General features: G+C 44.8%; 51 protein-coding genes and 1 pseudogene (1 of these 52 running past the window's edge). 15 read left to right on the forward strand and 37 right to left on the reverse strand.

From position 1 onward, the window contains the following. Positions 1-601: 601 nt before the first annotated feature. From C161_RS03565 to C161_RS31885, 3 genes are all read right to left on the reverse strand, one after another. Positions 602-1777, reverse strand: a complete 1176-nt coding sequence (locus C161_RS03565) for a YhgE/Pip domain-containing protein (RefSeq protein WP_036668274.1) — start codon at positions 1775-1777, stop codon at positions 602-604. An 80-nt stretch (positions 1778-1857) separates the two neighbouring features. Further along, positions 1858-2289, reverse strand: a complete 432-nt coding sequence (locus C161_RS03570; protein WP_036605963.1) for a MarR family winged helix-turn-helix transcriptional regulator — start codon at positions 2287-2289, stop codon at positions 1858-1860. 165 nt (positions 2290-2454) lie between these two features. Then, entirely contained in the window at positions 2455-2622 is a 168-nt protein-coding gene (locus C161_RS31885; RefSeq protein ID WP_074093608.1) for a DUF3934 family protein, read from the reverse strand. Positions 2623-2934: 312 nt separating this feature from the next. On the opposite strand from C161_RS31885, the gene licT reads away from it, so the two are divergent. The 3 genes from licT (at position 2935) to C161_RS03585 (ending at position 7330) form a co-directional block, all read left to right on the forward strand. Further along, on the forward strand, positions 2935-3795 hold the full coding sequence (licT, locus tag C161_RS03575) for a BglG family transcription antiterminator LicT (RefSeq protein ID WP_036668276.1): 861 nt from the start codon (positions 2935-2937) through the stop codon (positions 3793-3795). Between the two features lie 184 nt (positions 3796-3979). Next, positions 3980-5878 carry a beta-glucoside-specific PTS transporter subunit IIABC gene (locus C161_RS03580; RefSeq protein ID WP_036668277.1) on the forward strand — a complete coding sequence of 633 codons (1899 nt, stop codon included), beginning with the start codon at positions 3980-3982 and terminating at the stop codon, positions 5876-5878. A 42-nt stretch (positions 5879-5920) separates the two neighbouring features. After that, on the forward strand, positions 5921-7330 hold the full coding sequence (locus C161_RS03585; protein ID WP_036668280.1) for a glycoside hydrolase family 1 protein: 1410 nt from the start codon (positions 5921-5923) through the stop codon (positions 7328-7330). A 101-nt stretch (positions 7331-7431) separates the two neighbouring features. Here C161_RS03585 and C161_RS03590 read toward each other — a convergent pair whose 3' ends face one another. The 3 genes from C161_RS03590 to C161_RS03600 form a co-directional block, all read right to left on the reverse strand. Then, the gene (locus tag C161_RS03590; RefSeq protein WP_036668281.1) at positions 7432-8652 is read right to left on the reverse strand and encodes an MFS transporter; all 1221 of its coding nucleotides are present in this window, start codon (positions 8650-8652) and stop codon (positions 7432-7434) included. A gap of 32 nt (positions 8653-8684) precedes the next feature. Beyond that, positions 8685-9284 (reverse strand): TetR/AcrR family transcriptional regulator, encoded by a 600-nt coding sequence (locus C161_RS03595; protein ID WP_036606079.1) that lies wholly within the window; start codon positions 9282-9284, stop codon positions 8685-8687. Positions 9285-9432: 148 nt separating this feature from the next. Continuing rightward, positions 9433-9849 carry a VOC family protein gene (locus C161_RS03600; RefSeq protein ID WP_036668407.1) on the reverse strand — a complete coding sequence of 139 codons (417 nt, stop codon included), beginning with the start codon at positions 9847-9849 and terminating at the stop codon, positions 9433-9435. A 278-nt stretch (positions 9850-10127) separates the two neighbouring features. Here C161_RS03600 and C161_RS03605 point away from each other — a divergent pair, with 278 nt between their 5' ends. Next, the gene (locus C161_RS03605) at positions 10128-10883 is read left to right on the forward strand and encodes a class I SAM-dependent methyltransferase (RefSeq protein ID WP_036668282.1); all 756 of its coding nucleotides are present in this window, start codon (positions 10128-10130) and stop codon (positions 10881-10883) included. Positions 10884-10995: 112 nt separating this feature from the next. On the opposite strand, the gene pbp4 is transcribed toward C161_RS03605, so the two are convergent. After that, positions 10996-13083: a penicillin-binding protein PBP4(5) gene (gene pbp4 / locus C161_RS03610; RefSeq protein WP_036668284.1), complete on the reverse strand. Its 2088-nt coding sequence runs from the start codon at positions 13081-13083 to the stop codon at positions 10996-10998. Between the two features lie 177 nt (positions 13084-13260). Here pbp4 and C161_RS03615 point away from each other — a divergent pair, with 177 nt between their 5' ends. After that, positions 13261-13665: a CBS domain-containing protein gene (locus tag C161_RS03615; protein ID WP_036605969.1), complete on the forward strand. Its 405-nt coding sequence runs from the start codon at positions 13261-13263 to the stop codon at positions 13663-13665. 114 nt (positions 13666-13779) lie between these two features. Here C161_RS03615 and C161_RS03620 read toward each other — a convergent pair whose 3' ends face one another. From C161_RS03620 to C161_RS03650, 7 genes are all read right to left on the reverse strand, one after another. After that, on the reverse strand, positions 13780-14220 hold the full coding sequence (locus tag C161_RS03620; protein WP_036668285.1) for a hypothetical protein: 441 nt from the start codon (positions 14218-14220) through the stop codon (positions 13780-13782). Continuing rightward, positions 14217-14666 (reverse strand): hypothetical protein, encoded by a 450-nt coding sequence (locus tag C161_RS03625; RefSeq protein WP_036668287.1) that lies wholly within the window; start codon positions 14664-14666, stop codon positions 14217-14219. The genes C161_RS03620 and C161_RS03625 overlap by 4 nt, the downstream gene beginning before the upstream one ends. Positions 14667-14691: 25 nt before the next feature. Continuing rightward, entirely contained in the window at positions 14692-15168 is a 477-nt protein-coding gene (locus C161_RS03630) for a GyrI-like domain-containing protein (protein WP_036668288.1), read from the reverse strand. A gap of 216 nt (positions 15169-15384) precedes the next feature. Continuing rightward, a complete protein-coding gene (locus C161_RS03635; protein ID WP_036668289.1) occupies positions 15385-16452 on the reverse strand; it encodes an ABC transporter permease in 1068 nt (355 codons plus the stop codon). After that, on the reverse strand, positions 16449-17312 hold the full coding sequence (locus tag C161_RS03640) for an ABC transporter ATP-binding protein (RefSeq protein WP_235193726.1): 864 nt from the start codon (positions 17310-17312) through the stop codon (positions 16449-16451). Before C161_RS03640 ends, C161_RS03635 begins: the two co-directional genes overlap by 4 nt. Then, positions 17305-18153 carry a hypothetical protein gene (locus tag C161_RS03645; protein WP_036668293.1) on the reverse strand — a complete coding sequence of 283 codons (849 nt, stop codon included), beginning with the start codon at positions 18151-18153 and terminating at the stop codon, positions 17305-17307. The genes C161_RS03640 and C161_RS03645 overlap by 8 nt, the downstream gene beginning before the upstream one ends. Beyond that, positions 18128-18700, reverse strand: coding sequence for an RNA polymerase sigma factor (locus C161_RS03650; RefSeq protein WP_036668294.1), 573 nt, complete (start codon positions 18698-18700; stop codon positions 18128-18130). Before C161_RS03650 ends, C161_RS03645 begins: the two co-directional genes overlap by 26 nt. 274 nt (positions 18701-18974) lie before the next feature. Between C161_RS03650 and C161_RS03655 the strand changes: the two genes are divergently transcribed. Both C161_RS03655 and C161_RS03660 read left to right on the forward strand, forming a co-directional pair. After that, the gene (locus tag C161_RS03655; protein WP_235193727.1) at positions 18975-19541 is read left to right on the forward strand and encodes a hypothetical protein; all 567 of its coding nucleotides are present in this window, start codon (positions 18975-18977) and stop codon (positions 19539-19541) included. A gap of 236 nt (positions 19542-19777) precedes the next feature. Continuing rightward, positions 19778-22018, forward strand: a complete 2241-nt coding sequence (locus tag C161_RS03660; RefSeq protein WP_036668296.1) for an S-layer homology domain-containing protein — start codon at positions 19778-19780, stop codon at positions 22016-22018. 128 nt (positions 22019-22146) lie between these two features. Here C161_RS03660 and C161_RS03665 read toward each other — a convergent pair whose 3' ends face one another. The 6 genes from C161_RS03665 to C161_RS03690 form a co-directional block, all read right to left on the reverse strand. After that, positions 22147-23133, reverse strand: a complete 987-nt coding sequence (locus C161_RS03665) for a phosphotransferase enzyme family protein (protein WP_036668297.1) — start codon at positions 23131-23133, stop codon at positions 22147-22149. Positions 23134-23538: 405 nt separating this feature from the next. Then, a complete protein-coding gene (locus tag C161_RS03670) occupies positions 23539-24027 on the reverse strand; it encodes a hypothetical protein (protein WP_036668299.1) in 489 nt (162 codons plus the stop codon). A 64-nt stretch (positions 24028-24091) separates the two neighbouring features. Beyond that, the gene (locus C161_RS03675) at positions 24092-25675 is read right to left on the reverse strand and encodes a glycosyltransferase family 39 protein (RefSeq protein ID WP_036668301.1); all 1584 of its coding nucleotides are present in this window, start codon (positions 25673-25675) and stop codon (positions 24092-24094) included. A 198-nt stretch (positions 25676-25873) separates the two neighbouring features. After that, positions 25874-26083 carry a helix-turn-helix domain-containing protein gene (locus C161_RS03680; protein WP_036668302.1) on the reverse strand — a complete coding sequence of 70 codons (210 nt, stop codon included), beginning with the start codon at positions 26081-26083 and terminating at the stop codon, positions 25874-25876. Positions 26084-26343: 260 nt separating this feature from the next. Beyond that, complete coding sequence (locus tag C161_RS03685; RefSeq protein WP_036668303.1) at positions 26344-26877, reverse strand: cysteine hydrolase family protein; 534 nt, start codon at positions 26875-26877, stop codon at positions 26344-26346. Positions 26878-26919: 42 nt separating this feature from the next. Further along, positions 26920-27306: an iron chaperone gene (locus tag C161_RS03690; RefSeq protein WP_036668305.1), complete on the reverse strand. Its 387-nt coding sequence runs from the start codon at positions 27304-27306 to the stop codon at positions 26920-26922. A gap of 184 nt (positions 27307-27490) precedes the next feature. Between C161_RS03690 and C161_RS03695 the strand changes: the two genes are divergently transcribed. Further along, a complete protein-coding gene (locus C161_RS03695) occupies positions 27491-27811 on the forward strand; it encodes an ArsR/SmtB family transcription factor (RefSeq protein ID WP_017690570.1) in 321 nt (106 codons plus the stop codon). Between the two features lie 99 nt (positions 27812-27910). Then, positions 27911-28993, forward strand: coding sequence for a saccharopine dehydrogenase (locus tag C161_RS03700; protein WP_036668306.1), 1083 nt, complete (start codon positions 27911-27913; stop codon positions 28991-28993). Between the two features lie 115 nt (positions 28994-29108). On the opposite strand, the gene C161_RS03705 is transcribed toward C161_RS03700, so the two are convergent. Further along, entirely contained in the window at positions 29109-29771 is a 663-nt protein-coding gene (locus C161_RS03705) for a M48 family metallopeptidase (protein ID WP_036668307.1), read from the reverse strand. A gap of 153 nt (positions 29772-29924) precedes the next feature. Between C161_RS03705 and C161_RS03710 the strand changes: the two genes are divergently transcribed. Then, the gene (locus C161_RS03710) at positions 29925-30680 is read left to right on the forward strand and encodes a GNAT family N-acetyltransferase (protein WP_036668308.1); all 756 of its coding nucleotides are present in this window, start codon (positions 29925-29927) and stop codon (positions 30678-30680) included. Between the two features lie 184 nt (positions 30681-30864). On the opposite strand, the gene C161_RS03715 is transcribed toward C161_RS03710, so the two are convergent. Continuing rightward, the gene (locus tag C161_RS03715) at positions 30865-33243 is read right to left on the reverse strand and encodes a GH36-type glycosyl hydrolase domain-containing protein (RefSeq protein WP_036668310.1); all 2379 of its coding nucleotides are present in this window, start codon (positions 33241-33243) and stop codon (positions 30865-30867) included. A gap of 129 nt (positions 33244-33372) precedes the next feature. After that, positions 33373-33486 (reverse strand): annotated as a pseudogene (locus C161_RS32895) (ester cyclase); the annotation flags it as partial. Between the two features lie 279 nt (positions 33487-33765). Between C161_RS32895 and C161_RS31355 the strand changes: the two are divergent. Beyond that, positions 33766-36288 (forward strand): transglutaminase domain-containing protein, encoded by a 2523-nt coding sequence (locus tag C161_RS31355; RefSeq protein WP_051449567.1) that lies wholly within the window; start codon positions 33766-33768, stop codon positions 36286-36288. A 70-nt stretch (positions 36289-36358) separates the two neighbouring features. Here the strand turns inward: C161_RS31355 and C161_RS03725 are convergent, their stop codons facing one another. Beyond that, entirely contained in the window at positions 36359-37354 is a 996-nt protein-coding gene (locus C161_RS03725) for a hypothetical protein (protein WP_036668311.1), read from the reverse strand. A gap of 256 nt (positions 37355-37610) precedes the next feature. Beyond that, entirely contained in the window at positions 37611-38513 is a 903-nt protein-coding gene (locus C161_RS03730; protein ID WP_036668313.1) for an SDR family oxidoreductase, read from the reverse strand. A gap of 350 nt (positions 38514-38863) precedes the next feature. On the opposite strand from C161_RS03730, the gene C161_RS03735 reads away from it, so the two are divergent. After that, positions 38864-39868, forward strand: a complete 1005-nt coding sequence (locus tag C161_RS03735) for a MerR family transcriptional regulator (RefSeq protein ID WP_051449568.1) — start codon at positions 38864-38866, stop codon at positions 39866-39868. A gap of 26 nt (positions 39869-39894) precedes the next feature. Here C161_RS03735 and C161_RS03740 read toward each other — a convergent pair whose 3' ends face one another. From C161_RS03740 to C161_RS03760, 5 genes are all read right to left on the reverse strand, one after another. Then, a complete protein-coding gene (locus C161_RS03740) occupies positions 39895-41424 on the reverse strand; it encodes an alpha/beta hydrolase family protein (protein WP_036668315.1) in 1530 nt (509 codons plus the stop codon). A gap of 181 nt (positions 41425-41605) precedes the next feature. Next, positions 41606-42985, reverse strand: a complete 1380-nt coding sequence (locus C161_RS03745) for an amino acid permease (protein ID WP_036668316.1) — start codon at positions 42983-42985, stop codon at positions 41606-41608. Positions 42986-43317: 332 nt separating this feature from the next. Continuing rightward, positions 43318-44670 (reverse strand): sensor histidine kinase, encoded by a 1353-nt coding sequence (locus tag C161_RS03750; RefSeq protein WP_036668318.1) that lies wholly within the window; start codon positions 44668-44670, stop codon positions 43318-43320. Further along, on the reverse strand, positions 44667-45341 hold the full coding sequence (locus C161_RS03755; RefSeq protein ID WP_036605998.1) for a response regulator transcription factor: 675 nt from the start codon (positions 45339-45341) through the stop codon (positions 44667-44669). The genes C161_RS03750 and C161_RS03755 overlap by 4 nt, the downstream gene beginning before the upstream one ends. 54 nt (positions 45342-45395) lie before the next feature. Then, positions 45396-47369 carry a serine hydrolase domain-containing protein gene (locus C161_RS03760; RefSeq protein ID WP_036668319.1) on the reverse strand — a complete coding sequence of 658 codons (1974 nt, stop codon included), beginning with the start codon at positions 47367-47369 and terminating at the stop codon, positions 45396-45398. Positions 47370-47537: 168 nt separating this feature from the next. Here C161_RS03760 and C161_RS33415 point away from each other — a divergent pair, with 168 nt between their 5' ends. After that, positions 47538-47903 (forward strand): DUF6713 family protein, encoded by a 366-nt coding sequence (locus tag C161_RS33415; protein ID WP_017690584.1) that lies wholly within the window; start codon positions 47538-47540, stop codon positions 47901-47903. A gap of 72 nt (positions 47904-47975) precedes the next feature. Beyond that, positions 47976-48968 carry a DUF4003 family protein gene (locus tag C161_RS03770; RefSeq protein ID WP_036668320.1) on the forward strand — a complete coding sequence of 331 codons (993 nt, stop codon included), beginning with the start codon at positions 47976-47978 and terminating at the stop codon, positions 48966-48968. A 112-nt stretch (positions 48969-49080) separates the two neighbouring features. Here the strand turns inward: C161_RS03770 and C161_RS03775 are convergent, their stop codons facing one another. From C161_RS03775 to C161_RS03785, 3 genes are all read right to left on the reverse strand, one after another. Continuing rightward, on the reverse strand, positions 49081-50070 hold the full coding sequence (locus C161_RS03775; protein ID WP_036668321.1) for a phosphotransferase: 990 nt from the start codon (positions 50068-50070) through the stop codon (positions 49081-49083). 166 nt (positions 50071-50236) lie between these two features. Further along, positions 50237-52012, reverse strand: a complete 1776-nt coding sequence (locus C161_RS03780; protein ID WP_036668322.1) for a SulP family inorganic anion transporter — start codon at positions 52010-52012, stop codon at positions 50237-50239. Positions 52013-52178: 166 nt separating this feature from the next. After that, on the reverse strand, positions 52179-52508 hold the full coding sequence (locus C161_RS03785) for an ArsR/SmtB family transcription factor (RefSeq protein WP_017690603.1): 330 nt from the start codon (positions 52506-52508) through the stop codon (positions 52179-52181). A 193-nt stretch (positions 52509-52701) separates the two neighbouring features. On the opposite strand from C161_RS03785, the gene C161_RS03790 reads away from it, so the two are divergent. After that, the gene (locus tag C161_RS03790) at positions 52702-53646 is read left to right on the forward strand and encodes an alpha/beta hydrolase fold domain-containing protein (RefSeq protein WP_036668324.1); all 945 of its coding nucleotides are present in this window, start codon (positions 52702-52704) and stop codon (positions 53644-53646) included. Positions 53647-53755: 109 nt separating this feature from the next. Here C161_RS03790 and C161_RS03795 read toward each other — a convergent pair whose 3' ends face one another. The 4 genes from C161_RS03795 to C161_RS03810 all read right to left on the reverse strand — a co-directional run. After that, on the reverse strand, positions 53756-55333 hold the full coding sequence (locus tag C161_RS03795) for a glycoside hydrolase family 43 protein (RefSeq protein WP_051449569.1): 1578 nt from the start codon (positions 55331-55333) through the stop codon (positions 53756-53758). Next, positions 55330-56229, reverse strand: a complete 900-nt coding sequence (locus C161_RS03800) for a carbohydrate ABC transporter permease (RefSeq protein ID WP_036668326.1) — start codon at positions 56227-56229, stop codon at positions 55330-55332. Before C161_RS03800 ends, C161_RS03795 begins: the two co-directional genes overlap by 4 nt. Positions 56230-56244: 15 nt before the next feature. Continuing rightward, on the reverse strand, positions 56245-57219 hold the full coding sequence (locus tag C161_RS03805; protein WP_036606005.1) for an ABC transporter permease: 975 nt from the start codon (positions 57217-57219) through the stop codon (positions 56245-56247). A gap of 135 nt (positions 57220-57354) precedes the next feature. Continuing rightward, positions 57355-57671 carry the 3' portion of an extracellular solute-binding protein gene (locus tag C161_RS03810; RefSeq protein WP_235193728.1) on the reverse strand. 1357 nt of this gene lie beyond the right edge of the window, so only the last 317 of its 1674 coding nucleotides appear in the window; its start codon lies off the right edge, out of view; it ends in the stop codon at positions 57355-57357.

The raw sequence follows: 57671 nt of genomic DNA on the forward strand, positions 1-57671 counted from the left end.
TTCGCGTTCATTCTGCAAGCAGAATGTTTACTCACTCGTTGTTCAGTTTTCAAAGATCAAACTTGTTTTCGTTACCGAATGTTGTTCTCTTCAGCAACTCTTATATAATATCATGTCCGAACCAACTTTGCAAGCTCTTTTTTTAAGTTTCTTTCGAAGCTTATTTAATTCGCTTGCCACACCAGTGTTAAACCGTTTTTTCTTGGCCGGATTAATAATATATCACGTATAGATATTAATTACAATACTTAATTTAATAAAATTCATTTACCACAAATCAACTACCTTTACTGTGTTGCTCTCCTCTATCCCAGTTGCATCGTTTTTATATCCTAAAATCCATTCATACATCGCAATACATGTCTAATTTATTCTAAACTTATTAGCCTAGATCTCCTCTCATATATTTTAGCTTCATTTATATGCTCAATTTAGGTTGTCCTTTTATCAAGGTCATGCAAGATTACTGGGGGCACTGTAAGTTACCACGAGTATAAGTAGAGGTATTATAAAAGATAAACAAAAAAAGTGATGCACGCATATAACTATACGTGAACCACTTTCTTGTGTGTGTTATTACATTATATATAGAAGGAAACTCTTAATGTTGTGCCTGCACTGATGCTGGAGGCGTCATCGTCATTTTTCCATTACCTGCTTTTTGCATGCCAACTCGCAGCAACGTAATTCCCCACGTAATAATCGAGATCAACAGAAGATGAACCATGTATCCCCCCACTGCTTCTCCACTATAGATCAAACGCATAAATCCCTGTACCCCATTGGAAGCGGGCAGAAAGTTTCCAATATAACGGTAGAATGGCGCCAGCATCTCGGCTGGGATGATATTTCCTGCTGTCATCAACTGGAGCGGAACCATCGCTACATTAAATAGAGGGCCTGCATTACCAAACAGGGCAAAACTCATTTGTGTAAAACAGATACAAGCCAGACTCACCAGCACATGATACAGATACAAAGCGCCGAAGGAGCTCGCAACATCTGTGAACTGAAGAGCTACTGTATCCACAATTAGGGGAACAATCAAAGCTATACACAATAACAGCAATTGCCGTCCCCAGAAGATTTCCCATTTGGAATGGGTACGCTTCATGATATTCGACGTAATATTAAACTGAATATTCATAGTCATCGAAGCAATATAGGTGATAAAACCCAGAATCATGGGCAGCATCGATGTTGCAAAATCACTCACGCTGTTCGTTTTATTAATTTCAGCCTTCACAGGCCCTTCATTCATCTTCGCCATCGCTTGTCCAATAGCTGCACTCAGTTCATCGCTGTTTATACTATCGTTATTGAGTGTCACTTGAACCTTGGATTCCAGAATCCCTTGACCCATTTGTGCAGTCATTCCGGTCGCAGCATGTTCCACAATGGATTTGGCTACATCGGCATTTCCCTGATTGATATAAAAGGGTAAGCTCGCCTCTGTGCCTCCTGCAATCTGGTCAGTGAATCCTTCCGGAATAACAATAACCATCGCATAGTTACCTGCATTCATCTGTTGCTCAGCTTCCTCGGCAGATCCCAGAACATTGACATGGAAAGGCGCGAGCGTTTCAATCTGCTTCTGCACCTCTGTTCCCTGTGTCCCGTCTTCGTTCACCAGAGCAACTTGAAGTTGATCCACTCTCTCCGTGGCTTGATGATAACCCGTCATCCAGATCACAACAAATAACAGCGGAACAATCAATGCAAAAACCAATCCTATTTTTGTCTGTGGCACTTTAAAAAAATCTTTGAAGCTTCTCATTCGTTCACGACTCCTATTAGTTAAAATTAAAATAATTGCACTACATATATATGCACATGCACATAATTGCTCAAAAAAATTTATTTCATCTTTTCATAGATACGATTCATCACATTCATGAATGCTTCAAGCTCTTCAGGAGAACATTCGGCGAGTGCCTCTTGCTCTTGCTGTTTTGCCTTTGGTGTCAGAACGTTATTCATTTCCAGTCCTTCCGCCGTCAAACAAAGCAAAACCGCTCTGCGATCCTGTGGATCTTCTTCTCTTGTCACCAGACCTTTGCGAATCAACTTGTCTATAATTTTGCCTACCGTTGTCTGGTCCCGCACTGTTAATTCAGCCAGTTTTTTCTGTGATATATGACTTCCAGCCTTGCTCAATTCATTCAAGACTGCAAATTGTTCCGGAGTAATATCCTGTTCACTCAGATTTCTGGTTGTTGTTTTTTTGTATGCCAGATACGTCCGTGACAGAATCAGTCCAAGTGGATTTTCATCCATATTAACAGGCATGCTGTTGCTCCTTTCTCTATATAGTAGCACTACCATCTAATTTGCGTAAGCTCTATATTATTACCATATTTACATTACTGTCAATTTAATTTTTTATCTTTTCAAGCAAAAAGAGACCCACCCGTTAGTCAGGCAGCTCTCTCCTCTGGCATCGTCAAGCCATACTTACTCGGGCTTGCCACTTGAAGTTTCGGTATCGTCCTTCTTCTTTGTGCCTTTGCTTTTATAAGGCTTCGGTGCACTTTTCGCCCGGTTAGCAGCGGCTTGCCAACGGTTCCAGCCTTTTTTACCCGTACCACGGCCGGTGCCGCCTTTTCCTTTTGCATTGCTCATGTTATCACTCCAATAATCCTGTATATGCTTAAAAATGACCGTCCTCGGTAACTTATTATGCAACCCAGCCCATCTAATTCACTTCCAGCAATTCTTATTATACCAAAAATCCACGTCTTTACGTCCATTTCCATAAATCATTGTATTGTTATTCTGTTATGAAAGCGGTATAGTGGACATAATTGAAAGAGGAAGCTGCGTCTTCTTCGGGATTGTTACTGGTAAGCAGGCGATACCCAAACCAAGGCTGTCTATTAAGCCTTAGTTTGGGTTTTTTGTTTTTATTACGACCAATTGAGGTGAAACACATATATGATCATCCGTCAGATTTTTAACAACAATGTCATCCGGGCTGAGAACCAGGTTGGTCACGAATTTGTTGTCATTGGCAACGGTCTTGGCTTCAAAAAGAAAAATGGACAGCCTGTGGATGAGGATAAAATTGAAAAAACCTTTGTGCTGAAATCGGATAAAATACCACAAAAATTAATCGATTTGATTGGGGAAACATCTGTCGAATATTTGAAGTTAGCGGACGAAATTGTGGGCCATGCCAAAAAGGAAATGGGCGATATTTTTAGTGATAATATCTATATATCATTGATCGATCATATTCAGTTTGCCATTACCCGGTACCGTAAATCCGTCGGGCTGAAGAATTCCCTTTTGTGGCAGATCAAGAAGTTTTACAAGAAGGAGTTTGGGATTGGCATGAACGCTGTGGAGCTGATCCAGGAACAATTCGGCATCCAAATGGATGAACATGAGGCCAGCTTTATTGCGATGCATTTTGTAAACGCTCGTCAAGATGCTCAAGGTATGAAACAAACCGTTGAAATTACTGAAGTTATTGATGATATCTTCAACATTGTGACCAACCATTACCACATCGCCCTGGATGAAAATTCATTTAATTATTCCCGTTTTATTACCCATCTTCAATATTTTGTGCAGCGAATGTTGAGTAATGAACAGGAGCAATTTGCTTCTGGAGATAACTTTCTGTATGAACAGGTGAAGGACAAATATAGCAACGCTTTTGAGTGTACACAGCGGATCAATCAGTACCTTGAGGACAAGTTTGAAAGTGCCATGTCCATTGATGAAAAGGTGTATTTGACGATCCATATTCAACGTGTCACTTCCCGTAACGAGCTTCTCGACGCGGAATAAAAAAAGCTTGCAAACGATTTCGGCGTCATATATAGTAGGTCTCACAACTTAACGACAAGGATTGTTACTGCTCAAGCAGGCGATACCTAAATGATTGGCAACAGGTCATCTTTCCGATGATCATAGCCATTCGTTTAGGTATTTTTTTGTTTTCAGGCAATCTTAACAACAAAGGAGAATGAACATGGATCATAAAAAAATGGGGGATGACATCGTTCGTCTCGTCGGCGGAGAAGCCAATATCAACGGTCTTGTCCACTGTGCGACCCGGCTGAGATTCGACCTGAAAGATTCGAAAAAGGCCGAACGCGAAACGCTTGAAAAACACGATGGTATTATTACCGTTGTTGAAAGCGGCGGCCAGTTCCAGGTTGTCATCGGTAGTAACGTGGCTCATGTATATGCGGAGATCATGAAAAACCGAGATTTCGGAGGAGATTCCTCCTCATCAGCTGAGTCCATAGGGGAAAAAACCTCGCTATTATCCAAAGTTTTTGAAATCATATCCGGAAGTTTCTCACCGTTAATCCCGGCTATGGCAGGATCAGGTATGCTAAAAGCTTTGCTGACTGTCCTGACCATGCTCGGATGGATGTCGGATACAAGTGACACATACTTGATTTTATCCGCTGCCGGCAACGCTGTATTTTATTTTTTGCCCATCTTCCTTGGCATCACACTGGGTATGAAGCTGAAAGCCAATCCTTATGTAGCTGGCGTAATTGGTGCCGCTCTGATGGAACCGAGTTTCACTGGGCTGATGGATAAGGGCTCAGATGTATCGTTCCTGGGTATACCGGTTGTGATGATGAATTATTCAGCCAGCGTATTCCCAATCTTCATATCGATTAGTATCTACGCTGTTCTCGATAAGTTACTCAAGAAAATCATTTTGAAAGACCTGCAATTGTTCCTTGTACCAATGATTGCTTTGATGATTATGGTTCCGCTGTCCGCAATGGCCTTTGGACCATTCGGTACCACGGTAGGTGACTGGATCTCTTCCGGCGTAACTTGGCTCATTGGTGTCAGCGGTATATTATCAGGGGTTGTACTGGGTGGTTTCATGACCTTCATGGTTGTGTTCGGACTCCACTGGGGCTTCACTCCAATCACGATACAGAACATCGGGGTTGGCGGCGATCCGATTGAAGCCATGGCTGCTGCAGCTGTATTTGCACAAATCGGTGTAGCCTTCGGTATTTTCCTGAAAGCCAAAAAGAACAAAACCCTGCGCACTCTTGCTGGCTCGACCAGCCTTACCGGTTTGCTTGCAGGAGTAACTGAACCAATCGTATATGGTCTGATCTTGCGTTATAAACGTGTGATTCCTATCGTGGTCATCGCAGGTGCGATCGGCGGTGCCATCAATGGTCACTTTGGTGTTAAAATGACTGCTTATGTGTTCCACAATATATTTGCCATTCCTGTCTATACACCAACGGTTGTCTACGTGATTGCGATTGCCTGCTCCTTTGCGGTAGCAGCGGTATTAACGGTGATGTTTGGTTATGAAAGCAAAAGCAAAGACACAGCTTCCGAGACCAATGAATCTGTCTCCCACACGTCAGTTGAAAGTACGCCGGCAGAACTTCCTGTCGTACCTGAGACCAAAACAACGGAGATCAAGAAAGAACAAATTTATAGCCCACTTACTGGTAAAGCCGTAGCACTGAATACCATTAACGACCCAGCCTTTTCGACTGGTGCTATGGGCAAAGGTTTGGCGATTGTCCCTGAGATTGGCGAAGTTGTCGCTCCCGTAGATGGCGTTGTCACTTCCCTCTTCCCAACTGGACATGCCATTGGATTAACAACCAACGCAGGAACGGAAATCCTGATTCATATCGGCATCAATACAGTAGCGCTAAAGGGAAAACACTTCTCTCCAGTTGTTCAGGAAGGTGATATCGTCAGACAGGGCGATCTGTTGATCCAGTTTGACATCGATAAGATCAAGGAAGCCGGATACGAAACCGTAACCCCTGTCATTGTGACCCTAACGCAGCAAGAAGTGGATGTGTTCGAAACCAATCAAGAACATGTACAGAAAAACGATGTCCTGCTGACTCTCGTTGTCTGACCCAACTTATATTATACGAATTCAATTTAGGAGGAACTAACTATGAAACATACTCAACTGAAACCATTTCCTAAAGATTTTTTCTGGGGAGGTTCAACCTCTGCCTATCAGATTGAGGGAGCCTGGAATGAAGATGGTAAAGGCCCTTCTGTCATCGACATGGGGAATCATGTGGAAGGCGTAACCGACTTCAAGGTAACCAGTGATCACTATCATATGTACAAAGAAGATGTGGCGTTGCTCGCCGAAATGGGCTTTAAAGCCTACCGCTTCTCCATCGCATGGACACGCATCTATCCGCAAGGAGCAGGTGAAGTGAATCCGAAGGGCCTCGCCTTTTACGATTCCCTCATTAATGAGTTAATTAAATACGGTATTGAGCCCATTGTGACGATGTATCACTTCGATCTTCCTTATGCGCTTGAAGAAAAAGGCGGCTGGTCCAACCGAGCAACGATTGATGCTTTTGAACAATATGCCAAGACTCTTTATGAAAACTACGGAGATCGGGTTAAATATTGGCTGACCATCAACGAACAAAATATGCTAATCCTGCATCCTGGCTCTCTGGGTACACTGGATACAACACTTGTTGATCCGCAAAAAACACTGTATCAGCAAAATCATCACATGCTGGTTGCTCAAGCTAAAGCCATGGTCCTGTGTCATGAAATGCTGCCTGAAGCCAAGATTGGCCCAGCTCCCAATATCGGTGTAATTTACCCGGCGAGTTCCAAACCAGAAGACACACTCGCGGCTGATAACTATGCTGCCATTCGTAACTGGCTCTATCTCGATATGGCGGTATATGGACGTTATAACCATATTGCCTGGAGTTATCTCGAAGAGAAAGGATATACGCCTGTCATTGAAGACGGAGATATGGACATCCTGGCTCAAGGAAAACCTGACTTTATTGCGTTTAACTACTACACTTCCCAGACAGTTGGTGAAAGTCTGAACGATGGCAATGACTTCTCTCATACAGGAGACCAGCATGAAATCGTAGGTGAACCGGGCGCATATAGAGGATCTGTGAATCCCAATCTGCAAAAAACGGAGTTTGGCTGGGAAATTGATCCCGTGGGCTTCCGCTCTACCCTGCGCCAGATCTACTCCCGTTATCACCTGCCATTGATTGTTACGGAAAATGGTCTGGGTGCCTTTGATAAACTGGAGGAAGGCGACGTGGTTAACGATCCATATCGTATTGAATTCTTCAATAAACATATCGAACAGATTCAACTGGCGATTACGGACGGCGTGGATGTATTTGGCTTCTGCCCTTGGTCTGCGATCGATCTGGTCAGCACACATCAAGGGTCGAGCAAACGTTATGGATTCATCTATGTGGATCGTGAGGAATTCGATATCAAGGAATTGAGACGTATCCGCAAACAGAGTTTCCACTGGTATCAAAAACTGATTGAAACGAATGGAGAAGTCCGTTAATACACGTACTATTAAAAAAGTCGACTGCACATGAAACATGTGTAGTCGACTTTTTTGGTGTTGATGCATTGATGTGAAAGCTTTCTTTTCCAATTATAAAATTACATTTCAGCCTTCGGTTGCTTTACCGCTTTGGCCCCTCTGAGTACCCGCAGGGATAACAGGAAACAGATCGCCAAAACGGCTGCTGCTGAAACATAAGGATAGTTAATATTCACATCGAACAGTGCTCCAGCTACGATTGGACCTGCGATATTCCCCAAACTGGTATACGCCGAGTTCAATCCGGCCACAAAGCCCTGTTGTTCTTGTGCCAGTTTGGACATCTGTGTACTAATCGCCGGACGTAAAATATCCATACCCAGAAAGACGATAAACGTTACGACAAGAATCATCCAGTACGTACTTACAAACAAGGTCAACAGTACAAATACGGCTACAAATAACAGACAGACCGATATAACCATCTTTTCACCAAACCGATTGAGCAACCAACCGATCAGAGATACTTGCACAACCGCACCCGCGATGGAGCCAAATGTAATAATAAATGCAATGTCTTTGGTCGTGAAGCCAAACTTGTGATCCACAAATAGTGAAAATACCGTCTCATAGTTCGCCAGACCAAATGCCATAACAAACACAATAATCAAGCTGAAAAAGTACGGTTCACGGTATGAATTCAGCAATTGGGATACCATACCCGGAGCTTTGACCTTCGTTAAACCAGGGATAGGTTTACTTTGTTCTCCTGTGCTTCGCGTGGATTCCGGCAAAATAATCAATGTGATAATTGATGCCAGCAACCCGGCAACCCCTGCGGCGTAGAATGGAATTCGAATGCCAAAGTCCGCAATGTATCCACCAATTCCCGGACCGATGATAAATCCAGTTGTAATGGCTGCATTAATCAAGCCCATACCTTTACCGCGTTCTTCCTCTGTTGTAATATCTGCGGTATAAGCCATAACCGCCGGGAAGATCATCGCCGCACCAATACCGCCTAACATGCGGGCTGCGAAGAGCAAGACTGGTGCATTGACCGCACCAAACATAAACTCCGATACGGCAAAGATCAGCATGCCGCCAACGATAATTTTCTTACGTCCCCATGTATCCGACCAACGACCCGCAAGCGGGGAGAACAGAAACTGGGTGAAGGAAAATGCCGCTACCAGCAATCCAACCGTGAATCCGGTGATATGCAGTAGATCCATATACGCAGGCATGATCGGCACAACGAGACCAATACCTGTAAAAACGAGAAAAATATTAAACATTAACAGCAGCAGTGCGCCCCTGTTCCGTGTTAGTAATGCCATGATTCCATCCTCCGTAGTTGTCAAAATGTTGCTTAAGCTTTATCTTTTGCAATCCCGTGCAAGAATACACTAGCGGCCTGACGATATAGAGCGAGAGCCTGATCAGGTTCCATCCCCCGTGACATCTGACTAAGGCCAATAATGGTACTTTCCAATATGAGCGCGAGATTATCTACATTGTCTGCTTTGAACTCACCGCTCTCAATGCCTTGCTCTATCATTTGTTTATTAAATTGAATATGCCGCTCAAACATTAAGGAGATCCGCTCCTCAATATCATTTTCTTTCTTTTCCCCTGTGAAGAACTCATCAGCTGCCTTCGTCAGCGGGTGATTCATATCATCCATGACGAGTTGTTCCGCCAAACCATAAATTTTCTCCGTGGAGGTGCGATAGAGATGTTCTTTGGCCGCCCAGCTCTCTTCCCACTCCCGGTCCCACTCATCGATTAGATAGAGGAACAGACCTTCCTTACTTTTAAAATGGTAATATATATTGCCTTTGCTGCTGCCCGTCGCAGCTACAATATCCTCAATGGACGTTGCTTTATAACCTTTTTGTACAAAAAGGGCTTTGGAAGCATCCGCAAGTTTCTTCTTGGTCTGCTCAGTCTGTAGTTGTTTTTTATTCATATTCATTCCATTTCACTCCGTCCCATCCATACTGAACATTCGTTCTGTATTTTAACAGATGCACCCAATATAAGCAATGAAAAAGGTACGACTGAAATAACTATAACCTTCCTATTAATCTAGGAAGGCTGTAGTTATTTTCATTTTATTACTCGGAAGGAAAAGCGCTGAGATCCATATAGGAAACTTCCCACAGGTGATCATCCAGATCCTGAAAACTCCATCCGTACATAAATCCGTGATCTTGTGGTTCGTTGGATGGCTTCCCTCCTGCATCGAGGGCAGCTTGTACAATCACATCTACCTGCTCACGGCTATCTACAGAAAGGGCAACGATGACTTCGGTTGTATCGGCGGCATTGGAGATTTTTTTCAAAATGAAGGATTGGAAACGTTCCTCCACCAGAAGCATGGCGTAAATATTTTCCCCGATGATCATACAAGTAGCAGACTCGTCCGTAAAATTGGCGTCAAACTCAAATCCCACCTTGGTAAAAAACTCAACGGATTTCTTCAAATCTTGAACAGGTAAATTGACAAAGATCTGCTTAGCACGAATAGCCACCATTGATCACCTCGAACTCATAGAATACATTCCACCTCAAAATAACACCTCGCGTATACGCTGTCAATTGAATATAATGGAGACATTCCAACTTGTGAGGTGACACGGATGTTGCTGCGTATTGTTCGAAGTAATTAGTCGTCGGGCTGGGTCAAAACGCGTACCAGCTATCAAGGGACACGTCTGTCCATTTGATCCTATTCGACCATTTACATTAGAACGATTTGGCACAACTCTCTTGTCCTGTTCAAACAAACTCACATTGGAGGAATATGAAAATGAAAAACAAAATAGATTACGCTGACTTTTATGAACGCGTAGGCCGGACGAATGGCTGGAACTTCAGCTCCATGAACGTTGTCTCTGAGAACATCGGATGGAACTTCTATGAGGAAGTTGTTCGCCATACACGATCGTCCGATCTGTTGCTGGATATTGGAACAGGTGGTGGAGAAGCCATTCTGTCCATTGCGGAAGAAGCCTTATTACTGGTGGGAATTGATCTCGCTCAAGGAATGATTGAAACCGCACAGCAGAATCTTCTGGCTGCAGGAGCTCATTCCAATGTACGCTTTCTTCATATGGACGCAGAAAAACTGCATTTTCCAGATTGCTTCTTTAATGTGGTATCTTCCAGACACTCCGGATTCTCAGCTTCAGAAGTATTTAGGGTTCTTGCTCAGGGTGGGATATTTCTAACCCAGCAGGTCAGCGAACATGATAAATCCAACCTTTCAGAAGCTTTTGGCCGTGGACAGAGCCTTGGCATTCAACCTGGCACATTGATGGAACGATACAAGCATGAACTTCAAACAGCAGGTTTCCATGACATTCAGGCCCATGAATATAATGTGGTGGAGCATTACGCTACACCCGAAGATTTGATGTTTCTCCTAACCCATGCACCCATCATTCCTGATTTCGGAAAGGTAGAAACTGACTTTGAGCGATTCCAGCAGTTTGTGAATGAACATCACGACGAGAAGGGCATTCGTACCAACTCGGCACGCTTCATGATCACTGCAAGGAAATAAATAGATCCCATATTGAATAAAATGAAACAAAAAAAGACCCGGTCACATGTGAGAACCATAACATGGTGACCGAGTCTTTATACTATGCTTGCGAGGCTATATTAAATCGGATTTACTGCGTAATCTCCAACTTTTCCAAAAAAGGCTTTAATTTATCCACGACATAGTGGCTTCCACCTCGGCCGTTCACCTCTTCAATTACAGCGGATAACAGGAAGGTCGGAGAGTCGGTATCAAACACTACGAAAAATCCGTTTTCCTGTCCCTTCTCTCCCTTTTTCGCTTTCAGTTCCGCTGTTCCCGTCTTGCCCGCGAGCCCCCCAGGAATTGAATTCAAGGTATGGGCGGTGCCTCCCTGCCGGGAAACAACTTCTCCCAAAGCATCCTTGACCGTATTTGCGGCTTCCGGAGTAATAATTACCTCAGGGTCAGTGCTTTCTTTTCCCTCGATCAGAACAGGTTTCACCAGCTTCCCTTCATTAATAAAAGGTGTAAATGACGACGCCAGATGAATCGGGGACATTAACATCTCCCCTTGCCCGTAGGACGTATCAGCGAGTAACACCTCAGACGACAGATCCAGATGTGCTTCGTTGGCATATTGGCTTGGCTTCAGATACAGTTCATCCAGTCCAAAGTTATCGCCAAAACCAAATTTCTGGATCCCATCAATAAACTTGGCGCTGCCCATCTCGATCGCTTCCATGGCAAAGTAAATATTGTCCGAGTACACCAGAGCATCGACCATGTTAACCGGCGATAAACTCTTCACACGCTTGACATAATAACCGCCCCAACTATCGTCTTTACGCCATTGCAAGCCAGAGATATCATGGGTTTTGTCTGCTGTGGTCACCTTCTCCACCAGTCCCGCTGCGGCTGTAATCGCTTTGAAGGTTGATCCTGGTGCATACCGGGTAGTGACTCTGTTGATAAAAGGAAGCTTCTCATTCGCCGAATAAGCATCCCATTCTGCCTGAGTAAGTCCTGTAACCATCTTGTTCGGGTTATAGGAAGGCGCACTGACCAACGCCAGCAGGTTGCCTTCCGTCGGATTCATTAGAACCATTGCACCGGCGTCTCCACCGCTGGATAATGTCTGATACAATTTCTTTTGCTGTTTGGAGCTAATCGTCAGCTGAACATTCTGTCCATCTACAGCATCCTTGCGAATAAGCTCAGAACGAGAGTTACCGGATTCATCCGTGATTTCAATCAGACCACCACGTTCACCACGCAGCTGCTTCTCCATGGACTGCTCCAAACCCGCTTTGCCAATCCAATCTTCTGCGCGATAATATCCTTCCGTATCCTTATCCAGATCTTCCTTGGTGGCTTTGCGCACGTATCCAATCAGGTGTGCAGCCGCATTGCCGAGTGGATAATAGCGGATTTCCTTGCTTTGCATCGTAACCCCGCTTAAAGATTCTGGTACGTCAAACTCCTCCGTTGAACCAATCGGGACAAAATACTCTGGCTTCACCCATGTCTGCGCAAGCGCCTTCTGAATGGCATCTTCCGAAACCTGATAATGGCTCGCGATTCGGGCAATCATCTGGTCCGGGTTATCACCAAGTTTCTCAGGTACAATGCCCCATTCATTCATCGTTCCCTTGGTAGCGAGCGGCAAACCATCACGATCCACAATGTCTCCACGATCCGGGAACAGTGTCCTCACTCGTACCTTACTGCCCTTAACCATGTCTTTCAGGATCAGTGAAGGCTGCCAGTTAATTTGCCAGTTTTTTCCCCCGTCCTCAAGCTCGTGCCGGACCAGTTTCAATGTATGCGTCTCACTGACTTCACCCAAAAAAGTTGTCAGTTGCAGGTTGTAATCCACCTCATACATATCCGGGTTTTGTTTCTCTGCATCGGTCTTACTGCCATCGGAAGTCGTTTCGGCAACATCCACAGGTTTAACCTCCGCCTTGACGGTGGATACTTCCATACCCGAATAGATCGCATTGTATTTCTCAACAAATTGTTCCTTGTTCATGCCCGACTCTTGCAGCGAAGCAGGTGTCATCAAGGTGTACAACTGGTCAAATTCTTTTTTTTGCAGATGCTCTATGTATTGATTCACGGTAGTCTGGGGTTTGGCCTCTGCTTCTTTGTTATTCTGCATGTATAGATACATTCCGATTCCACCTGCAAACAAGATGGGCAGCAGTCCGTACATTAATTTACGTTTGGATTTCATGGTTACATCACCTCTAATATACACTATAGATTTCCAGAGCCATTTAAACAATGAAACAAATCTGACGAATTTATCATTAAAAATAGCCGAAAGCTCACATAATATGTTTAAATAAGGAGAGTGAGATTACATACTAAAGCTTTTTTGCTATGCAAAAGGCTGAAAAGGAGCCCGATGATGGAAATCAGCTATTTTTTACTCCCCAAAGCCGAAGTGGCCTATATCAAGTCTACCGCTTCCATGAAAGATGCTATTGAGCAATTGGAATCGCAACACTACACCGCCGTTCCCGTGATTGACCAGGATGGAAAATATGTTGCTACCCTGTCCGAAGGCGATTTGTTATGGAAAATGCGAAATACACCCGGATTGACTTTTGATACGATGGATCAGGTTCAAGTCCATGAGATTAACAATCGGGTATATAATGAATGTGTATTCATTGAGGCTGAAATGGAGGATATGCTGACACTTGCAGCAGACCAAAATTTTGTGCCCGTGGTGGATGTCGATCGTGTCTTCCTCGGTATTATCCGTCGTAAGGATATTATTGAATACTATACGCGTAACATTTCGGATTAAATGAAGTCAAACATCCTGTAATAAACGAATATTCAACTCGAAAGGGTACTCCTGTGGTCATGTTTTGGCCAAACCGGGGTACCCTTTTTGTTTCATGGTCTGGTCGGAATCATTCTAGTTACGCTTAGCCCGCTCTTCAATGTAATAACTCAACACGTCCCTCGGACTTCCCTGAAATGCACGCTCTCTGCCGAACTCATACGCCTGATGCAAATATGAATACGCCTCGTCATGCTGTTCAAGTCTCATGCAGATCATGCCGAGATCGATCAACGGACTCGTACTTCTATCCGAACTCCGCGTACTTAACGATATCTCAGCCCAAGGCTTGGCCAGTCCATACTGTTTCAGATCGATATGTGCATTCGCATGACAGGATGCGATCCAGCTTGCAATCTCCCATTCCATCTTCGGCTCGGGCAACATGCCCCATGCCTGATCATAATAGATAAGTGCTTGTTCATGTTGTTGCGTCTCATCCAGCACATTACCGACTTCTACCGTTTCTACAATTTGTCGCTCCAGTTCGGCATGTTCCGGTGTCAGATCTTTCATTGCACCGTCTCCTCCTCCAGAACGAAATACCACTCCAGAAAAGCATTGAAATCAGCCCACTGCGGCTCACTCTCGCCATTAAGAAACCGTTCAATCGATTCACCCAGTTCCACCAGTACCACTTCTCCCGTCTGACGGTTGTAGAAAAATCCACCTTCACCTTCAAAACTGTCCAGTGGAATATACGCCTCGGGAAGTCCCAGTGTAAGCTGTGCTACATCCATGTCTTCCATATATACGGTGTTCTCCATAAACCAGCAGATCTGATACAACTCCTGATGCCTGCTGTAGAAAGTTGGTCCATCCTCTACATGTAAATAAAATTGTGCAAAATCCGATTGAAGATCAATCTCCAGCTTTTGCAATGCTTCTTCGTAGGTTGCTGGAACATCTTCATGCCACCAGCCTTGCTCCTGGCAATGATCAATCACTTTATGGGATAACATCGCAGACCTCCTAATTCAATTTTGCTCACACAGATTTTACAGGTATCCAGACTTGGGGAGGTGTGCCATCACCTTTGTACACTTCAAGTTCTGGAATCCCTGCATGCTGATATGAAGTGGAAGGAAACCACTCTGTCATAATATAGTGCCACAACCGTTGTATCGCTTCCGGCTCTAGTTCATCAGCTTCAAATACGACCCAATGGGACGCAGGAAGTTCGATGGACACCAAACCTTCAGGCACTTCACCTGAGTAAGAGGTAGCAATCCAATACTCCATTTGATTATCCTTCAGCTCTCTCTGATCCACACAGATGCCCACCAGACCGGGAATAGCTCCGTTATTGAACCCGTTTAAACGTTCCTCAATGCCGTCTGCCAAAGCATCCTGCCACATCTTAGGAATTTCTATTAAATTCTCACCATCCACACAAGAGAACGTTCGTTTGATGCCTACAAAGGTAAGAGACTGTTGTTCGATCACATGTTCATTCACATTCATTAGATGGACTCCTCTCCGAGAGCGATACGGGGCACGGTTCTCCATGACCCATTCATGAAAACATTGTCCCATACATGATATATACCTCCGATATGTCCTACAGTTACTGTATCAAAAGAGTAAGTAGATTGGAAATAGTGCCAGTACTCCTGCAAATAAAAAAAGTCCGCAGTGACTGCGAACCATATCTCTAAAAGGAATCACTCATAGCTTCACTCAAGAAAACACTTCCCGGCTATGGAATATACGATATGTGGCAAGTATAGTCGAAACAGTCATGAAAGCCATCACAACTATATATAAGGTTAAATAAGATATATTCAGTCCGAATAAGGAATAGTTTATTTGTGTTTGATAAAGCCCTGTTACCCGTATCATGGTACTTATCGAAAATTTTTCGACCCAATTTAATGACCCGGAATTCAAATTTAATACGTCAAAGGCCAAGTATGGCAGACCTACTATCACGGTATTCACAATTATAGCTATAAAGGATGTAGAACTGAGGACGGATACCAGTAAAACAATAGATGCAAAGACCAAGCTACCTGCTATATGAGTAAACAATTGAACTAAATAATATTGAAAAGCAGTAAACGTATATGGTGAGAACTCATAATCAAAGCTGTAAACATACATGCCCACGCTCTGTATGGAAGTATCCGCCCCAGCCAGATTACCAAACCTTAACCAATATAAAACCAAGTTTACCCCAGTAAATAAAACGGCACACATCACAACGTACAATATGGAAGCAATGCATTTTGCTGATACAAGCTTGCTTTTTCCTCTTTTGCTGCTACGCAGTAATGATGCTGTACCTAGTACATATTCTTCGGTAAATACCGGAGCCAACCCTAGCAGAATCATAATCATCATAAAAACTACACCGAATTGATCAATGTATTCCAGTAGGTAACCCCAAGGTTTATTATAATAAATTTCGGATACATTCACTGTTCGCTCCATGATGTTGCCATGATCATCATATCGTGTACTGTTCTTAATCGCCTCTGGAGAAAAAAACACAATATCGTACAATGCACCATATTGGTATCTACCTTTGGTACTATCCCAAATGGAATCATATTGATTATGTGCGACTTTTACCTTCTCTGTTGTAATAGCACCTTCATAAGGTTTGTAAAAGGCGGAACCATCCATTATCCCAGGATGCCTCCAAAATGAGTATACGACTAGAAAAACAATTAAAATAGACAATGCTATGCCAATACTTTTACGCGTTATAATTTTATAAAACTCGAATTGAGTTAAACGAATCAAGACTTCGTCTCCTCTCCAAAATAGTGCATATATACATCTTCAAGCCGAGGTGATTCTCGTACGGCTTGCGGGACAGGCTGTTCTTTGGCCAGTATTCTGGCTACGATTCCATCAGACTCATAAGACAAACCACTTACTTTGAAATGAGAGGTAAGATCAGCAAGTTGCTGCGGATTTAATTTCGCTTTCCATACGTTATTTTTCATCCGGTTCATAATCTCTTCCGGAGTATTATGGGCGATGAGTTGCCCTTCATTCAACAAAATCATCTCCTTACATGAAAACTCCAAATCAGAAATGATATGCGTAGATAACATTACAATACGATCTCTTCCCAGCTCGCCGATAATGTTACGAAATCGAATGCGCTCTTTGGGGTCCAATCCAGCTGTAGGTTCGTCAAGAATCAAAATTTGTGGATCATTCAACAAAGCTTGGGCAATTCCCAATCGCTGCTTCATTCCTTCGGAGAATGTGCGGATTTTATGTTGTGCTTGATTTTCAAGGCCCACCGTCACTAGCGTTTCCTGCACACGTGCTGAAGCTTGACTAATACCGATCCCTTTCAAAGAGCACATATACATGAGAAATTTATAAGCACTGAATCGGTTATAAAATCCAAATCGCTGGGGCATGTAGCCCAACAAACTTCGATAACGGTCTCCCATGTTTTGGATAGACTGCCCGTTCAACAAAATTTGTCCAGACGTGGGCTTGGAAATGTCTACAATCATGCGAAGCAATGTTGTCTTCCCTGCTCCATTCGGCCCAAGAAGACCGTAAACACCACCACTGGATAGTTCTAGTGAGACTTCTTTTACAGCCAACTTGTTCCTGTATTTCTTGGATACGTTATCCATGGTCAGTATCAAAGGAGTAACCTCTTTCTGTCTGTGATGTATATTTCCTTGCCATCTCATAGATCTGACTGATTAATAGTAAAACTCCGCATAGAGCCATCGCTATAAGTACTGTGGGCTGGATCGATTGAAGTAGAGTCTTCAATTCGGGATTACTTAGTACAAGCCAAACCAGCGCGAACCATACAATTAAAAAGATACTGACGGCTGTCCCACCTCTGACACGCATCGCAAGCCATAGACTTGTACCTGCTGCTATCATAAGCTGTGTATACGAGAGGCCGATAGCACTCCATGATATGGAAACATCTTTTTCGCTTGATATAAGTAAATTAAGCAAAACAACAAACGCCATATTCCCAATAAGTACTACGATTAGACGGGTAAGCATCAGTTGCTGTGCCGTGATTTTGCAGGTCAGTTCGATTTCCATTAATCCTTGATCTCGACCTTTAAAAACTTCTAGCAAACCAAGTACAAATGGAACAGGAACTATAAAGAGCACACTCATGTACGGGTCTGTCGTACTGTGAGTACCTAGCCAATAGCCGAACAACAAGAGCATTGAACAAACTAACCAGTAAGATTTGTGGAAGACAGCAACCTCACCATAAACTAACTGGAACAATTCCTTGACTGAATTCCCAGATGATTTTTGTTTCAGGTGAGCATTCATGTGATCTGGCATATATGTATCCAGTATTCTAATTGTCTTGTCAATCTCCATCTCGGATGGAAATTCGACCGGATACTCATCCAGATATGAAGCAATTTCGTTGTACTCTTCTATTTCCAACTCTGTTACAGGATTCAGTTCATCTCCGTTTCCTCTGCTTTTCATCCCGTTCACCTCCCACAATAATCTCCTTTAATTTCGTTATCCCCAATCGAATGCGCGACTTCACGGTCGATTCGTTGGTTCCCGTAAGTTCAGCAACTTCCCTGATCTTCAATCCATTGTAATAGTTTAGAATGACTGCATCTCGCTGGTGATCAGGCAAACTTAATACTGCGCGCCTGACTTGCTCATTCTGAAATCGCTTATGAAAAATATTCCAAACATTCTGTTGTTCACTGGCAGGGAACGCATCCTCAGTTAATTCACTCTCTCTTTGTTGCTGCTTGAACTCCCGCCCACGATAATAATCTCTACAATGGTTCACTGCAATCTTCAGTAGCCAGTGACTGAATTTACCTGTGTTCTGATACTTGTCCAAGGAATTCATCATTTTTACAAATACCTCTTGTGTTAGATCATAAGCAGTATGGTACTCTCCGGTTTTCCGGTAAACATAAGCAAATATCGACTGATAGTGCCGCTTCACCAGTACTTCCATGGCAGCACGGCTACCTTCGCGAATCTCTTGAATAAGCTCTTCATCATTCAACGCTCCCTCACCCCCTCTATAAACAATTAACGAAATTTGGATAGTAAAAGATCAAAAGCATAGAAGTATATTTTTCTGAATATAACAAAATTTCAAAAAAGAAGTATTAATACATTGGCTCTGATCCAAATTTACTCAGGCGTGCGAACTACTGGCTTCATCCTTCATTTCCTTATTCTGGTGCAACTTTATTGTTACTCGTTCGTCTAACTACTGACCAACAACGAAGGAGATGACTATGCGAATAACTTGCAGCCCCGGTTTTCCTGGAAGCATGATTGGATCGATTGATCTTCAGCCATCGAAGTATTACACCCCACCTTCCAGTAACAGTAAGATCACAGAATATGTTGACCCCGAACTCGTTACCATTCCCTATGTAGAAGATCCGGAATTCGGATCACACTTTGACAACATGAAGGTTATGAACGGAACTTATAAAGATGAAATGCATGTGAGCTATGATGTCGAATTTACGATTGATGTAGATAAAAAAGGTTATATTACGCAATTCGAGCATACGTTCCAGCTGGAACGTTATCTGGATCTGGTTCGCACAAAGTCCTATAAAGTGATCAAGACAAACTGGTGCGGACAAACATTTCACGTGATGACGTACAGTTACCTGGAGGAAGTCATTCATCCGAAAAATGTCCTTTTTAAATGTAACCTCGCAGAAGACGTTTTTGTGGTAGCTGAACTTGTCTCCAATCGCTCAGATGAAAGTGCAACTGAGCACGGTATCAGGGATCTTCATTTCCGTGCATTAATCTCGGCACGAGATGATCTGTACCCATTAGATTATATGTGTGAGCCTGATTTCGACCTGAGTATCGACTAAAAAGTAGATACATATGTAGAAAGAGCATAAGCTGTCCCCAATCAGCGGGGTGGCCTGTGCTCTTTTTTTAACAAATGAACCACCAACTCCCTAATTAAAATATCCTCCTTCACATGCTCGGCCTTATGCTCTCATGCCTGGCTCTAAGCAAAATCAACTGTAATGTCGATGAATATACCATAATGCTGAACATGCATATGTTCTTCGTACGTTCAGATATGAGAGGGGTTGGAAACATGGTTTACCGGAAAAATAAAATACATTCACTGTTCACTCTGCCCTTGGCAGGTTTGCTGTTTCTGTTAGGGGGTGCTCAAGCGGCACATGCGGAACAGGTCGACAGTTTGTTACCTGAGCGAAGTCAGCAGGAGATTGTCCAAAAGTGGAATCAGTGGATGAATGGCAATGATACATCTCCCCTGTATACAAAGACACCTTCGACAAGTGCTCCCTACTCTGCTGGTGTGGTAAGTGACGCCTATCTGGAACAAGGGCTGAATGCAGCCAACTTTTATCGTTTTATCACGGGGCTACAGGGCGATCTTGTCCTTGATCCGGCTTTGAATCGTCAAGCCCAGCATGGGGCTGTTGTGATCTCCACGGGTGGATACCTGTCCCATTCTCCAAAACAGCCAGGAGATATGCCAAAGGATTTCTTTGACACCGGTTCAAAGTCTGCCAGCAGCTCCAATCTGTATGTTACCAGCAGTGCCAAGAATAACGTCCTGACAAAAAGCATTCAGGCCTACATGAATGATTCAGATGCCTCCAATATTGATCGCCTGGGACACCGGCGCTGGATTTTGAGTCCACAACTGCAACGAATCGGATTTGGACTCGCCACTCATAGTGAAGCAGGCAAGACATATGATCAGTACTATAGTGCCATGCAGGTATTTGATAAAAGCAGAACTGGGGGAACTTCGTTCAACTACAGCCTGTTCCCGAATCAGGGAGCTTTTCCAATTGAAGCCTTTGGCAGTACACAGGCCTGGTCTGTTCAACTGAATACAGATGTATTTGCGAAACCATCACTGTCTGAGGTACAGGTCGAGATGACTAGGACTTCCGATCAACGTACATGGACCTTTAATGCCAAGAATCAGAACAGTGGCTTTCCAACCGGTTATTACAACGTGGACCCTGCGGATAAACAATGGTTTAATCAGGCCTATTTCAATGTAGAGACAGGTGGATATGGATATGGCTACGCCATTATCTTCCGTCCTGACGATGTGCAATTGTTAAAGAACGGCGATACGTTCAACATTCGAATTACAGGTCTGCAAAAGAAAAACGGTACAGCAGCGGAAATCTCATACTCCACACGTTTCTTCCATGTGGACGGTGTTCAAGATACAACACTTACCCGTATAACGCCAGGACAACCAAACCTGAAAGTCCGAGCAGGAGAACAGATTGATCTACCTTCAATCACTGCCGTGAATGATAACGGAACATCCTATGTTCCACAGTCTAACGTTTCCTTCACCACGACGTCAGATCGCATCGCCATCAAGGATGGAAAAATCATTGGACTTCAGGCTGGTAAAGCCGAAATTCGGATTCGTTTTGAAGGGAAAGAAGCGGTTGTCTCTGTTACTGTCACGGGAATTCCCCAATTAACTGATGTCCGTACACATTGGGCGAAAGATGCCATTCAATGGGCCGTTCAACAGGAGATGGCCAGTGGATACGAGGATGGAACGTTCAAACCCAACAATCAGGTGAGTGAAGCCGAATTCCTCTCTATGTTGTTCAAGCTGTATGCGAATTCCCATGTCATTCAGAGCATAGATGCTGCAGAGGGACAAGCTATCAAAGGAAACATCTGGAGTGATCGTTACTACACCTATGCTTCCGCGTTGAATCTGAAACTGGATGCCAGCAAACAGAATCCGAAGCTGCGCAATCGTGCCTTGAACCGAACAGAAGTAGCCTTAATCGTGGCGGGGCTTGGCGGTAAAAATTATACCCAGGACGACGATGCCATCCGGTATCTGCTGAACATGGGATACTCTTCAGGCAAAACCGCAGCTACGGTGCAAGGTTATGCGGGACAAGAATCCTTGACCCGGGCAGAGGCCGTTGTTTTTCTCCAGAACCTGAAGGAAAAAGGCTTCGAACTATGGAGCAGGCCGAAAAATGCCACTGAAGCTACCGAGAATGAAAAGAACGGCGGACTACCGGATCAGACCATGAAAGCAGTATATTCTTCCGATCACACACTGGTCCTTCAAGGTACGTTCCCGGCGTATGCCAACCAGACGATGCCGATCAAAATCCATGGTCCTTCGCCTGCTGTAGAGCACATCCAGACGCAACAGGTTACAACAGATGCCTATGGCAATTTTAAACTAACGCTAAGTAACCTTGATGCAAAGGAACTTAACCTCTATGTGGACGTGCGCGAAGATTATTCCTACTGGATCAGTGTAGAAGCGGGGCATACTGCGATAAGTGATTATACCGAGTAACATGTAAAAAACCAGCTTAGGAATTCTACATTGAATTCCCAGCTGGTTTTTATTCTCGAAACATATTATTTCTGGTGTGAACATGACATATTTTTATGGAATTGGAGAAGCGTCGGCTGCACTAGAAATTAAATCGGATAACCGAATTGCTCTGCCTTTTCTGTCATTATCCTCGCTAACCTCGCTCTTAGTCCGCTCATCCACTCCGGCTCATATGACCACTGCTCTGCAACAGATCGAAGCATACGCACATAGCCGTACAAGTTGGCAAAACGGCGACAAGCGGGGAACATACTCTCCAGATCATAACGTTCTCCTGCCTCGGACCAGTACCCGTTCAGGAACAATTGTTTCTTCTGCTCCCATTGTTCAGGCTCGATCTCCTCACGCAAACTATCCAGACTCTGTTCCACGTCCATTGCGTACCAGTGATGCATCGAATCATCAAAATCAATGGCATAACAAGACTGGCTACCTTCGTCATAGAAAACATTGTCCAGTTCAAAATCGTAGTGGATGAGACCGAAATTTTGCTGGGTCATCGGTAAAGTCGCAAAATACGTTCGAAGAAACTCCACCTCATTCAAAGCAGCCGTTTCACCAGGAAAACCCTTCAGGATCTCCTGCATCCAATCCAAAACATCCGTATAGGTCCAGCGTTTCTCCTTTTGCTCAGGCATGAATGTACGTGATAAATGATGCAGCTCACCCAACGCCTGACCATAGCTGTACAGGATGGAGTCATTCAAATCAATGCTTCCTAACTGCGATCCAGGTACTCGCTTGAATACGGAAGCATAGTACACTCCCCATGGGGTGTGAGCCTCTATGAGTTCTGTCCCTGAATGAGAAGGTACAGCCTCCATGGCTCCATAATGATTCGTTTGAAGATAACGCAGGAACTCCAGTTCAGCGCCAAGATTGATTTGATTTTTCTCCTCTACCGGGGCAAAACGAAGCAATCTCACTTCCCCCTGATCTCTGAACGGATACACGGCATTGGAGGATATGCGATAATACTGAAACATATCCAGCGACTCAGGATCATAGTTCCAATTCTTTAAAATCATCTCGGCAAGATCATTATGTTGAAATAAATATTTTAATTTTAACATGGGCAGTTCTCCTTTTTAATCGTTTTATGTGCATTGCTTGTAGGCAACGAATGTCTATTTTTGCGCGCAAAAAGCCGCAGGCTATGCCTGCGGCTTTTAAAAATTCTGAGTGTATGAGAAATTTGCACAAGCAAATAAACCTCGCATACGCCAGAAAAAATGAGCAGTTACATCCCTATATATCGACAGATCTCAGACCGGACTGGGAAACTGGATGTTTCCACCCTGCATCTGAATGGTCTGCCGGAATTATTCAGTTTATGCTTACCTTCATTGTAGTAATGGAACATACCATCTTAGACCGTCGTTTCATGACGCTCACTCCCTTCAAAAAACCAGTTGTTACCATAATAGCCGATAAGCCAAATGTAAGCAATTACAAAATGACGATAATCCCATCATTTTTTACTGGACAACCATCACCCGTTCCACCGTCTCGGTGTTGTCCTTATACCACACCATCACGATGTTTTCTTTTTGAAGATCAGACACTTGAATGGACGAATTCGCACGTGGGCTGGAATTGTCCGAGCCCGGCGTCCCCATGCCTTCAGTGATAGCAACATCATCACTTATATTCAATTTCATCTCCATTCCGGTATCCTTCCATTCCCTGCTTGGGGATGAGTTGTCCTGCACCTCAAGTAACGCCAGCGTCACTGTGTTCCCATTCACGGAGATGACTCTACCAGTAATGTCGGCATTCATCATCCCCTGCGTCATGCCAGGACTGCCTGTTCGATCATTCATGCCCGCGGTGGCTCTTCCACCTCTCGGTGTTCCTCCATTCATGCCCAGTCCGCCACCATTCGGCATACCGCCACCGTTCATGCCTTGTGCAGAACCGGTCTTGGTAATATTCTGAGCGGTTATCACATCGCAGGCCGTAAGCATAACCGAGCACCCTAGCAAAAGGAGTATTGTAACCGATGTGAAATATTTATTTTTTCGCATATGATCACCTTTTTCTCAGGGAATATTTCTCCAAGGTACCTTTACGATGGAATATGAAGTCATACGTATCTTTGAAACCCATATAGGACAGCACAACCAACAACGGATATACAGGGTAGATGTATCTGGACTTAATCTCCCACAGAATATAAAATCCGATGAATCCGAGAATGACCAGGATTAAGGAGACTTCATCATATCGTTTACGACGAATTCCACCGAACAACCGGATGAAAATAAAACAGTACATCAAGAAATTCATCACATATACAATCCAGAGCAAACCTGTCCGATAAGCCGAATCCCCTTGCAACAGTTCTGTTATCGCATTCGTGTAACTATAGGAGCCTGCGATTCCGCCTCCCCATCCTCTTCCGGCACCCATGGAACTTTCATTGCCGATTCCGTAGCGGTCCATCTGGTATGTCCCTTCGGTCCAGGTCCATATGATCTTTTTGTAATACATCTGCACCAACTCACTCGCACTTGCTTCAGACAGCTTATTGCCAATCTCTTGTTTAAATAATGCTGTGCTCTCAGCCTTACTGTAGTTGGCCTGTCTCTGATAGATCTGATAACTCTCCATATTGTCCCAGAAGCCAAAACGCTCCAGATTAATCCCCATATTCAGCCACATATAGACCGGTGCAGCATTCTCTCCGACAGATTCGCTCACAGCACCGGAGGATTGAAGAACCGCATTCTGAGTCCAGGTTGGTACATTAAACAACATAGCCAGCACACCGATGGAAATGACAACTTTTTTCATTCCAATGCTCCGCAAATTCAGCAGGATATATATGATGGCAGCGATCAGCACGATCACGCCAATGCTTCGGAAGTAATTGCCCATCGCGAGAAAAACGGCGGCAATGACAATTGTTTCCCAAGACTTTTCACGTACAAAACGAATGATAAAGTATAAACACGATGTCAGAAAAGCTGTGGCAATCACATCGTTATAGATCAGGTTGTTCAGGAACAAGGAAGGCAGGTACGTTGCTGCAAAGATCAACACACCGTAATCACGTTCCGTGGATCTGTCATTCACTTGTTTATAAATAAGATAAATCATGAACATTGTTAACGTTGAAAACAAAATATTAAATAGTTTGATGACCAGATAGTTGTCTGGCAACAGGTACAGCAGCGTCTTCAAGTACAACACGATCGAGTAGTTAAACGGGAACATGTGCAGATAACCACCCGGTTCAAACGACGAGTAGTCTTGGTCATACAGCATGTTCATGGCGAGTGAGAGAACGGTCTGTGAATCATCGGTGGGTACTCTCGGAAATACGAAAATGACGATGATCTGAATGGCCAAAGAACTTAGCAGCACAATCGGAATGACAACCTTCGGACTGTATTTGTTCAGCTTCAGACATAGAGCATATAACCCAACACCTGGACCAAGAAGCAAAAGAATGACCGGGAGAAAAACACTCCACTGCTGCATGCCCAAAATGGGATTGTCCCCATATAAGGCGTAGTTGTACTGTGCCCGAACCAACAAGGACGAAGCAATAAACACCGCAACAAACACGAGCAAAATGAGATAAAACGACTTATGCAGCACCTTAGACATGCAAAAACTCCTTTTCGATTACAGGATTCCGTGAGTATTATAATGGCTCTGGCTGAAAAATCGCTGAAAAGGAGTAACGCTTGCGATCGGTGCAGCTCAGTATGTGTATACAAACAGAAAAAAACCGTCCCTTCGATAAGGTAACGGTCTATATGTCCAATCTTTTAAAAGTATAGGGCCTTAGCTAAATGTTGAAGATCACTTCTCGTCCTTGATAAACTCAATGATATCCTGGATTTCACAATCCAAAGCCTCACATATTCGATTCAGCGTATCGAACTTCACACCATCGGTTTCTTCATTATATAACTTGGCAATCCCATTTCTATGTAATCCGGTTAGTCGGGATAAATCAGCAATATTAATTCTTTTCTCACCCATAATACGAGATAAATGAACCTTGATCATACGAATTCCCCTCCAAACTAAAATGCACACTGTGATGTTGACAAAGGATGCCTTATTCTGTCCAATACACACAAATAGACCGCCCCCCTCGCAAAAGGATGCGGTCTATTGTTGATCATCTTTCTAAGCGAAGCCCACCGCCCTTAAAAGCGGCTATTGCTCGGAGGAGTCGTGTTACCAGCGCGGCTCTCTTTGCATTTTACGTCTCATCTGCTCTTATTATACCCTACTCAAATCTCCGGCGTCACTTGTAAACCACGCTAGATACGATACATTTCTTTATACTCATCCACATATAAAACTTCAATACAATTCGACCAATTCAGAATCGAACCGACAAAATCCTGAATGTCCAGACCCGGCATCTCATACGTCTCCGCTGTGTTCACTGAACCTGTTGCGTCCTCAATCAAGGTTACCTTAAACCCTTCGTATTCTGCAGTAATTGCCGTAAACAGACAACAATATTCCATGTTGAATCCAACAATAAATACATGTTCTACCTGATGCTCATGTAGCCAAGTTCTTAGCTCCGGATTGCTGAAGGCACTTGGTTTGCTTTTCTCCATAACAGGATACTGACCCGTACCCATTATAATTTCCAGGTTCGCAGCATTTTTATAGAACAGTGAAGAAGCCTCCTGATCGTAATCTACATGTTTCATGTATATGATTGGCTCATGTTGCTGTTCAAAATCAGCGATAACCGCTTCAATCTTGCCCAACTGAACTGTGAAATCCTTTAATGATGTAATACCATACTGCACATCCAACACGATTAGTGCTTTGTTCATCTGTACTTCCCCTTCAGTAGACTAACAGGTTTTTACCATTTACTACTTCTTCTGCTTCTTCTCCCGAGCTTTTTCCACATTTTCTTTCACGCGATACTCCACAATCCGGCGAATGAGATCCTCGGGCAATGGCTGATCCAGCGGAAACTGGACAGACCCCTTTCCCCCTTTATACTTGGAGAGTTCCTCCTGGAAAGCTTGAATTCCCCTGGGAGCAGGGTAAAACCCAATATGATGCTGGTAAGCGGCAAAATGAACCAAATTCCCATGCTGTGCATACGTAGGCATCTTGTAACTGATCTTCTCTTCGGCGTTCGGAGCCGCTTCACGAATAATCTGTCTTATTGCCTGTAATCTCACCTGTACATCAGGTGCAAACTCCGAAATATATTCATCTACCAGCACCGAATAATGGTTACTCTCAGCCATCTTGGACTCCTTCCACCACGGATACATCAATGGATTCGTGGTACGGGCATATTTGCTTATATTGTACTTCAAATGGACAAGCGGAACAGCTATTTTCCTGCAACTTGGAATGTTAAATTTGATTTTTAAGTGAACTAAGCCTTATAATACGTTTAAACAATTAAACATTATAACGGAGTGAGCCATGAACGAGTCGATGGGTAACCAAAAAGTTATTGATATTTTCGAGAATCTAAGTCCTTATCTTCAAGGTTTGGGAGACCCCGTTCGCCAGCGAATCATATCGCTGCTCATTGATCAAGAGAGCATGAACGTATCTCAGATTGCAGAGCATGTCCCCATGTCACGCCCTACGGTCTCTCATCACTTGAAAATATTGCGTCAATCCGGGCTGTTATCGGTTCAGAAAAAAGGTACGGAGATGTATTACAAGCTGGAGTTCAACGATGCGATCGAATTACTCAAACAGCTCGTTCATCTCGTAGAAGTGGAATGTCAGAGCTAGCGCATATCGCGCTGGTGAACTGCATTCCTTTTCTTCACCCTTATTGGTTTAATAGTTTAAACATATAAGTACATGAACATATCAACGGAGGTATATCGAATGAATAGAAAAAGAGTTCTTATCGCTGGAGGTTATGGTGCTGTAGGTGCACAGCTTGCCCGCATTTTGCATGACAGGCATCCTGATCTGGAATTGGTACTGGGAGGCCGTTCTGCGGGTAAAGCAGCACCTTTTCCATCCAATCGTGTCCAAACGGTTGTTGTTGATACCCATGCAGACGATCCACTGATTCACGCAGGAGAGAATATATCGCTAATCATTAATGCAGTGAACGATCTGGATGATCGGCTACTGGTATCGGCAGTGCGGAGAAAAATTCCACTTATCGATATAACACGCTGGACTGAGGTGTTCAATCAAGCGATCCGTACAATAGAGCAGGAAGAGCTTCATGCTCCGGTAGTGCTGTCCTCTGGATGGATGGCAGGAACGGCGTCACTCTTTGCCATGATACTTTCTAACTCGCTGCAACATGTCGAAGTAAACATTCATGCCCTATGGTCGCTGCGGGATAAGGCCGGCCCTGATTCGGCAGCCTTCATGGACCGGATGAGTATTCCTTTTCAGATAACCGAAGCCAATACACATCGACTCGTCTACCCCATGACAGATCCGATTAAGGTTCATTTCCCGAACGGGTATACGACCCCATGTTACAGACTGGACACACCCGATCACGTCACTTTGCCTCATACCAGCCATATCGATTCCGCCAGTTTCCGTATCTCATTCGATAGTAAGATATCTACATATGCTCTCGCCGGATTGGTCAAAACCGGAGTATGGAAGATGATCAGTGGTGAACGTTTCCAGCCATTCCGGCGGAAATTGCTCTATAATCCGGGAACCGGGAGCGCACATCATCTGGTCATTCAATTGAAAGGGCTGGATGCGAAAGGTAACCAGGTTGAACGAACGATGACGGTCTCTGACCCACTCGGTCAGACCCACATGACTGCACTCGGCGCTGCGGTGCAAGCCGAGAAAATACTGATGATGCCTACGGATGAGCCTCTGGCTCCAGGCATCTATTATCCTGAGCATCTGTTCGATGATCGAATGGACATGGATGCGGTTACTCATTTTTTCACACAATACGGCGTTCAAGTAACCCACTCCTGATCCAGACATAACAAAAAATCCGCGAAGCCGCTCACTGCAAACAGTGGGACCATCGCGGATTTTACGAATTATAATGGAGGGATCTATCGTATCAAGTACAAACTTGGGTCTGGAATTATAGTGTCATAGCCCGACCATTTCGCATCAGGTAATCTTCTTTTGTTTTGTAATCCGGCATGATGCTACCGATCCGCCGCCAGAAGGAGCGATCATGATTCATGTGGTGAATATGGCAAAGTTCATGAATGATGACATAATCGATCACTTCCAGTGGCGCCATCGCCAGGCGATAATTGAACGTAAGTTTTTTGTCCCAGCTACAACTGCCCCACTTGGTGGGAGAATCTACGACTTCTACTGACTTCGGCTTCACCTTCAACTCCTGCTGATAGCGACCGATGCGCTCCCCAATCATACGTTTACACTCGGCAAAATAAAACTTCTTCAGATTCGCTCGCAGCTCTTCTTCTGTCAGACCCTCTACAGGGATTAAGTCATGCAATGCATGCTCCTTGCCAAAAAGCAGAAACTTCCCCTTGCCCTCATCTTCGTATTCCTTGGCTTGAGGACCTTCGAGCGCCCGCTGCATCAGTGCGGATTTCTTCAAAATTACATCCCCGTGCTGCTCTACAAGTTGCCGGATCATGTCTTCACTGGTACCATTGGGTGCTTTGATTGTTACCATATAAGGCAAGTCCATCGTGATGGACACTTTCTTGCGTTTACCGTATTGGATATGACAGTTAATGCTGTGATTATTTAATTCTATAGTTAACATAACGCGCTCCGCTTCTGAAGTTATTCATTCAACCAAATTAAATTGTATACCATCTCCGGCTATAATGCATACTGTTCGGCGATATATATGTTGGTATTGTATTTTTATACACGATTATGTATTATTATTTAATTATAAAATCGGAGGTTAGATATGACGCATACTACGGATTCAGAACACAAAACCATTGAAGAACTATCGCTTAACCACTGGCAGCCCTTGTCCACTTTAATTTATGACGGTTGGGTACTGCGTTTTGCCAAAGGATATACCAAACGTGCCAACTCCGTTCAACCGATCCACTACTCCACTCTGGATGTGTATGAAAAGATTGAGGAATGTGAGCGCATCTATGCTTCCAATCAGTTAAATACCATATTCAAAATCACACCGTTTATTCAGCCGGATCATCTCGACCAACTTTTGCAAGAGAAAGGGTATGGCGTTGTCGATCTGACCCGCATCCAGACTCGGAGTCTGGAAGAGATCAAAGAGCCTGTGCACCAATCTGTACAGATCGACGAACAGTTGACCACAACATGGCTGGATCACTTTTGCCGGTTGAATCAGGTGAATGATCTGCAACGGGAAACGACCGAATTAATGTTGGACAACATCCGGACAAAGGTAGGTTTCATTTCGCTGTTGATTGACGGGCAAGTCGTCGCTTGTGGGTTCGGTGTCATCGAACGTGGCTACATTGGATTGTATGACATCATAACAGACGCTAACTTCCGGAATCGGGGACTTGCTGAACAGATGATCTTGCATCTCCTGCATTGGGCAAAAAGGAATGGCGCTACGTCTAGTTATCTGCAAGTCGTTGCGAATAATGCACCTGCCTTGAAGCTTTACGCCAAGCTGGGTTATTCAGAGATTTATAGCTATTGGTACAGAGTCAAAGAATAGAGTGTTTGCTAATCAAGCTTAGCTTGTGGATTCTTTTATCATATTCAGTCTGACAAACAGATTAATTCAAAACAACATCTTGAAAGCAAAACTGCCCTCCTCCTATGAAGGAAAGGCAGTTTTTAATTTTTCTTAGTGATTGTCCAAAACTCTTCACATCGTTCAGCAGTACCCCCTGCGCTTTCTACAGAGGCAGCTTCACCAGCACCTCATATTTCATACCGGCTTGTATGTTCTTGATGATGTCGCCTTCAATCCCTTGGCCGTCAACATGCACTTCAATCGTCTGGACAGTTGCATCCTTCTTCATGTTTACATTCAGCTCAGCCCCGCGGAACAACCGCGTAACTGATGCCTTGTTCCAATCTTCTGGTAACTGCGGCCGCACTTGAAGTCCTTGTGCATGACCTTGCAGTCCAAACAATCCGTCGATTAGGCAACGATACACCCAAGGCACCGTGCCCGTGTTGAACAGATGACTGGAGCGCCCAGCTGTACGTGGGAATTGCCGATAAGCTCCGCGATAATAATTCGGGATAAATACGGGTAGCTGACCTCGCTGGAGAATATCCTCGCCATTAGGGCCCGGAATCATTTTACGCAACAGACGATACGCCTTCTCCTTCTCGCCCACCAGGTACAACGCATAAATATAGAACGCCGCCGCGTGATTGTACACAGCACCATTCTCTGCACTTCCCGGATGTTTCTGCGTGACACGACCTACATCCTCCCGCATGGCGGTGAAAGACGGCGCGAGTTTCTCGACACCATATGGCGTCTCCAATTGCTCCTCTACCGCACGAATTAACTTCTCCTGTTTATCTTGATCCGCAGCACCGCTCATAAGTGCCCAGCTCTGAGGATTGATATAGATGCGCCCTTCCACGTCTTTGCTTACACCAAACACTACGTTATCATCCGTAATTCCGCGGGCATACCAGTCCCCATCCCACAGATACTCATTGGCTACCGCATTGGTCTGAGTGGCTTCCTGACGGAATTCCGCTGCAACCTCGCCATGCCCTGCCTGTTCACCAATATCTGCCCACACATTGAACGCATATGCCGACGCAATGGTTAACCAGCCGGATACCCCTTTGCCTTTGTACCCCACCATGTTCATCGGATCACACCAGTCACCCTGATTGATATAGTTCAACCCACGCGCATCACGCTCATGGATCAACCAGCGCATTGCAAGATTCATATGCTCCAGTACGGAAACCTTTTGTTCACTGTCTGTAAAAGCAACTTGTTCCTCCAAAATGCTATAGTCATTCGTTTCATCCAAATAGGTCTTCATACAGACTGGAAGCCAGATACAGTGATCGGTATGAGGAACCTGGTTAATATATTTCAGTTCTGCGTCTGGGTGCAAAATAATGCCGTCTGGCATCGCGCCGCTTATATGCTGCTGAGAGAGAGCGGTCAAGAACGCAGCCCGCGCAATCTGCGGCTGAATGTAACTCATGCCCATGTTGTCCTGCAAATAATTCCGCGTCTGCGGATCAGTTGTAAGACGATTCGTTTTGCCATGATAGTACATCTGGCGAGGCAGCCAGTGATTCACGACATTATCTAACCAGCTGTCCGGTGTCTCAATCTGGATGTTCCCTTGCCCTTCCGCAATATACTCAGCATATTCCTGTTCGGCTGCGACGAAACCATCCTGTCCATCCTTATTCTGCTTCACAAAATAATGCTGACGAATGCCCTCAATCTCTGTCTCATCATGAGCCGGACCAAAGATAAATCGATACGCCTGCTCCGCTCCCGCTTCCAGTTCGACTCTATATTGCAATACAGCTACAGGTGTCTCGTACCGTGCATCTCCACCAGCCAGTGTCTCCGACTGCAGGGCCGAAGGATTATGTAGTCCACCTTCGCCTTCAAAAGTCTCATGATTTACTTCCCAGCCAGTCGGCTGGTGATCTGCAAGCAGATAGGTTTTGTCACTATAGTTTTTGATTTTGCTATAATCCTGATATTTCTGATACGGCGTAATCGCCGAGCAGACAATGCCCTGCAAATCTTCCACATATGAACCGGACTGGTTCATCCAGGACATATAACCGACCGTATAATACGGGTAGATACTCAGCTTGCGTTTTCTCGAAGACAGATTGGTTACCTTCACACGCCACAGCTCCATGACATCTTCCTTCGGCAAACGCAGGGACATCTCGATGCAAATGTCGTCCTGAACCACCTTCCAATGAATATCGTGTTTACCAACAGCGAACGTATAGCTATCCGCCTGCTTGCGAACCGGTTCATACGGGGCTGAGAAAATTTCGCCACTTATTTCATCTTTAATGTAGACAAACCGTCCCGGATGGTGGGCATAGTATGGCTGCTCCGGTTGCATAAACGTCTTGGCTTCCAGGTTGGGCGCATACGAGTATTTAGCAGGTTCGGGCTGCATGAATTGGGCCACCGCGTACCCCCGGCAATTCACATGAATCATCATCTTTTCATTCCAAAGGAATCCGGATGCCTTCGGTAAACTTGTCGGGCTTGTTAGTTCAACATATTGATTATCTTCCGTTGCTTTAATCATCACTGAACCTCACTTTCAGATTATGGAGTTAAAAGACAGAAAACGTTTTAGGTAACTTGTATACAACTTAGTCCATTATAACACGGGAACGCTTACAAAGAACTGAAAACTAAAAAAGAGCTGAGAAACTCAGCTCCGATTACGTTCCAATTGTTTCTCGATGCCCATTCTGTCGATCTGAATCCAATACTCTGCAATTTGTTCGTTTTCCACTCGGTATACCGCACTGGCAATTTCAATTATTCTTCTATTATATATAAATATGTAGTAACTCTTGTATTTTAACATGGTCCCCCCGCTACAGAATTACAACTGTTCTATTGTTCTACAGGACTTAAAACCTACCCTCTCACCTTGACAATGCGTCAATATGACCATAAACTAGCAAAGGATATTAGGAAATTAATAGGAGGTTTGGCTGTTAAGAGGTTCGTGTATGGGTTTTAACCAATTTTGTTAGTCTTTCGGTGTGTAGAAACGTAGCCATTAGAGCAACTCAGAAAAACAAGAAAGCGGTGTATCATGAAACGTCTATTTTTCATTATGTTTGCGCTCACCCTGTTACTGGCTGGATGCCAGAGTACTGAGCAGGAAAGCAGTCCGTCCGAAAATAATCCAACAGAAATAGTAGAAGGTTCTACCATTTTAAGTTTGAAGCAGAAATACGGCTCTGAATCGGAACAAGCGATCATGCCGATGTACAACGTAGCTCAGGATGAAGAATTTACGTTCAAGTTTAAAGCAGATTTACGGAAGAATAACCTGTCAGCTATTGACATTATAAGTGTACATACCGATATTAAAGCACTCAAAGCAAGCGATGTACATGCCCTTCGCGATACCAATGGCAACAACGTTTCTATTAGGCCTCTTGGGTGGGGCGTTTTAACCTCAGATTCCATGAAGAACAAGGATCAAGGCTCTTGGGGCGGTGCCCCCATTTATTACATTCGTCTGAATTATGATCCGGATGCCGAGAAGCTAACCCTGCTCGATCAACCCATCATTATTCCGTTTACAGTGAAATCGGAGTTGCCTGTGCCCAACCTAAGATACGAGATTGATAAAGACAGACGGTTAACGTTGGTCTGGGACAAGGTTGAGGGTGCAACCGAATATAAAATTTATGAACGTTCTGACCTAACCAATTTCGATACAAATGTACCTCTAACTGGCGCAGAGGACGCTTTCAGTAATAGTCTGCCTTTAGATATTGCGGTAACGACAGAAACGTCTTTCAATGATTTTATGAAAGATGGAAAAGGCGGGCTCGGCACTTATAAGGAACTGATAACTTCTCATCAGAACCATGGTTTACGAGGAGAATATTACGTCACTGCAATCGGTGGAGGCAAAGAATCCAATTTTAGCAGAGGTGTCCCTACAGCTCCGCTTGCTTCCCAGTTACCAACAGCTTTGAAAGAACAATTGTATATGGAGAAATTAAAGAATATAGATGTACTTCCTCAGAAAGCAACAGTTGAGTACAATGACGGATCTCTAGCCCGTGAAACCATTGTCTATGATACCAAAAGCGTAGAGATTTCAGAGTTCAATGAAACAAATATTCCTTTTCACATTAAAGGAACAGCTCTGAAAAGTTACGTACGTGTAGAAAATGTGACCCAAGCAGACCTGGACAGACTCACTCAGCAAACCGTAGCCGAGTCCAGCAACGGTCTGGTGGAACCAAAGAATAACACACCTTACGTCCCTGCACCTGATGTGCCAACGATTATCAACAATCATGATGCACCTGAGTCTGCAATGGAAACAGAAGAAGCACCGGCTTCGGAAACTCCAACTACAGAATCTACAACCGACACTGGAACGTCAGAAGATGCAACTGATCCTCTATCTACTGAGGCTTCCGATGATACTTCTGATAATTCTTCAGATATGGCTTCTGAAGAAACTTCCAATGAAACACCTGCTCCAGCTCCTGAAGCTGAAGAAGACAACCTGGTAGATGAGCAGAAATCCAATACACAGCAAAATGTAGAACAAGGTAATCAGGAAACCGTGCCACAGCCTGCTACAGGCGATGCAATGATCAATGCAGATTCCGCATTGGAAGAAGTTTTAGCCAAAAATATGATTGCAGCACAAGATAAAATTTCGTTAAAAGCTTTCCCCGAAGCTCAAAATTTCACGACACTCTCAGATGTTGTTCTGAAAGTGATGTACCAGAATCCATTGATTCTTGGTGTGGAAGGTTTCGAATACAACTATGGTACACTTACCCTTTCCATTTATTACAATGAATCGGCTAGTGGTATCCAGAAGAAGCAAGATGAGATTATTGCTAAAGCGAACGAAGTTGTTGCTTCCATTATTAAGAATGGTATGAACGAAGATGAGAAACGTAAAGCCATCTACGATTATCTGAACGATAACGCGAAGTATGATGATGCAGCACTGGAAAATGCGGAGCAAAACAACTTCAAAAATGTCGATCCGCAGTTCAATGACTCGTTTACCACATACGGTATTCTGGTCAAAGGGGTTGGGGTATGTGCCAGCTATGCTTCCGTTTACAAATTGCTCTCCGATCTCTCGGGATTGGAAAGTATCGTTGTAACGGGCGCTTCCAGCGGCGTTCCACATGCATGGAACAAGGTCAAAATCGGGAACGAATGGTTCCATGTAGATGCCACCAACAACCTGACGAACTCCGGCATCCCGTATTTCCTGTACAATGCCAATGATGAGACTGCTGCAAGTCAGAAAACGATAGCGGATCAAGATTACTGGCTTGATTCCGAGCTCGCGATGTTTAATGGCGATAGCGGTGCCAATGATTATTATGTACAGAATGGTCTCGAAGTCGCGTCCATTAATGAGTACAAAACCAAGGCTGAGAGTGAACTCAAAAAAGGAGAGAACCGGGTCATTCTCCGTTTCGCCTCACCTGTTGACTCTGATGAGCTGATGACAGCTGCCGGTGAAGCCCTCGCTGCAGTGGATGAAGCCCTTCTGAATACAGCACAATTAGCCACGCTAGGCAGTTATGCCATTCTGGACCCGAAACCAGAGCAGAAGTAACTTAGTTACACAGGAATCCCCTTTGCTTTCTAACAAGCAAAGGGGATTTTTTGTCTATTGTTAGATGACTTCAAGCCATTGATTTAACCTGTTGTAATCTGGTAATAAAAGAAGAAATAAATGCTTTCTCTTTCATGAGATTCTCTTGTAATCTCTCACTTATTTTACTGAGTGTACTTGTATCACGCGTTATATTGTACTTCAGAACTATATTTCTCAATTTAAAGTAGTCCTGTTTCAGAACAGTGCTTAATTCCATAAAAGTTGCATCTGGCTCAATGATTAATTTCTCCATTAAATAAGATAAACGTAACTCCATTAGTAGCTTATGTTCATACAAAAGATGAAAGACCCGTGAATCCAATGTTTCTCCAACTAGGGCTGCCTGCTCAATGTCGGTAAAGATGCGTTGAATGGCTTGCATTCCAAAATCGTATTTCTGATCTCTCACTAAGTCATATGTCTCGCTTGAGTTAAGATAGTTTTCCATCGCCGTTATAATCTGCTCCACATGAATTGCATAATTGATATTCTGAATTGGCTTGAGGAATCTCACTTCTGTCCAAAAACTGTACTCATTAGACATGGTCCAGTAGCCTTTCTCAAGTTCATCCAGACTACATACGCTTTGTATGAATTTACCATCATCAAGATTATCAGCAATGTATATCAAATTTTGATCCAGGTCATACCCATACACCAATAATTCATGCATGAGATGTTCCTTTTGATAATAGTCTGTACACGCAATGTAGTATCTGTCTGCGTAAATATATAGATAATATCCCATATCTATCGCTTCCGTAATCACTTGCTTAAGTGATGTTCCCCATTTGCTAATTACAATTTCTTGTGGCAGATTGTAAAAGGAAATTCCCGGACAGGTACTTAGCAGAAACTGATGAGAATCAAACGAAAAAATTCCCCATTCATGTGCATATCTGATTTGTATAAAGTTATTGAAAATCCATGGCCATAAATCTTCGTGCATAACGGATGTTAATGTCCCATATGATGTGTACGTGCTTATGACAGGGTCACCTAGTTTAAGTACATTCTTGGCCATTACAGAATTCCTCCTTCGATTCCTAGGCATAGTGTATTGATCTGAACAGATTCATTGTATAAGCAACGCACTCGCAGAGCTGGGAGCGAAGATCATGTTCTTGAATATATTACCATGTAGCTTTCCTGTTTTATATAAGAACGCTTTCATATATAAAAATATTTTATTTCTCTCATCTTAATGACAAAAAAGAGGATACCGCCCCCAATTCGGAGACCGTATCCTCTAATACCCTGATCGGATTACCTGAAACTATTTACGGACTAACCGTACCGCCATTTGCATTCAGTGTCTCACCGCTCACATAGCTGGATTCCTGGCTTGCCAGGAACACAAATGCCGGAGCCATCTCCGCAGGTTGTCCTGCCCGACCAAGCGGTGTATTGGAGCCAAAATCGGCCAGCTTATCGACTGGTTGTCCACCCACGACCTGGAGCGGTGTCCATACCGGTCCTGGTGCAACAACGTTGACACGTATCCCTTTGCTACCCACCTGTTGGGCTAGCGCTTTGCTGAACGTGTTAATGGATGCCTTCGTTGTTGCATAATCCAGCAGGATTGGCGAAGGTTTGTACGCCTGAATCGATGATGTGTTGATAATGGAGCTGCCCGGCTTCATGTGTTTCACAGCTGCTTTGCAGAGCCAGAACATGGAATAGACATTTGTTTTGAACGTTGCATCGAACTGCTCGGTGGTCAGATCCGCAATCTGCTCCACAAACTGCTGTTTACCTGCCACGTTAGCAAGGATATCAATCCCGCCAAGCTCTTTTACCGCAGATTCAATGAGTTCTTCACAGTATTTCTCATCCTTCAGGTCACCTGGCATCGTAATTGCTTTGCGACCGGCTTCCTCAATCAGCTTCACAACTTCCTGTGCATCTGCTTCCTCTTCCGGCAGATAAGCCAGAACGACATCTGCACCTTCACGGGCAAACGCAATCGCTGCCGCCCGGCCAATTCCGCTGTCGGCTCCGGTCACAACCGCTTTGCGTCCCGTTAATCGTCCGCTGCCTTTATAACTTTTCTCACCCGCATCGGGAACAGGGGTCATCTCACGCTGGAGCCCCGGCTCATCCTGTTGCTGTTTCCACTCTGGTGTAGCCTTCGGATATTGTGTCGTTGGATCTTTCATGGTGTGCTGGTCTTGATTAGCCATGTTCAATTTCCTCCTTGGTTATTTACATTGATCACTGCGATCACAGAATAACCTCCCGATTGCTGTTATCCCCAGATTTTTTTCTCCCCTTATATAAGGGGAAAATCTGGTAATAGCGTATGCTTCCGATGTAGCTTTCTTGCAGAAAGCTTTTAGGCGAACACTCCGTTTCTTCAGGTTATTTCTGTGCTCTTCGTTATCATGTAAATGTTAAATTTATTATCAGAAGTTGTTTTCATAAAAGTTGCACTCTTTCCTTTGTAACCGAGATGGGTGGAATTTAAACTAAGCCCGCCAGAATTCCATGACAGTCGTCTAACATTGAATCTCCAGTGACAGGAGGTTGTATAATGAATCATGAGGTGATCTCGTTGAATGCAAACAAAGAACCCTATTCCATCGGTGAAGCAGCCAAACTGATCGGCTCCACGGTGAAAACGATCCGTTATTACGATGAGATTGAACTGTTACAACCCTCCAGTCATACGGAAGGTGGGCATCGGCTCTATACAACGCAAGACCTGTGGCAACTCGAACTCATTACAACACTTCGTTATTTGAATTTCAGCATACCGGATATTCGAAAACTCATGTCGGGTGAACTGGCGGTAGCACAGGCACTGGATCTACAGATTGAAGCCTTGGAAACCCAGATCGGCACGATGAATTCCATGCTCTCCATTTTGCAGCAAGCGAAGCAAAATGAAGAAGACACTTCACTGCATTCGGAACAGTCTCTTACCTACATCTCCAATCTGGTAGAATCGCTATCGGCCAATGCGAGCAGACGAAAACAATTTGTTGCTGCCAAGGTGGATGAATCCCATCTGCTGGACAACATTCCGCAGGAGTGGAGAGTGTCGTTTCTGCACTTTTTCGATAAATACATGATGAAAGATACGAAACTGACGGCCCAGCAAACACTGGCCTGGAAGGAAATTCAGGAACTGATCAACGATCCGGCCTATTGGGCTGATCTGGCTAGGTTGGAGATTCCGTTCTTCATTATGGCGAATCAGCCACAAGTCGAAGCGGATGTCTGGGTGAAAAAAATGGAGGCTATTCGCATTCGCACTACCGAAGCGCTGGACAAGCGTTGGGCAATCGATAGCCCTGCTGTGCAAAGCATGGTGTGGGACTTTGTGTTGATGTATGCAAGTGTCGAGCATGCTGAAACACCTGAAGTATTTTTTAGTAAACAGGCCCGATATATGCTGGACTCTGTGACCGATCGCATTCTGCGTTTTAACAAGCTGTGCAAGGTGATGAATCCCGAATGGAGCCAAATTGTAGATGGCATTAACCTGTTGCAGGAGGGCATGCGGTTACGTTTAAAACAAATGGAAGAAGACTGAACTTCAGTCTCCTTCCATTTATACGTTTAGCCTTTTTTCAACGAATAGGATTCATGTTCTCCCACTTCCGTGTCCATATGGAGCGGTTGCCCTTTCAAGTAGTGGTTGAAGAAATCAATCGTTGTATCGTTAACCAACTGTTGTGTCCCCCGCGCATCTACACCCTGCGTCCATTCGAGCAGTGGAGAGATCAGGTAGAGGTCGGAGAAACTCAGATGTTTGGTGTTGGTCAGCTCCATCCAGAAGTTCCCTCCTGCGGTTACCGGCTCATAGCGCTCGTACACTTCCTCGTAATATTTCTCGGCTTCCGGACGGGTCGTGCCCATCGCAGCAATTTCCTCGTCACTCATCACACTTGTGCCTGCAACGGTTGAATCTGCACTCATCATCAGGAACGGCTTGCCCACGCCTTCCGCAGGGATACGTTTCTCGCCAAACAATACACCGTCCATATTCATGCCTGCTTTCACACGTGGATCATCCATTAACATCTGTACTGTCGTTGCTCCGCCAAATGAATGCCCAAACATGCCGATATTGTCCAGATCCATACGTCCGGTAAAGCGTCCGCTCGGATCTCCCGTACCCAACTTCTCTACCTCATCCAGTACAAACTGTGCATCCTTCACCCATGTCTCATTCAACTTGTCCATGTAACTGAATTGCAGCTGTTCAAAGCCTTCTTTTCCTTCGGATTCAAATTGCGCCACACGTCCATCCGGGAATACGGATACCAGACTGCTGTACGTGTGATTAATGCCTACAACGACGTATCCTTGACTCACCAGCTGCTCGACCTGGAACGTATTCTGATCTTCATACCCATGCAGACCATGAGAGAAAAGAACAACCGGATACTTGGCTTCGGCATCAGACAACTGAGCTTCCTGTATCGCATGTGTTTTGACCTGACTCAGACTGGAAAATAAAAGCTTTGGCAGTTTCAGCACTTCATTGAAGGCTTTCCCGTAGATCTCCGGTTTATTAACATAAGGAGCTGTTGCGCCCTCTGCGTCTGGATTCGTTGGGTACCAGATCTGTACCATCAGCTCCCGTTGATCACCGGCAGAACTCGTCAGCAACTCCTCACGGCTGTTATCTGTCCAATCGTAGGATACCGTTCCGATTCCATAAGGACCTGTTGGCTTGGCAAACGAAAACACCGGGAACAGTAGCGGCAAGCCAATGCTTACAATAGAGTATCCCAACACTAGGAGAGACGTTGCAATGATTCGAACACGTCTGAATTTCCCTGCCACAGTCGATGTGGAAGATGGCGCCTCGGAACATTTACTATTCAGCGAAGTTGCACCTGACTTTTGCTGGCGTCTTGCCTGTGTAACTAACACAACCAGTGGAACCAACGTGAGCAGATACGCCGGAATCATCGGCCAACGAAGTCCTTCGACCACACTATGGACGATCAACAGCACACCCGATATGACGAATCCACCCCATACCATTTTCCGAAAATGTTGATGCTCTCTCCCAATCCCGATTACCCCCACGAACATAAGCAGGTTAAAAATAAGATAAATCCATTCTACTATCCTCATAAGATGTATGCCCCCTTGTCTGCCTCCAATCTTAAAACCTCCAGTTACAGGAGATTCAAGTATGAATTTTGCGAAAAAAAAATGCACTCCCTGAATGACGCTGAATCACCCTCAGGTTCTCCAGTCGTTTCAAGGAATGCATGTAGGATATTACGATAAAAATTGACTTTGGAATACGATACTAGCGATCTTCGCCGCCATCTATCTGTTGTCTTTTGCCAATGCCAAATGCGAAATATCCTGCCACCACGATTGCCATAAACGTAGCTCCAACAACCAGAGGCAAGCGCGTATCCGGGTTAAACGCCATACCGATAATGACGAGGATCAAATACACAATAATAATGTAATTGCTGATCGGGAACCATTTGGACTTGAAGTTATGATCCGCCATCTCGTTGTCCCAACGCTTTCTGAATCGGAACTGGCTGAACGCCAGCGCGAACCATGGAACCATACCCGGAAGAACACTTGCACTGTAGATGTACAGGAACAGCTTGGAGTCCGGCATCAGGTAGTTCAGCACAACCCCAATCAGCAACAAGGAGATTGTAATGACGATACTGTTGCGGGGAACCCCACCTTTGGACAGCTTTTTGAAAAAGGCAGGTGCCTGCCCGTTCTCAGCCAGTGTGTATAACATCCGTCCTGCACTGTAGATCCCGCTGTTACATCCCGACATGGCCGCCGTGAGCACCACAAAGTTAATGATCCCCGCTGCAGCAACAATACCAACTTTGGCAAAGGTGAGCACAAACGGGCTGCCCGTCTCGCCTACTTCGTTCCAAGGGTACAAGGTTACGATAACGAATATAGCTCCGACGTAGAAAATAAGAATACGCCACACGATATTTTTGATCGCTTTACGCAAGGTGTATTTCGGATTTTCCGCTTCGCCTGCTGTAATGCCGACCATCTCCACCCCTTGATACGCAGCCGTTACGATACACAGCGCAAAGAGGAAACCTTTGATCCCTCCAGGGAAGAATCCGCCATGGCTAAATAGATTTGACAGCCCGATTGGCTGTCCTCCGTTCCCCCAGCCGAAGAAGATCAGACCTGTTCCGATCACGATCATCGCAACAATTGCCGTCACTTTGATCATCGCAAACCAGAATTCAAATTCCCCATAGAACTTCACAGCCGCCAGATTTGCCGCCGCAATGATGAGCACCCCAGCAAGTGCCGGCAGCCACTGTGGAATATCCGGGAACCAATACCCGACATAGATACCAATCGCCGTAACTTCCGCCATACCAACCGTAACCCATAGGAACCAGTAGCTCCAGGCGGTCAGGAATCCGGCAAGCGGACTAATATATTTGTGAGCAAATGTAGCAAACGAACCGGTTACCGGCTCCTGAATCAACATTTCACCCATAATGCGCATGACAAAAAAGATAACGATACCAGCCAATAAATAAGCCAGCAGCACGGATGGACCTGCCCATTTGATCGTACTTGCCGATCCCATGAACAAACCAACGCCGATTGTACCTCCGAGTGCAATCAGCTCTACATGGCGGGGTTTTAGCCCTCTAGATAGTTGCTTTGATTCCAAACGATTCTCCCCTTTTCTTGTGTACAGCTTCCTGATGTAATCTTTAATTTTCACATTCACATTAACGCAATGCAGAATTACTCCACCAAATTGTACGAGATGTGTCGCAGAAATACAACAAGGAATGTGAGGAAGATCAGCTAAACAGGACTTTTACATGAAAAAGGTGCCTCTCCTCATGCCCTCACCTGACATGATTAGGATAACCCCTGATGATTTATTGCAAACAGAATAATCCTGATTTTTATCGCCACTGGAATAGGGATCTGAAAACCCATAAAAAAAGAGCTGCCAGAAAAATATCTTTGGCAGCTCTACAATCATTTTTGTAATCATCCGGAAGGTAAATGAACGATCACCGTTGTCCCCATGCCCACCTGACTTTTCATTTCGACAGTTCCGTGATGAAGCATCACGATTTTTTTGACAATGGCGAGACCCAGACCGTTACCACTGATGCTACGATCGCGTGACAGGTCTGTTTTATAAAACCGCTCGAAAACATAATCCAGTTGCTCTGGTGCTATTCCAATGCCCGAATCGGTTATCGTGAAAATGATTCCATCTACCGACTGGCTCGTGCGTATTTCGATATGCCCACCCACGGGAGTAAACTTAATGCTGTTGCCTAGTAAATTCATCCACACTTGGTTAAGCTGATCCCGATCTGCCCTGATTTTGATACCGTCCGCCAATTCTAAGTGAATTCGAATGCCTTTGGCTGACCATTGAGGCTCGCAAGTCACCACCACTTGCCTGATTTGCTCATCAAGATTATAGGTGGTTGTCTCGAACGGATGATGATCGGAATCCAGAGACGCAAGCTCCAGCAGATTATCACTTAGTCTGGATAGTCGTCCACTCTCCGTAATAATGATATCGAGGTAATAGTTACGATCGGCCTCAGCGACCAGGCTGCTGTTTTTCAACGCCATGGCAAAACCGGAAATAGAGGTCAGCGGCGTTTGAATCTCGTGCGATACATTGGAAACAAAATCCTGTCTCATCTGTTCCAGCTGTTTAAGCTCACTCGCCATTTCATTGAAACTCTGCGTCAATGCTCCCATTTCGTCCACGCGCTTTGTTTGGATTTCCACATTAAAATCACCCTTCGCCAGTCGTTTGGTTGCCCGCGTCAACACCTGGATCGGCTTTACCAAATACCTTGCAGCAATAAGGATACAAAAACTCCCGATCAACAGTGCAAGCAATAACACCAGCAAAATCATCCGATTAATGATATTTTCGTTCTGCGGAGAATACTGCATAAACATGGCTTGTGGTTCCCCTTTGTATGGAAAAGGAAGACCGATGAACGTCTGCTCCACTTCTCCGGGAGAACGATAGACCTGACCCTGCAACACCTTTTGAACCACTTCTGGTGCGATTTCAACGGTCTCTGTATGGTCTAGGTCATAATAGGTTACGTTACCCGAAACGTCATATAGATGAATGGGATAGGTGGACACTTTCACCATACTTTTGATGAAAGCATCCCTGTCCTCAGGTTGCGTTTGCTCATATAGACGGATCAGTTCCTCCCCTACAGAAATCATGTCATTCTGACCGATATGATTTACTTCCTTTTTGAAAAGGAAGATCCCCATGAAGAAAGAGGTCAGCAAGCTGAAAACAATGACGACCAGAAACGTGCAAATAATACGAACATATAAGGTTTTGATCATGTGATGACTAACCGGTAGCCCAGACTACGAGCCGTTTCAATCTGAAAATGGTGTGCATCACCAGCGAATTTTTCACGTAGTCGCTTGATATGAACATCAACTGTCCGGTCATCTCCTTCATAGTCACTTCCCCAGATCTTAATGATTAACTGTTCCCGGGTAAAAATCTGCCCAGGCTGGTTTGCCAGCATGAACAGCAATTCAAACTCTTTTAAAGGCAAATTGATTGTTTCCTCTCCACGAATCACTTGAAAGCTGCGTCGATTCAGCATAATGCCCCCTAGTTGAATGGTCTGGGAGGAGACAATCAAGTAACGTTTCAGCAAAGCTTTTACTCGCATCACAAGTTCCAGCGGATCAAAGGGTTTTGTCAAATAATCATCTGTTCCCAACTGAAATCCCTTTACTTTCTGGGCCGATTCCCCTTTTACCGTGACCATTAGCAATGGCATATTCAGATCCATACGCCGGATCTCCCTGCATAATTCCCAACCATCCAATCGCGGCATCATAATATCAAGGATAACCAGATCAATTGGGGATTTCCCCACAATCTCCAGTGCTTCCGCACCGTCCTTAGCTACCACAATCTCGAATCCTTCATTACGCAAAAACAAGGTGATCAGCTCACGAATATGCACATCGTCATCCACAACTAGGATTTTGGTCATATCAAATGTATGCCTCCGATATCTATCTTGTTTCTTCCACTTGGGAGGAAGTCTTCAACCAAAATGCCAGCCCAGCAGGTTCCAATGATAGAAAAATAAACTCAAGATCACCGCTGCTACCATTACGAACGTATAATGCACACGCTTCAGTAACGTCCAATATTGGTTTTTCCATGCCAGGACGCTCATGATGAATATTGCCGCAGTCAACCCTACAAGGATAACCGGCATAAACAGATAGAGACGTAAAGATAGTGGAATATGGCTAAGCCGATCAATCAGATTCATGTTCATCACCAGAAGTGTTGCACCCAAGGTTAGCAATGCCCACACAGACGTAACGACTGACAGTCGAACTGCCCATTTCTGTGCTTTTGGCATCACTCTGATTTCGCGTCTGCGATAAACAAATCCATGCAATACAGTGATGAACAGAACAACCGAAATGCCGAGCAAGAGGAGCCAGAACTTCGATTGGTTCATTAACGGTGCAGGTTCCAGCGGCATTGGGTTTAATATATCCAGAAACAGATACGTGACCTTGCCCTCTGCATCGGTGCGGAACCCCATCTGATGTGTCCCTCCGACCTCCTGGAATAAATTCACGCCAATCGGAGTATACACTTGCTGATCTGCACCACTTCCAATAAACAGTCGGTTATCCGAAACCTCAATATTGATTTGAGTCAGAAAACTGAAAAACTTATCGATCTTCGTGTGATTACGGCGTGTAAATTGATAAGAGCCTGCATATTTTTCCAGAGACTCCCCTAATTCGATAGAAGCTTCATTAGGCTGCTCAGTTGCATGTACAGGATAGTATCGGTCAAAAAAGGCTTGCGCCAACCCTTCTGCTGCCGTTCCGCCTTCCCCTCCACTATAGGAAACAAAGATGCCCACTTTTTTGTCCGGTACAAGATAAAGCGCTGTATTAAACAGCTCATCGGCCCCTCCATGAGAGATCACACGCAGCCCATTCATATTCAACTCGTAAAAGCCCAGATCCATGGCGGGTAAACGTTCATCAAACTGGAATGCCGGAGAATGCATGAGTTTGGCTGTTTCCGGCTTGAGCATTTGTTTATCTTCATATCGCCCGTCTTGAAGATGGGCAATCATAAAATGAGCCATATCGTTCGCCGACACGCTCGCTGATCCAGCAGGACGAAATCCTCCCTCATACGTTGGCCGTTTGGTTACAAACTCGCCGTTAGCTCGGGCGTATCCAAGGGCGGCATAAGGTTCCAGAGACGCTGGAACAGGCTCCTCTACCGTAGCATAATTCATGCCCAGCGGATCAAATATATTTTTCTGTATATAGTCATTGTAGGCAACACCGCTCACTTCTTCGACGATAAGTCCCGCGAGTGAGGCGCCATAATTGGAATACGACAGCATCTCTCCTGGTGGCTTAACCCTTGCAGGCATATGTTTTGCCATCGTTTCAGCAATAGAGACGGGAAGTTTCCCCGGATCGGTAGTAATCTGATAACCAACACCGCCTTCCTCGAACCCTGCGGTATGGGTCATGAGATGGCGCAACGTAATCGGTTCCTCATAGGTTCTCGGTATTTGCACCGTTTTCAGATAAGTGTTGATATCTGTATCAAGATCAAGCTTGCCCGCCTCAACCAATTGCATCACGGCGGTCCATGTGAACAGCTTTGTTGTTGAAGCAATTCGAAATAAGCTGGTTTGGGGATCAACGGGTTTATTTTCTTCGATGTTCGAATGTCCGTACCCTTTGGAGAGCAGGATCTTCCCATCCTTCACAATCGAAATGACTGCGCCTGGAATCTGTAAAGATCGCATTTGCACATCCATCATCCCATCCATGAATGCCGTTAACTGATCAGTATCCTCCAGATTAGCTACGACTCCTTGCTCCAATTTACCCGGATTTAATCCCTGATTGGATACTGCTGCCGATAGTGGCATGGTCCCTAATCCAGTTGCCCCTAATATCATGCCTAACAATAAAACCAGTAAAATCATTTTCCCAAAAATCTTTCTTATCAACGATGACATGACTTGCCCCCACCACTCCGCATATTTTTTGATACCTGTTCCTTACGCTTTCTTTCGAGAGCATATCAAGCACGTATGAACGGAGCGTGAACCTTTTTTTCATATTTTGCCAAATTAAATTACCTTTAGTAAGATAGGAGCAGATTGAATAGGAAAAGGAGACTTTACATGCCTGACTTTTTACTGGTTTTATTTTTGTTTAACCTGTCTCTCTTTCTTCTTCACGAAATGGATGCCATCAGGCGGTCCGAGTGGAAATTGTTTATGGTGTTAAAAGATATGGAAGATGATAAAGCCTATAGGTATTTCACTTGGATTCACCTGCCAATGTATACCATCATCCTCTCTCTTCTTTTTAGCTCATATCAGACCATTACATTTTGGGTGTTAGATATCTTTTTCATCATACATACCGTATTACACTTCTTTTTCGAAAAACATCCTAGAAATGAATTTAAAAACGGGTTCTCCAGATCATTGATCTACCCTATGGGAATAATTGCTTTAATTCATTTGATATTCCTAATCATCTAATCTGTTTACACCGACGGAATGAAGGAAGCTGGAAGGGTATTATAGAATAACAGTGAATATGGAGGTGTGCCTATGCAGCAGCATCATGCAGAACGAGTTGAATTATTTGTTTCCAATACCCAGATCATCAAGGAGTCGTTCAAATGGCAACATGCGATGATGCAACGTCTGGCTGCCCTGCTCTATGCAGCGGAGAATAAAACAGCGGATGGGGAAGCTATTCGTCAAAGCCATGAGTTGATTAAGCAAAACACAAAGCTTTTCTCTACATTCAGAGGTAATTCGGTCATTAGCATTGCTACCATGCTCTCCCTTACAGCGGATGAAGAGACAAGACTGGCAGACACCTTGCATGTCTATGACTTGATGAAAGAAATCAAATTTCGCAACTCTGATTATCTGGTTATTGCCGCCTATCAGATCGCTACTCAGACATCACCTGACCAGTTTCAACCTACGGTGGAGCGGGCCAAATTATTTTATGACGGCATGAAAGCAGAGCATCGTTTCCTCACTGGACAGGATGACTACATTTTCGCTGCCATGTTAGCCCTTTCCGATCTCAACGTAGATACTGGTGTGGCACGTATGGAACAACTCTACGGGGAATTAAAACCAGAGTTCTCTTCCAGAAACAGTGTGCAGGCGTTAACACAGGTCCTGGTTCTTGGAGATGATCCCCCGGATGCAGGTGCTCGTGTGATTGCCTTAAATGAAGCTTTTCGCAAAAGGAATCTTCGAATGGACAAAACCTATACGTTAGCCTCTCTCGGGATACTTTCTCTACTGCCTTCGGACAGAGACTCATTAGTGGATGAAGTCGCGGAAACAAATGACTGGTTACGGACTCAAAAAGGCTTCGGTGCCTGGTCAATCGACAAACAGGAGTTGCTCCTGTTCTCGTCTGCTCTGGTAGCCATTCAACATGTGGAGAATCTGCGGAACGGTGTGCTTACGACAGCAATCTCAACCAGTATCACAAATATTATCATCGCCCAGCAGGCCGCCATGGCCGCAACTGCCGCAGCATCGGCTGCTGCCGCTTCTTCATCATCATCGAATTAATAAGTGACCCTGTTACCTTCAATATAAGATGAAAAAGACCCTCCCGAGTTTAAGTTCACTCGGAAGGGTCTTAAGCATTCAAACTTACACCTAAAATAATGTTCATCATTCGCTAGGATATAATCCCCGTATCCCGGAACTCTTCCACGAAACTATCCAGCCAATCCGAACCATAGTCCAGCGCACCCATATCACTCTCAATAAAAGCAACATCTAGTCCCATCACCCAGAATCGGCGAGCAACAATAAAGAGATCAACCGCTTGCTCATCTTCGGCAGAGAAGCTTCTGACTGAACGATATCCTGCCATGAGCGCATCCCATAATGCTGCTTTTCGCTCATCAGACTGCCTTTTTCGAACTTTCACTTGAGCTAAATCATAGGCACGCCAGCCTTTGGCTGCCCACTCGAAATCATAATGGATGAACTGATGTTCCTGTTGAAATACATTGTTATTCCCATGCATATCGCCATGGCACAGGCCAAAGTCCAGGTCTTGTCTGGAAGTGGCAACGATGCGTTCTTTTAACGTTGTGGCAAACGAATGGAGAAATGCTGCTGCTTCATTGTTCTCACCGATATATTGGATAATTCGCTCAAGGGGTTCGTCAATAAGTAACTTCAGATCCAGCTCATATCGTGGCAGCTCCATGTTCACCTGATCCATAGCCTCATGCAATTCAGCTGCAGATTGACCAAAGGCGTAACAAGAATCCTCATCCTCCAGGTTGTTCTCCGTACCCTCAATATACCGAAACATTACAGCAACCCGCTTGCCTTCCGCAGCCTCCAACACCGTATATCCCGTATGATCTTTCTTCTCGATGTATTCTCCAATGTCGGTATGTTCCGCAGAACTTAGAACGTTCTTCAGTTGAGACAATAATGAAAGCTCATACTGAACATCTGCCTCCGTGATTTCAGTGCGGTAGATACGGAGAATGTACATGCCACTGGACGTGCGAACCCGGTAAGTATCATTTAATCCTCTAAGCCAAAACAAACATTCTTCCCATGTTCCAATGTCATAGTGATTCCTCAATGCAGACTCCAGGTACCTGGGGTTAAGCACTGAACGTAAAGCAGTCGGTTGAATGGACATATGTATGCTCCTTCGGTTTAATATGATTATTTCTCATCTAATAGACGATGTAATCCTTTCACCTATCAACCTATAACATAGTATATTTTTCGTTTATTTTCCAGAATATATATTTTGATAAGCAAATACTCTCTAGACTCTTATAGCTCCATCTCTCATCAGCAGGTTAGATAGGGCTATTTGCATTGACTTGCTTCCCAGGTTTCAGCAGGTTATTACACGCTGGGTCGGTGCCAGCGCTCGACAATGCAGCACATTCACGAAAGGCAAAATGTTTGCACCCCCTGCATTTCTGAACATCCAGATGCCCTAATGCATAATTGATGGCTTCACCCGTGTGCTCAAACATATGATCCGAACCAATTCGTTCAATCAATCCTGTTCTCTTCAGCATTTCCAGCGGTTGCGCCTGAATGCCTGAAAGTAAAATCCTGCCCCCGGATCTCTCCATATGTTTGACAACACGGGCCAGATTGGATTCACCTGTTGTATCCATAAAAGGTACCTTGCCCATGCGCAACAGCAGAGTACCTGGTCGCCGATGAATCGAATCCATGACCGACTTCTCGAACATATCCGCTGCGCCGAAAAAAAGTGGCCCTTCAATTGTATACAGGCTTATTTGCGGACAGTCATGTCCTTCCCGAACCATGTGGGCCATGACTTTCTCATGTTTATGATCGGGATCGGGTAATACTTTGGCAACCTTCAACATCTCACTCATGCGTTTAACAAATAAAAGGACAGCCAGAATCAACCCAACCTCTACAGCCGTTGTTAAACTTGTAAATACGGTCAGCAAAAAGGTAATAAGCAGAACGAGTGAATCACTCGTTTTGGTTTTCATAACATGTACGAAGGATCTCCGTTCACTCATATTCCAGGCAACCAGCATGAGAACGGGAGCCATACTGGCAAGAGGAATGTGCGATGCATATGGCGCAAAGAGAACAAGTACCAGCAAAACCACCACACCGTGAATCACGCCAGACCATGGCGATACTGCGCCGGATTTGATATTTGTTGCTGTGCGTGCAATCGCTCCTGTTGCAGGAATACCACCGAACAACGGCGTCACCATATTAGCAATCCCCTGCCCAATCAACTCTCGATTGCTGTTATGCCGACTTCCGGTCATGCCATCGGCAACAACTGCGGATAACAGCGATTCAATTCCACCCAGCATGGCGATGACAAAAGCGGGTTGCAGCAAGTTCACGATACGCTCCCAAGTGATCTCAGGCACATGAAACTGAGGCAATGAGTTAGGTATCGCGCCAAAGGACGAACCAATTGTAGCCACCTGCCCTTCAAAAAAGAACGCCGCGACTACCGTCGAAAGAACCAGCCCCACCAGTGATGCAGGCACCTTTGGTGCAAACTTGGGCACAAGCAGAAGAACAGCCAGACAGATTCCAGCTGTAAGCACACTGTATATATTAATCGTCGAGATATGCATCCCGATTTCTTTCATATTGGACCAGAAATCCTCGTGTTTCTCGATGCCTCGAAGTCCCAGAAAGTTCGTAATTTGTCCGCTAAAAATAATGACGGCGATCCCTGCCGTAAAACCGATAGTCACCGGCTTTGGAATAAACTTAATTAATGCCCCGAGCTTGAATACGCCCATTAGTACAAGCATCAAACCGGCCATCATTCCGGCGATCAGCAGATTCTCATATCCATACTGCATCACAATGGCAAAGAGGATCGGAATGAATGCCCCCGTTGGCCCGCCAATCTGGAACTTGGACCCACCCAGCAAGGAAATGAGAATCCCTGCGATTACTGTGGTATACAATCCATACTCCGGTTTGACCCCGGAAGCGATGGCAAAGGCCATACCGAGTGGAATCGCAATGATACCTACAATCAGTCCTGATAACAGATCCTTGCGAAAAGCGGCAGCATTGTACCCTGCATATCTCCCCATCCATTTCATGTACAAAAACCTTCTTTTCTTCATATATTTGAATATTTGAATATATTTAAAAGACTACTCCCCTGCATACGTCCTGTCAATCGGATTACGCACAATCTCAGCAGGAACTTAACACAAAAAAACAAGAACCTCCGGTGATTACACCCAGTTGCTCTTGTTTATTGTGTCAGGACTCTTTACGAATATCTTCCAGCATGGAAATGGCATCAACCAGATGATTGTCAAAAATCTGTTTGGTGACTGCCAGCAGGTCCTTAATCAGCGGATCACGCAGCGAATAGGTGACGGTTGTCCCTTCTTTGATTCCGTGGACAACGTTTTTGCTGCGCAATACAGCCAGTTGCTGTGAAACGGCAGAGCCTTCCGATCCCAGAATGCTTTGCAGTTCATTCACGTTCTTGGCTCCTTCACTCAGCAGCTCCAGAATCTGAATCCGCATCGGGTGTGCCAACGCTTTGAAAAAATCCGCTTTAAACTGTTGTATGCTCTGATTCATACGCTATGCCCCTTCAATCGAACTTTTGAAGATGCAAATATCATAACATAGAACGGGTACCATGCTTTACTCTAAACATAACGGTTTGATGGAAAAATTAAGATTGACCTTGAAGTACACTTCAACCTTTATACTTCACTTATAGTCTCCACAGACCGTATATCTGAACTCCATCAGGAAGGGTGATTCCTCAATGAACATGTATATCCATAATCTCAAACGCTCGTTGACGAGCTTTCTATTCGAGAAATATATCGGAACGTTAGATACCAAGAAAATTTTTTCAACACGCGAGCTTACCCGCAAACACCTGGGTCATATGGGATTGGAAAACATTAAACCTTATATCTTGGGTAAAACAAAACTGTCATCTTCCATCAAAGAGCGCTCCCATGAAGACATGCAGGTGTTCACCTTAAACGATCAGCATTCCCGTGAACAGAGGGCCATTCTCTACATTCATGGCGGGGCGCATACACACCAGCCGCTGTCTTTACACTGGAAATTCATGGACCGCATGGCTCAAGCTCTGAATGCCAAAGTTGTTGCTCCCATCTATCCAAAGGTTCCGCATTTTAATTATCAGCACACATATCCGAAACTGCTCAATCTATACCGGGATCTGCTTGCCTCCGTGGACGACCCGGCACAACTCACCATTATGGGGGATTCCGCAGGTGGGAACATATCCCTAGCCTTGGCCCATTATCTGAAGATGCATGATCTCCCACAGCCCAAAGATATCATCTTGTTATCACCTTGTGTGGATATGGTGCTGGACAATCCGGTCATATTTGATTACGAGACACGCGACCCTATGCTCGCTGTGGAAGGGTATGATGTCATCCGGCGGATCTGGGCAGCTGACAAACCGTTGAACGATCCGTTAATCAGTCCAATCTACGGAGATTTCGCCGGTCTGGGCAAAATCAGCATCTTTATCGGGACTCACGAGGGTTTGTTTCCTGATAATATGAAGCTCGACAAACTGCTGACGGATCAAAGAATCGATCATCAAACGTACGTTTACCCCAAAATGAACCATGTCTTTGTCCTCTATCCGATTCCGGAAGCCAGGGATGCGCAGCGTAAAATAATTAACATCATAAAAAGCTCAGCACATGAAGCTGGACAATAGACTGTAATGCCTCCCCATAGCCCTTTCGCAAAAAGAACGAAAAAAAGCTCAATCCCTGGACTACCGCCACCGGATTGAGCTTTCTTGCTGTTATTCTGTCATCTAAATATTATTTATATGAACCATATTCAAACCAGTCAAAGTCCGCTACCTGATCGGAAGAAGTACCGTTGCTGCTGCTAAACATTCCGATACAACAGCCAACAAAGCCGCCGGCTACTTCGGTGCTCAAGCTGCTTGTATCCACCTGTTCCGCCACCAGATGATACTGACTTCCATCTGTGCTGTAATAGAAGTTTAGTTGCTGACCTGTTGCGGCCAGTTTGATATACACCCGCGATACATCACCCTCCAGTGCGATTTGCGCTATGTGGGTATCCTGACCATCTATACAGGTCAATACACGCAGCACCTGCTGTTTATCCGCCAGAGCACGCTCAATCCGTACGTGATATAGATCGTTCTGAATGACGACAAGACCAGCCGTTTCGTTGGTATTCCCGGGCACAAATTCCATCGCTGTAGCTGCGACATAATCCATATGCCTTTGACGCAGACAAACAAAGCTGGAATTTTCTTTTTCCTTCAATGTTTGCGGTTTCAGCTTCAGTCGCAAGTATCCTTTTCGTTCGGTTAATGAATAGAGATCCTCCTGAGGATTGCGCAGGAACATCCATTGCAAGCCCAGTTTATCACTGTCAAAATGGTCAAAACGCAGTTGCGGCTCTACCGGAACAGGCTTCAAATCCAACGTGCCCTGCTCCTCCAGGATTCCGCGGCCCTCATTGACAACAGGCCATCCGTCCTCCCAAACGACAGAAGCAAGGAACGTCTCCCGCCCCAGGTTGCTATAGCTCCCTCCATATGGACGCGAAGCAAGCATGACCATGAACCATTGACCATTCGCAGCCTGCACCAAGTCGGCATGTCCTACATTAACAACAGGGTAACGTTTACCCAAATGGCGATGTGTAATGATTGGATTATTCGGATTCCCGACGTATCCTTCGGTCAAACTTTTGCTACGAGCAATGGTCACGGCATGGTTTGGCCCTGTGCCTCCCTCTGCAATCAATAAATAGTAATACTCATCGATCTTATACAGATGCGGGCCTTCCGGCCAGATGACATCCACCATCGCCCCGCGCCACAGAACGTAACTGTCTCCCACCAGTTTCATACTGCCCAGATCCAACTCCCGCAGCCACACTTCCCAGTTCCCATTGTAACGAACTCCCTCGGAGCAAGGACGTGTACCAAGGTAATACGCTTTGCCATCATCGAAGAAAATTGTAGGGTCTATGCCTTCTGCGCCTTCAATAAAATAAGGATCAGACCATGGCCCAGCCGGGTCGGTAGCGGTTACAACAAAATTGCCGCCATGTGATACATTAGTTGTAATCATATAGAAGGTGCCTTCATGATACCGAAGCGTTGGAGCGAATATCCCCTGTGAATGGCCTGCTCCCTGAAGATTTAATTGCGAAGGGCGGTCCAGCACATTTCCAATCTGTTTCCAATTCACTAGATCACGGCTCTGAAAGATCGGAACGCCAGGAAAATAGGCAAATGTTGATGTCACCAGATAAAAATCTTCACCCACCCGGCATACGGACGGATCTGGATAAAACCCGGGCATAATCGGATTGTTAAACGTGCATTGTTCGCTTTGAGTTGTATTCTTCATTCTTTTACCCCTCCAATGGTTAGTCCAGTCACAAAGTATTTTTGCAAGAACGGATACAGTAAAACAATCGGCATTGCCGTCACAACCGTGATTGCTGCCCGAATGGATACAGGCGTCACCATGTTGGTTACATTTTTGAATGAATCCACGTTGACGGTCCCCCCCTGTGAGGTCGCAGAGGATAACAATTTCATCAGCTCATACTGCAAGGTGGTCAAATTCCGATTTCCCGCCGTGTACAACATGGAGTCAAACCAGGAGTTCCACTGACCTACAGCAATAAACAGTGCAACCGTAGCCAGAACCGGTTTGGATAGGGGAAGCACGATACGCATGAAAATCCGAAAATCTCCGGCTCCATCCATCTTCGCGGATTCAATCAATCCCTCCGACAGTCCCTGAATGTAGGTACGAATGACGATCATGTTGAACACCCCGATCAACCCGGGAATAATGTATACCCAGAAGCTGTTCAGCAGCCCCACTTGTTTGATCAGCATGTATCCCGGAATTAAGCCGCCGCTGAAATACATCGTCATGACAAACAGCGTTGTGACCAATTTGTTAAACATATACTCCTTGCGGCTCAGCACATAGGCCAGCATGGCTGTACAGAACAGCTGTACAACCGTTCCCACCACGGTTCTGGCGACCGAAACAAATGCGGCTTGTGTCAGATTCGGGTTTTGGAATACGGAGACGTAATTTTGCAGCGTCCATTCCCTCGGCCAGAGATAGATCCCCCCGCGGATCGTATCCAGCCCGTTATTGAAAGATACGGCAATGGTGTTTAAAAAAGGATATAACGTAACAACCATGACAAGCAACATAAATATGCCATTGGTTATAGAAAAAATAGAGTCTCCTAAGCTTCGGTTTCTACTAAATCGTTTCACAGCTCTGCCCCCTTATCATATCAATCGCTCTTCACCAAGAGACTTGGCAATCCCGTTGGCGATAAATATGAGCACCAGACTGACCACACTTTTGAAAATGCCTGCTGCGGTGGCAAGTGAGTAGTTGCCGAGATTAATCCCGTATTTCAAAACAAAAATGTCGATCGTCTCGGATACATCCTGCACAAGTCCGTTCCCCAGCAAGTATTGAATCTCAAAACCCGCGTTCAGTACGTTACCAACGTTGATGATAAGCAGGATAATAATCGTTGGTTTGATGCTTGGAAGCGTGACATTGAACATTTTACGAAACCGTCCGGCTCCGTCGATGGAAGCTGCCTCGTACAAGCTCGGATTAATCGACGCCATGGCCGCCAGATAAATAATCGTGCCCCAGCCAATTTCCTTCCACATGCTGGACAGACCTACAATACCCCAGAAGTACTTTGGTTCGGCAAAAAAATTGATCGGTGCATCAATCAGGCCCAATTTCGTCAACAGCACATTCACTATTCCTGTTTCCGTTGATAATACATTCGCAACAATACCTGTTACGATGATCCACGACAGGAAATGTGGAAGGTAGGAAACCGTCTGTACCACGCGTTTGAACAATACCATTCGCAGTTCATTCAATAAGAGCGCCAGACCAATTGAGCCGACAAATCCCAGAAACAGACTGATCAGGCTCATCGCCAGCGTATTGCGAATGACACGTAAAAATGTAGGGTCCGTGAATAACGTTCGAAAATGATCCACCCCAACCCAATCCTGCTCCATAAAACCAATGCCCGGTCTATAATTCTGAAACGCCATCAACCAGCCCCATAATGGTCCATACGCAAAAATAGCGATAAACGCAATAAACGGAAATGACATCCACATTAATTGTCGCTGACTTTTCATTCTGGACAGGTTGTACCCGATCCAGCTTGTTCCCGCAGGGATATGGCTGGTTTTTAACGAAGGCTGCAACTCCTTTTTGGCCATGTTTTTCTCTCCTTGCTTACGAGTTTATCTATATCACCCAGTCTGGGTGAATCGATTCCATTCCTATCCAATCTCCCAATCTAGCGTGTAAGAAAGGCTACGGGGTTCCCCATAGCCTTTCTGTGTGACAGGCCTTTATCCCCACAGTTCCATACGTCTGCGGACTTCTTCCGTCAGCGCATCTTCATACGCTTTAATATCTGCACTTTCCTTGAGCGTGGCTTGATATTCTTCCCAAGCCTTATCAAATTCGGCTGGTGAAGTCATAATCACTTTGGGCAGCCATTTGCGTTTTACATCGTCCATTTTCTGTCTGGCGATGGTCTCCGGTTTATTCGGTTCAAAATTATAGGTATAGATTGGGAACCACGGTTCATTTTCCTCCGCAGGCTCAAGGAAGTCGGTAAACTTCGTATATCCATAAGCCTTCAGCACTTTTTTGTCGATGTCAT

Origin of the sequence: Paenibacillus sp. FSL R5-192 (assembly GCF_000517845.1) — a bacterium.
GTDB lineage: Bacteria > Bacillota > Bacilli > Paenibacillales > Paenibacillaceae > Paenibacillus > Paenibacillus amylolyticus.

Coding starts and splice junctions, on each gene's coding strand:
- C161_RS03670 (WP_036668299.1), bottom strand. CDS start 24,027: ATGCTTACGGCCTGCGATGTGATAACCGCTCAGAATATTACCAAGACC.
- C161_RS03740 (WP_036668315.1), bottom strand. CDS start 41,424: ATGAGGATAGTAGAATGGATTTATCTTATTTTTAACCTGCTTATGTTC.
- C161_RS03795 (WP_051449569.1), bottom strand. CDS start 55,333: ATGAAGAATACAACTCAAAGCGAACAATGCACGTTTAACAATCCGATT.
- C161_RS03570 (WP_036605963.1), bottom strand. CDS start 2,289: ATGCCTGTTAATATGGATGAAAATCCACTTGGACTGATTCTGTCACGG.
- C161_RS03630 (WP_036668288.1), bottom strand. CDS start 15,168: ATGAATGTGAATGAACATGTGATCGAACAACAGTCTCTTACCTTTGTA.
- C161_RS03775 (WP_036668321.1), bottom strand. CDS start 50,070: ATGTCCATTCAACCGACTGCTTTACGTTCAGTGCTTAACCCCAGGTAC.
- C161_RS03750 (WP_036668318.1), bottom strand. CDS start 44,670: ATGATCAAAACCTTATATGTTCGTATTATTTGCACGTTTCTGGTCGTC.
- C161_RS03760 (WP_036668319.1), bottom strand. CDS start 47,369: ATGTCATCGTTGATAAGAAAGATTTTTGGGAAAATGATTTTACTGGTT.
- C161_RS03695 (WP_017690570.1), top strand. CDS start 27,491: ATGAACGAGTCGATGGGTAACCAAAAAGTTATTGATATTTTCGAGAAT.
- pbp4 (WP_036668284.1), bottom strand. CDS start 13,083: ATGAAATCCAAACGTAAATTAATGTACGGACTGCTGCCCATCTTGTTT.
- C161_RS03790 (WP_036668324.1), top strand. CDS start 52,702: ATGAACATGTATATCCATAATCTCAAACGCTCGTTGACGAGCTTTCTA.
- C161_RS03595 (WP_036606079.1), bottom strand. CDS start 9,284: ATGAATAAAAAACAACTACAGACTGAGCAGACCAAGAAGAAACTTGCG.
- C161_RS03715 (WP_036668310.1), bottom strand. CDS start 33,243: ATGATTAAAGCAACGGAAGATAATCAATATGTTGAACTAACAAGCCCG.
- C161_RS03700 (WP_036668306.1), top strand. CDS start 27,911: ATGAATAGAAAAAGAGTTCTTATCGCTGGAGGTTATGGTGCTGTAGGT.
- C161_RS03645 (WP_036668293.1), bottom strand. CDS start 18,153: ATGAAAAGCAGAGGAAACGGAGATGAACTGAATCCTGTAACAGAGTTG.
- C161_RS03675 (WP_036668301.1), bottom strand. CDS start 25,675: ATGTCTAAGGTGCTGCATAAGTCGTTTTATCTCATTTTGCTCGTGTTT.
- C161_RS03615 (WP_036605969.1), top strand. CDS start 13,261: ATGGAAATCAGCTATTTTTTACTCCCCAAAGCCGAAGTGGCCTATATC.
- C161_RS03705 (WP_036668307.1), bottom strand. CDS start 29,771: ATGTTAACTATAGAATTAAATAATCACAGCATTAACTGTCATATCCAA.
- C161_RS03660 (WP_036668296.1), top strand. CDS start 19,778: ATGGTTTACCGGAAAAATAAAATACATTCACTGTTCACTCTGCCCTTG.
- C161_RS03735 (WP_051449568.1), top strand. CDS start 38,864: ATGAATCATGAGGTGATCTCGTTGAATGCAAACAAAGAACCCTATTCC.
- C161_RS03565 (WP_036668274.1), bottom strand. CDS start 1,777: ATGAGAAGCTTCAAAGATTTTTTTAAAGTGCCACAGACAAAAATAGGA.
- C161_RS03770 (WP_036668320.1), top strand. CDS start 47,976: ATGCAGCAGCATCATGCAGAACGAGTTGAATTATTTGTTTCCAATACC.
- C161_RS03640 (WP_235193726.1), bottom strand. CDS start 17,312: ATGGATAACGTATCCAAGAAATACAGGAACAAGTTGGCTGTAAAAGAA.
- C161_RS31355 (WP_051449567.1), top strand. CDS start 33,766: ATGAAACGTCTATTTTTCATTATGTTTGCGCTCACCCTGTTACTGGCT.
- C161_RS03620 (WP_036668285.1), bottom strand. CDS start 14,220: ATGAAAGATCTGACACCGGAACATGCCGAACTGGAGCGACAAATTGTA.
- C161_RS03685 (WP_036668303.1), bottom strand. CDS start 26,877: ATGAACAAAGCACTAATCGTGTTGGATGTGCAGTATGGTATTACATCA.
- C161_RS03625 (WP_036668287.1), bottom strand. CDS start 14,666: ATGTTATCCCATAAAGTGATTGATCATTGCCAGGAGCAAGGCTGGTGG.
- C161_RS03725 (WP_036668311.1), bottom strand. CDS start 37,354: ATGGCCAAGAATGTACTTAAACTAGGTGACCCTGTCATAAGCACGTAC.
- C161_RS03590 (WP_036668281.1), bottom strand. CDS start 8,652: ATGGCATTACTAACACGGAACAGGGGCGCACTGCTGCTGTTAATGTTT.
- C161_RS33415 (WP_017690584.1), top strand. CDS start 47,538: ATGCCTGACTTTTTACTGGTTTTATTTTTGTTTAACCTGTCTCTCTTT.
- C161_RS31885 (WP_074093608.1), bottom strand. CDS start 2,622: ATGAGCAATGCAAAAGGAAAAGGCGGCACCGGCCGTGGTACGGGTAAA.
- C161_RS03680 (WP_036668302.1), bottom strand. CDS start 26,083: ATGATCAAGGTTCATTTATCTCGTATTATGGGTGAGAAAAGAATTAAT.
- C161_RS03605 (WP_036668282.1), top strand. CDS start 10,128: ATGAAAAACAAAATAGATTACGCTGACTTTTATGAACGCGTAGGCCGG.
- C161_RS03805 (WP_036606005.1), bottom strand. CDS start 57,219: ATGGCCAAAAAGGAGTTGCAGCCTTCGTTAAAAACCAGCCATATCCCT.
- C161_RS03780 (WP_036668322.1), bottom strand. CDS start 52,012: ATGAAATGGATGGGGAGATATGCAGGGTACAATGCTGCCGCTTTTCGC.
- C161_RS03585 (WP_036668280.1), top strand. CDS start 5,921: ATGAAACATACTCAACTGAAACCATTTCCTAAAGATTTTTTCTGGGGA.
- C161_RS03665 (WP_036668297.1), bottom strand. CDS start 23,133: ATGTTAAAATTAAAATATTTATTTCAACATAATGATCTTGCCGAGATG.
- C161_RS03785 (WP_017690603.1), bottom strand. CDS start 52,508: ATGAATCAGAGCATACAACAGTTTAAAGCGGATTTTTTCAAAGCGTTG.
- C161_RS03690 (WP_036668305.1), bottom strand. CDS start 27,306: ATGGCTGAGAGTAACCATTATTCGGTGCTGGTAGATGAATATATTTCG.
- C161_RS03655 (WP_235193727.1), top strand. CDS start 18,975: ATGATTGGATCGATTGATCTTCAGCCATCGAAGTATTACACCCCACCT.
- C161_RS03755 (WP_036605998.1), bottom strand. CDS start 45,341: ATGACCAAAATCCTAGTTGTGGATGACGATGTGCATATTCGTGAGCTG.
- C161_RS03580 (WP_036668277.1), top strand. CDS start 3,980: ATGGATCATAAAAAAATGGGGGATGACATCGTTCGTCTCGTCGGCGGA.
- C161_RS03730 (WP_036668313.1), bottom strand. CDS start 38,513: ATGGCTAATCAAGACCAGCACACCATGAAAGATCCAACGACACAATAT.
- licT (WP_036668276.1), top strand. CDS start 2,935: ATGATCATCCGTCAGATTTTTAACAACAATGTCATCCGGGCTGAGAAC.
- C161_RS03710 (WP_036668308.1), top strand. CDS start 29,925: ATGACGCATACTACGGATTCAGAACACAAAACCATTGAAGAACTATCG.